The 57,671-nt window shown below is 73.8% G+C and carries 47 protein-coding genes and 1 pseudogene (2 of these 48 running past the window's edge); 34 read left to right on the top strand and 14 right to left on the bottom strand.

Going from position 1 to position 57,671, the window contains the following annotated elements; all coding sequences use genetic code 11:
- Together OIE12_RS25495 and OIE12_RS25490 are read left to right on the top strand one after the other, a co-directional pair.
- Nucleotides 1-596 carry the 3' portion of a 4Fe-4S cluster-binding domain-containing protein gene (locus OIE12_RS25495; RefSeq protein WP_329139115.1) on the top strand. It extends 217 nt beyond the left edge of the window, so only the last 596 of its 813 coding nucleotides appear in the window; its start codon lies off the left edge, out of view; it ends in the stop codon at nt 594-596.
- Entirely contained in the window at nt 593-3,448 is a 2,856-nt protein-coding gene (locus OIE12_RS25490; RefSeq protein ID WP_329139113.1) for a hypothetical protein, read from the top strand. The genes OIE12_RS25495 and OIE12_RS25490 overlap by 4 nt, the downstream gene beginning before the upstream one ends.
- 12 nt (nt 3,449-3,460) lie before the next feature.
- On the opposite strand, the gene OIE12_RS25485 is transcribed toward OIE12_RS25490, so the two are convergent.
- The 3 genes and pseudogenes from OIE12_RS25485 to OIE12_RS25475 form a co-directional block, all read right to left on the bottom strand.
- Nucleotides 3,461-4,081 carry a TetR/AcrR family transcriptional regulator gene (locus OIE12_RS25485; protein WP_329139111.1) on the bottom strand — a complete coding sequence of 207 codons (621 nt, stop codon included), beginning with the start codon at nt 4,079-4,081 and terminating at the stop codon, nt 3,461-3,463.
- Nucleotides 4,082-4,146: 65 nt separating this feature from the next.
- A pseudogene (locus OIE12_RS25480) lies at nt 4,147-4,626 on the bottom strand (CocE/NonD family hydrolase C-terminal non-catalytic domain-containing protein).
- Nucleotides 4,627-4,680: 54 nt separating this feature from the next.
- Nucleotides 4,681-5,430, bottom strand: coding sequence for an SDR family oxidoreductase (locus tag OIE12_RS25475; protein ID WP_329139110.1), 750 nt, complete (start codon nt 5,428-5,430; stop codon nt 4,681-4,683).
- Nucleotides 5,431-6,088: 658 nt separating this feature from the next.
- On the opposite strand from OIE12_RS25475, the gene OIE12_RS25470 reads away from it, so the two are divergent.
- From OIE12_RS25470 to OIE12_RS25370, 21 genes are all read left to right on the top strand, one after another.
- Nucleotides 6,089-7,585 (top strand): sugar transferase, encoded by a 1,497-nt coding sequence (locus tag OIE12_RS25470; RefSeq protein ID WP_329139108.1) that lies wholly within the window; start codon nt 6,089-6,091, stop codon nt 7,583-7,585.
- A 156-nt stretch (nt 7,586-7,741) separates the two neighbouring features.
- On the top strand, nt 7,742-9,058 hold the full coding sequence (locus tag OIE12_RS25465) for a nucleotide sugar dehydrogenase (protein WP_329139106.1): 1,317 nt from the start codon (nt 7,742-7,744) through the stop codon (nt 9,056-9,058).
- Nucleotides 9,048-10,313, top strand: a complete 1,266-nt coding sequence (locus tag OIE12_RS25460) for a glycosyltransferase family 4 protein (protein ID WP_329139104.1) — start codon at nt 9,048-9,050, stop codon at nt 10,311-10,313. The genes OIE12_RS25465 and OIE12_RS25460 overlap by 11 nt, the downstream gene beginning before the upstream one ends.
- Nucleotides 10,310-11,716 carry a Wzz/FepE/Etk N-terminal domain-containing protein gene (locus tag OIE12_RS25455; protein WP_329139102.1) on the top strand — a complete coding sequence of 469 codons (1,407 nt, stop codon included), beginning with the start codon at nt 10,310-10,312 and terminating at the stop codon, nt 11,714-11,716. Before OIE12_RS25460 ends, OIE12_RS25455 begins: the two co-directional genes overlap by 4 nt.
- The gene (locus tag OIE12_RS25450; protein WP_329139100.1) at nt 11,713-13,413 is read left to right on the top strand and encodes a Wzz/FepE/Etk N-terminal domain-containing protein; all 1,701 of its coding nucleotides are present in this window, start codon (nt 11,713-11,715) and stop codon (nt 13,411-13,413) included. Before OIE12_RS25455 ends, OIE12_RS25450 begins: the two co-directional genes overlap by 4 nt.
- Before the next feature lie 3 nt (nt 13,414-13,416).
- Nucleotides 13,417-15,345 carry an asparagine synthase (glutamine-hydrolyzing) gene (gene asnB / locus OIE12_RS25445; protein WP_329139098.1) on the top strand — a complete coding sequence of 643 codons (1,929 nt, stop codon included), beginning with the start codon at nt 13,417-13,419 and terminating at the stop codon, nt 15,343-15,345.
- Between the two features lie 27 nt (nt 15,346-15,372).
- The gene (locus tag OIE12_RS25440; protein ID WP_329139097.1) at nt 15,373-17,553 is read left to right on the top strand and encodes a bi-domain-containing oxidoreductase; all 2,181 of its coding nucleotides are present in this window, start codon (nt 15,373-15,375) and stop codon (nt 17,551-17,553) included.
- A complete protein-coding gene (locus OIE12_RS25435; protein ID WP_329139095.1) occupies nt 17,550-19,481 on the top strand; it encodes an alginate lyase family protein in 1,932 nt (643 codons plus the stop codon). Before OIE12_RS25440 ends, OIE12_RS25435 begins: the two co-directional genes overlap by 4 nt.
- Nucleotides 19,482-19,512: 31 nt before the next feature.
- Entirely contained in the window at nt 19,513-21,048 is a 1,536-nt protein-coding gene (locus tag OIE12_RS25430; protein ID WP_329139093.1) for a right-handed parallel beta-helix repeat-containing protein, read from the top strand.
- A 1-nt stretch (nt 21,049) separates the two neighbouring features.
- Nucleotides 21,050-22,405, top strand: coding sequence for an O-antigen ligase domain-containing protein (locus tag OIE12_RS25425; protein ID WP_329139091.1), 1,356 nt, complete (start codon nt 21,050-21,052; stop codon nt 22,403-22,405).
- 2 nt (nt 22,406-22,407) lie between these two features.
- Nucleotides 22,408-23,778 carry a glycosyltransferase gene (locus OIE12_RS25420; protein WP_329139089.1) on the top strand — a complete coding sequence of 457 codons (1,371 nt, stop codon included), beginning with the start codon at nt 22,408-22,410 and terminating at the stop codon, nt 23,776-23,778.
- Nucleotides 23,775-25,010, top strand: a complete 1,236-nt coding sequence (locus tag OIE12_RS25415; RefSeq protein ID WP_329139087.1) for a class I SAM-dependent methyltransferase — start codon at nt 23,775-23,777, stop codon at nt 25,008-25,010. Before OIE12_RS25420 ends, OIE12_RS25415 begins: the two co-directional genes overlap by 4 nt.
- The gene (locus OIE12_RS25410; RefSeq protein ID WP_329139085.1) at nt 25,007-25,801 is read left to right on the top strand and encodes a glucose-1-phosphate cytidylyltransferase; all 795 of its coding nucleotides are present in this window, start codon (nt 25,007-25,009) and stop codon (nt 25,799-25,801) included. The genes OIE12_RS25415 and OIE12_RS25410 overlap by 4 nt, the downstream gene beginning before the upstream one ends.
- Entirely contained in the window at nt 25,798-26,445 is a 648-nt protein-coding gene (locus OIE12_RS25405) for a PIG-L deacetylase family protein (RefSeq protein ID WP_329139083.1), read from the top strand. The genes OIE12_RS25410 and OIE12_RS25405 overlap by 4 nt, the downstream gene beginning before the upstream one ends.
- A 3-nt stretch (nt 26,446-26,448) precedes the next feature.
- Nucleotides 26,449-27,474 (top strand): NAD-dependent epimerase/dehydratase family protein, encoded by a 1,026-nt coding sequence (locus OIE12_RS25400; RefSeq protein WP_329139081.1) that lies wholly within the window; start codon nt 26,449-26,451, stop codon nt 27,472-27,474.
- Entirely contained in the window at nt 27,471-28,769 is a 1,299-nt protein-coding gene (locus OIE12_RS25395) for a DUF4910 domain-containing protein (RefSeq protein ID WP_329139079.1), read from the top strand. The genes OIE12_RS25400 and OIE12_RS25395 overlap by 4 nt, the downstream gene beginning before the upstream one ends.
- 5 nt (nt 28,770-28,774) lie before the next feature.
- Entirely contained in the window at nt 28,775-30,124 is a 1,350-nt protein-coding gene (locus tag OIE12_RS25390; RefSeq protein ID WP_329139077.1) for a hypothetical protein, read from the top strand.
- A 19-nt stretch (nt 30,125-30,143) separates the two neighbouring features.
- A complete protein-coding gene (locus tag OIE12_RS25385) occupies nt 30,144-31,109 on the top strand; it encodes a glycosyltransferase family 2 protein (RefSeq protein WP_329139075.1) in 966 nt (321 codons plus the stop codon).
- Complete coding sequence (locus OIE12_RS25380; protein WP_329139073.1) at nt 31,106-32,338, top strand: polysaccharide pyruvyl transferase family protein; 1,233 nt, start codon at nt 31,106-31,108, stop codon at nt 32,336-32,338. The genes OIE12_RS25385 and OIE12_RS25380 overlap by 4 nt, the downstream gene beginning before the upstream one ends.
- Complete coding sequence (locus tag OIE12_RS25375; protein WP_329139071.1) at nt 32,335-32,886, top strand: dTDP-4-dehydrorhamnose 3,5-epimerase family protein; 552 nt, start codon at nt 32,335-32,337, stop codon at nt 32,884-32,886. The genes OIE12_RS25380 and OIE12_RS25375 overlap by 4 nt, the downstream gene beginning before the upstream one ends.
- Before the next feature lie 7 nt (nt 32,887-32,893).
- Nucleotides 32,894-34,219, top strand: coding sequence for a glutamate-1-semialdehyde 2,1-aminomutase (locus OIE12_RS25370; RefSeq protein ID WP_329139069.1), 1,326 nt, complete (start codon nt 32,894-32,896; stop codon nt 34,217-34,219).
- A gap of 161 nt (nt 34,220-34,380) precedes the next feature.
- Here the strand turns inward: OIE12_RS25370 and OIE12_RS25365 are convergent, their stop codons facing one another.
- Together OIE12_RS25365 and OIE12_RS25360 are read right to left on the bottom strand one after the other, a co-directional pair.
- Entirely contained in the window at nt 34,381-35,100 is a 720-nt protein-coding gene (locus OIE12_RS25365; protein ID WP_329139067.1) for a phosphatase PAP2 family protein, read from the bottom strand.
- Between the two features lie 76 nt (nt 35,101-35,176).
- Nucleotides 35,177-36,580, bottom strand: coding sequence for a GntP family permease (locus tag OIE12_RS25360; RefSeq protein WP_329139065.1), 1,404 nt, complete (start codon nt 36,578-36,580; stop codon nt 35,177-35,179).
- Between the two features lie 235 nt (nt 36,581-36,815).
- Between OIE12_RS25360 and OIE12_RS25355 the strand changes: the two genes are divergently transcribed.
- Nucleotides 36,816-38,570: a sensor histidine kinase gene (locus OIE12_RS25355; protein ID WP_329142200.1), complete on the top strand. Its 1,755-nt coding sequence runs from the start codon at nt 36,816-36,818 to the stop codon at nt 38,568-38,570.
- The gene (locus tag OIE12_RS25350) at nt 38,567-39,220 is read left to right on the top strand and encodes a response regulator (protein WP_329139063.1); all 654 of its coding nucleotides are present in this window, start codon (nt 38,567-38,569) and stop codon (nt 39,218-39,220) included. Before OIE12_RS25355 ends, OIE12_RS25350 begins: the two co-directional genes overlap by 4 nt.
- On the opposite strand, the gene OIE12_RS25345 is transcribed toward OIE12_RS25350, so the two are convergent.
- The 4 genes from OIE12_RS25345 to OIE12_RS25330 all read right to left on the bottom strand — a co-directional run bounded on the left by OIE12_RS25345 (nt 39,175) and on the right by OIE12_RS25330 (nt 44,549).
- Nucleotides 39,175-40,344 (bottom strand): peptidase C39 family protein, encoded by a 1,170-nt coding sequence (locus OIE12_RS25345; RefSeq protein ID WP_329139061.1) that lies wholly within the window; start codon nt 40,342-40,344, stop codon nt 39,175-39,177. The genes OIE12_RS25350 and OIE12_RS25345 overlap by 46 nt on opposite strands.
- Complete coding sequence (locus tag OIE12_RS25340) at nt 40,341-42,479, bottom strand: iron ABC transporter permease (RefSeq protein ID WP_329139059.1); 2,139 nt, start codon at nt 42,477-42,479, stop codon at nt 40,341-40,343. The genes OIE12_RS25345 and OIE12_RS25340 overlap by 4 nt, the downstream gene beginning before the upstream one ends.
- Nucleotides 42,476-43,546, bottom strand: coding sequence for an iron-siderophore ABC transporter substrate-binding protein (locus tag OIE12_RS25335; RefSeq protein ID WP_329139057.1), 1,071 nt, complete (start codon nt 43,544-43,546; stop codon nt 42,476-42,478). Before OIE12_RS25335 ends, OIE12_RS25340 begins: the two co-directional genes overlap by 4 nt.
- A 136-nt stretch (nt 43,547-43,682) precedes the next feature.
- Nucleotides 43,683-44,549: a helix-turn-helix domain-containing protein gene (locus OIE12_RS25330; protein ID WP_329139055.1), complete on the bottom strand. Its 867-nt coding sequence runs from the start codon at nt 44,547-44,549 to the stop codon at nt 43,683-43,685.
- Between the two features lie 228 nt (nt 44,550-44,777).
- On the opposite strand from OIE12_RS25330, the gene OIE12_RS25325 reads away from it, so the two are divergent.
- From OIE12_RS25325 to OIE12_RS25315, 3 genes are all read left to right on the top strand, one after another.
- Complete coding sequence (locus tag OIE12_RS25325; protein WP_329139053.1) at nt 44,778-45,485, top strand: GNAT family N-acetyltransferase; 708 nt, start codon at nt 44,778-44,780, stop codon at nt 45,483-45,485.
- A 19-nt stretch (nt 45,486-45,504) separates the two neighbouring features.
- The gene (rraA, locus tag OIE12_RS25320) at nt 45,505-45,987 is read left to right on the top strand and encodes a ribonuclease E activity regulator RraA (protein ID WP_329139051.1); all 483 of its coding nucleotides are present in this window, start codon (nt 45,505-45,507) and stop codon (nt 45,985-45,987) included.
- 263 nt (nt 45,988-46,250) lie between these two features.
- Nucleotides 46,251-48,257 (top strand): ATP-binding cassette domain-containing protein, encoded by a 2,007-nt coding sequence (locus OIE12_RS25315; RefSeq protein WP_443053900.1) that lies wholly within the window; start codon nt 46,251-46,253, stop codon nt 48,255-48,257.
- A 108-nt stretch (nt 48,258-48,365) separates the two neighbouring features.
- On the opposite strand, the gene OIE12_RS25310 is transcribed toward OIE12_RS25315, so the two are convergent.
- Nucleotides 48,366-48,854, bottom strand: a complete 489-nt coding sequence (locus OIE12_RS25310; RefSeq protein ID WP_329139049.1) for an Lrp/AsnC family transcriptional regulator — start codon at nt 48,852-48,854, stop codon at nt 48,366-48,368.
- Nucleotides 48,855-48,935: 81 nt separating this feature from the next.
- On the opposite strand from OIE12_RS25310, the gene OIE12_RS25305 reads away from it, so the two are divergent.
- The 5 genes from OIE12_RS25305 (at nt 48,936) to OIE12_RS25285 (ending at nt 53,285) form a co-directional block, all read left to right on the top strand.
- Complete coding sequence (locus OIE12_RS25305; RefSeq protein ID WP_329139047.1) at nt 48,936-50,183, top strand: MalY/PatB family protein; 1,248 nt, start codon at nt 48,936-48,938, stop codon at nt 50,181-50,183.
- Between the two features lie 230 nt (nt 50,184-50,413).
- Nucleotides 50,414-50,947: a DinB family protein gene (locus OIE12_RS25300; RefSeq protein WP_329139045.1), complete on the top strand. Its 534-nt coding sequence runs from the start codon at nt 50,414-50,416 to the stop codon at nt 50,945-50,947.
- 322 nt (nt 50,948-51,269) lie between these two features.
- Nucleotides 51,270-51,446, top strand: a complete 177-nt coding sequence (locus tag OIE12_RS25295) for a hypothetical protein (RefSeq protein ID WP_329139043.1) — start codon at nt 51,270-51,272, stop codon at nt 51,444-51,446.
- Nucleotides 51,447-51,579: 133 nt separating this feature from the next.
- A complete protein-coding gene (locus tag OIE12_RS25290) occupies nt 51,580-51,966 on the top strand; it encodes a hypothetical protein (protein ID WP_329139041.1) in 387 nt (128 codons plus the stop codon).
- Nucleotides 51,963-53,285 carry an MFS transporter gene (locus tag OIE12_RS25285; RefSeq protein WP_329139039.1) on the top strand — a complete coding sequence of 441 codons (1,323 nt, stop codon included), beginning with the start codon at nt 51,963-51,965 and terminating at the stop codon, nt 53,283-53,285. The genes OIE12_RS25290 and OIE12_RS25285 overlap by 4 nt, the downstream gene beginning before the upstream one ends.
- 217 nt (nt 53,286-53,502) lie before the next feature.
- Here OIE12_RS25285 and OIE12_RS25280 read toward each other — a convergent pair whose 3' ends face one another.
- Together OIE12_RS25280 and OIE12_RS25275 are read right to left on the bottom strand one after the other, a co-directional pair.
- On the bottom strand, nt 53,503-54,585 hold the full coding sequence (locus tag OIE12_RS25280; RefSeq protein WP_329139037.1) for a flavin monoamine oxidase family protein: 1,083 nt from the start codon (nt 54,583-54,585) through the stop codon (nt 53,503-53,505).
- A gap of 76 nt (nt 54,586-54,661) precedes the next feature.
- Nucleotides 54,662-55,690 (bottom strand): alcohol dehydrogenase catalytic domain-containing protein, encoded by a 1,029-nt coding sequence (locus tag OIE12_RS25275; RefSeq protein ID WP_329139035.1) that lies wholly within the window; start codon nt 55,688-55,690, stop codon nt 54,662-54,664.
- 132 nt (nt 55,691-55,822) lie between these two features.
- Here OIE12_RS25275 and OIE12_RS25270 point away from each other — a divergent pair, with 132 nt between their 5' ends.
- The gene (locus OIE12_RS25270; RefSeq protein WP_329139034.1) at nt 55,823-56,746 is read left to right on the top strand and encodes a LysR family transcriptional regulator; all 924 of its coding nucleotides are present in this window, start codon (nt 55,823-55,825) and stop codon (nt 56,744-56,746) included.
- Nucleotides 56,747-57,062: 316 nt separating this feature from the next.
- Here OIE12_RS25270 and OIE12_RS25265 read toward each other — a convergent pair whose 3' ends face one another.
- A complete protein-coding gene (locus tag OIE12_RS25265; protein ID WP_329139032.1) occupies nt 57,063-57,356 on the bottom strand; it encodes a DUF1330 domain-containing protein in 294 nt (97 codons plus the stop codon).
- Nucleotides 57,353-57,671, bottom strand: the 3' portion of a protein-coding gene (locus OIE12_RS25260) for a type 1 glutamine amidotransferase domain-containing protein (protein WP_329139030.1). Its footprint extends 416 nt past the window's final position; only the last 319 of its 735 coding nucleotides appear in the window; its start codon lies off the right edge, out of view — the gene reads right to left on this strand; its stop codon occupies nt 57,353-57,355. Before OIE12_RS25260 ends, OIE12_RS25265 begins: the two co-directional genes overlap by 4 nt.

Below are 57,671 nucleotides of genomic sequence, written 5' to 3'. Positions count from 1 at the left end.
TGGCGCTGGGTGCGGAGGGGCTGACGGTGTCCGGGGGCGAACCGGGCGACCAGCCGGAGGCGTTGACCGCGCTGCTCCGCGTCGCCCGGGAGGAGGCGGTCGGCCGCCCGGCCGACCTGCTCGTCTACACGGGACACCCACTGGCGGAGCTGGCGCGGCGGGCCCCCGAGGTGACCGGCGGGCTGGCGGACGCGGTGATCGGCGAACCGTACCGGGCCGACGCGCCGACCACGCTGATCTGGCGCGGCTCGGCCAACCAGACCCTCACTCCGCTCACCGCGCTGGGCCGGGAGCGGTACGGGCCGTGGCGGGAGCACCGCCCCGCACGCGCCCCCATGCAACTGGTCGCGTCGGACCGCGACGCGTGGCTCATCGGCGTACCCAGGGCGGGTGAACTGGCCGCGCTGGAGCGGTCGTTGCGTACGGCGGGGTTCCGCCAGGGACAGGTGTCCTGGCGCCCGGCGCGCCCGGACGCACCGTCGGCGGGGCCGTACGCGCGCCCGCCCACCATTCCGTCCGGAACCGTGGAGACGCCCGGAACCGTGGACACGTCGGGAACCGGGGAGACGTCCGGGGACAAGGAGAGCGACCGGTGAGGTACTACTGCCGGGGCGGCGAGCAGGAGCACCCCTGCGCCACCGCGTACTGCGACGAGCACGACTGCGACACCGTACGGGACGACGGTCCCGAGGCCGTGGACTCCGGTGCGATGGACTCCGGTGCGGTGGACCCCGCCCGTTCCGCCGGGGACGGGGGTGCCGCCGGTAACGGCCCCGACGGGAGTGATCCGATCGCCGATCTGCTGAGGCGGCCCCTCACGCCGCCGGCGGCGGCACCCCGCCCCGGCGACGGGACCGTCGAGCTGCCGCCCGGGGTGAAACGCCGTTACCGGCTGCTGGACATGCTGCCGCCCGAGGCCGCCGTCGGCGGCCGGCTGTGGCTGGCCGCACCGGTCGGGAGTCCGCACGGCATGGTGCTGCTGAAGGTCCACGCACACGGCTTCCGGCCCGGCCTCGCCAAGGACAGGCTGCGCGAGAGATGCGCCGAGCACGGCGTCGTGGACCGGCTCGACGGCGGTGTGGAGACCCTTTCGGACGGCAGCCGCACCGTCACCTGGGAGACCTGGCGCCTCCCCGGCGGCGGCACCCTGCGCAAGATGCTGGACGACGCGCTGACCGCCCCCGAGGGGCCGCCCGGCCGACTCGGCGGACTGCCCGAGCCGGCCGTACGGGCCCTGCTGTCCGGCCTCGCGGACCTGCTGGAGGCCTGGGAGCGGGAGGCCGGCGCCGTCCCCGTCAACCTGTCGCCCGACACGCTGTACCTGCGCACGCTCGGCGGCGTCGAGCTGGTACTCCCCGACCTCGACGGCGCCGCCGTACTGGGTGAGGACTGCGCCCGGGGGCCGCGACCGCCGCTGACGCGCTATCTGGCACCGGCCCATCTGGTGGAGCAGGGCCGGTGGAGCGCCCGCAGCGCCTGGGCGAGCGCGGCGGCCGTCGTCGGTGAACTGCTCACCGGGCGGCCCGGGATCCCGCCCGGCACGGACCCCGACGACCTGCCCGACGCCCTGCTGCACCGCCCCGCCGCCGACACCGGCGACCCGCACTGGGACGAGCTGCTCGACCGGTTGACCGGCGGCCGCCTCGACGCGGCCGGGGTGCGGGCCTGGTGCGCGGAGCAGGCACCCGGGGCGGCCTCCGTGGAGCCGTTCCGGTACGGCGACCTCGCCTTCGACGACCCGGCCGAGCTGGTGTCGGCGCTCGTCGACTCGGGTACGGCGGGCTCCGCGTGGCTCGGCGACCCGGAGCACGCGGGCGCGCTGGCCGAGTGGCTCGAAGCCCGGGTGCCGTCGGCGGACCGGAGTCCGCTCGACCGGTTCCTCCGGTCGCCGAGCGGACCGTACGCCCCGGAACGGGCCCTGGCGGGTCTCGCCGCCACGTTCCTGCGCGGCATCCCGCCGCGCTTTTGGGGCGACGTCATCGACGAGGACGGCCTGCTGGCACTGGCCGCGCGGCAGGACGCCGCCACCCTGTCCGCGGTGCTGGACAGCGGGGTGCTGCGCGACGCGGCCCGGCAGACCTGCGCCCGGCACGGCGGCGAGGCGGGCTGCCCGGTCCTGCGCGGCCTGGAGGAGAAGGTGACCCGGGCGCTGGAGACGGCCCGCCAGGAGACCGACCGCACCGTACAGGCGCTGGAGCGGGAGCGTCAGGAGGAGGGCGACGCGCTGCGGGCCGAGGCCGCTGCGCACCTCGTGCCGAACGGCCCCGCCTGGTACGACCGGGACACGGTGCTGACCCGGGTGGTCCGGCTGCTCCTCGGCGACGACGCCTTCCTCGGCCAGTGCCGGGAACGGCTTTCGCGGGCGCGGCCCGGCGTCGGGACACCCCGCTGGTGGGGGCGGCTGCACGACGCGGCCACCGGCGCCCTGGGCCGGGAGCGGTCGGGTCCGCCGGACGCGACGGCGACGGGGCTCCTGGCCGCCGCGCTCGCCTTCGACCAGCAGATCGTGGTCTTCCGGCGCGGGATGCGGCGGGCTCGGCTCGTCGACACGCGGCAACGCGTCGGCACGGCCCTGAAGCAGGGGGCGCGGGGCGTGCGCACCCACCTCGCGCGCTCCCCCACGGAGCGCGCGGACGCACGCGACCGGCGGCGCGCGTCGCTGGAGCTCGCGCACCGCAGGCTGCTGACGTTGCGGTGGCTGTGGCTGGCCGCGTTCACGCTCGGACTGCTCGACGTCATCGGCTACTCCGCCTTCGGCTGGGTCCCCTACAGCCCGCCCCCGACCGCCGCCTCCGCCGGCCTCGCACCGTCTCACCCCGGCGTGCGGGTGGTCACCGCGGCGGCCAGGGCGCTGCACCCGGACAAGAAGCATCCGGCCACGTCCCACCCGGACAAGCACCCGACCAACCACCCGGCCAAGTCGACCGCCCCGTCCGACGATCCGCTCTGGCGCTCCCGCGACCAGCTCTGGCACGAGGCCCGCATCGGCGCGCCGGCGAACGCCGACCACATGATCATCTCGCTGCGGGACTTCTCCGACGGCATCGGCGACAAGCGGCCGGAGTGGGCCGACGACGGCGCGTTCCTCGGCGCCGGCACCCGCGTACCCGCGCACCTGCCCTGGCTGCTGCCCGTCTCGGTGCTGCTGGCCTGCGCCGCCGGGCTGCGCTGGGCCGTGCGCGGCCGGGGCGGTGTGCTGCGGCTGGGGTGTGCCGCGGCGGCCACCCTGGCCACCGTCGCCCTGCTGTGGCACCTGTGGGCCGACGGCCTCACGCACACCCTGCTGGCCGTGGCCTACTCCCTGGACTTCTGGCACGGCACCCTGTGGGTGCTCCTCCCGCTCGCCGGGTGCCTGTACGTCCTCGGCAAACGCGGCACCCGGCCGCTGGAGGTCACCGCGCGGAGCGGTACGGGCGGCGCGTCGTACGGATCGTCGTACGGGAGGTGACGGGCGCGCGGCTCAGCCCGCGGCTTCGGCGACCACTGCGGCCGCCCGCTCCCGCGGCACCCCGGCCGCGATGAGCATGGCGACGGCCGTCTGCGTGCCGTCGTCCGTGAGGGCGCCGGTGTTGACCGACTCCAGGAGGGCGACGGTCATCGCCTCCAGGCCGGCGCTGAGGACGGCGGCCGGGAGGTGGGTGTGGAAGACGCCGTCCCGCTGGCCGCGCTCCAGGATCGCGGTGACCGCGTCGCGGGCCGGGGCCAGGACCTCGGCGACGCGTTCGGCGCCGAGGTCGCGCCGGGCCAGGGAGAGCAGCAGCCGGTAGCGGTCGCCGACGGCCCACATCGACAGGGTGAAATGGGCCAGGGCCCGCTCGGCCGGTTCCTCGGGGCGGCGGGCGCCGTCCTTCATCGTGGCCCGCAGCGTCTCGGACGCCTCCTCGGCCAGGGCCTCCAGGAGCGCGGCGCGCCCGGGGAAGTGGCCGAAGAGGGTGCGCCGTACGACGCCGGCGGCGCGGGCCAGCTCCTCCAGCGTGACGTCCGGGTTGCGGCCCAGCTCCTGGCGGGCCGTGGCCAGGATGCGCTCCCGGTTGGACCGCGCGTTGCTCCGCAACGGCTCGCGGACGACGGGCTTGGGCACGGTCGGGACCTCGGGACGGGGAGCGGCGGGGCAGGGCGTCTCCCATTCTGGCACGGGGGCCGCTCTCACCCCCGTTTCGTGAACGGCAGCACCAGGCGGGACGGGTGCGTGGCGTCGCGGTAGATCTTGTGGGTGACGGGGCGGCCCACCGGCAGGTGGAACGCGTCCGGCGGCAGCAGCGCGTCGGCGAGCGGTTCGTCGTTGGAGAGTTCCGCGACCAGCCGGTGGCCGGGAAGCAGCGTCGCCGCGAACGGGTACACACGCAGCACGTACTCCTCGATCCGCCCCGGTTCCACCGGCACCGCGCGGGTGTGCGGGCGGTACGGGTCGCCCTCGGTGGTGCGCTCCTCGTCGAGCTCGCGGTGCGAGGCCTTGAGGTAGGAGGTGGTCAGGAGCTACCGTCCGCCGCCGGGGGCCTCGTCCCACAGGCGCAGGATGAGGTTGGTGTCGGGCTGGTCGATCTCCACGAAGAGGTGGGCCGCGCCCTGGCCGATCAGCTCGGCGGGCTCGGTGAACGGCTCGGTCGACCAGCTCAGGATCTCCACCTTGTCGGTGACGGTGAGCGGCGCCTGGTAGAAGCCGTCCGGCCCCCGGGACCCTCACGGCGTGAGGCCGCTGCCTCCGCCGACGACGATGTTCTGTCCGGTGACGTACCCGGCGGCGTCGGAGAGGAGGAAGGTGACCGTCTCGGCGACCTCGCGGGCGGTGCCGAACCGGCCGAAGGGGATCCGGGCGGCGGCGGCCTCGGTGATCTCCGCGAGCATCTCGGGGGGCATGCCGGACTTCGTCCAGATCGGGGTGTCGATGGCGCCGGGGCTCACCGCGTTGACGCGGATCCCCCGGGGCGCCAGCTCGACGGCCAGCGAGGGCACCATCGCCAGCAGCGCGCCCCTGCTGCCCGCCGTGACGCTGCCGCCCGCCAAGCCGCGGGTCACGCCGACGCCCACGGTGAAGACGACCGAGGCGCCGTCGGCGAGCAGCGGATACGTCTTCTGGAGGGTGAAGAACTGACCCTTCGCGTTGACCTGGAACACCTCGTCGAAGGTGGCCTCGTCGGCCTGCTCCAGGGGCATCGGGCGGGTGATGCCGGCGTTGAGGAAAAGGGCGGTGAGCGAGCCGAAGCGGGTGCGGGCCTCCTCGGCGACGCGGTCGGCGTCGGCCAGGGAGCGTGCGTCCGCCCGCAGGACGACGACGTCCTCGGGGAGCTCCTTCCTGGCGGCGTCGAGGGTGTCGGGGTTCTGGCCCGTGACCATCACCCGGTATCCGCGCTCGTGCAGGAGTTCGGCCGTCGCCCTGCCGATGCCGGTGGTGCCGCCGGTGATCAGGGCGGCGGGGGTGGACGTGGGCATGGGGGTGCTCCTTCGGTGCGACGGCAGGCGGGGGACGCGGCGCCCGGGACCGCCGGGCCGCCGCACCGTCCACCCTGCCCCCGCCGCTCACCCGGCGGCCAATAGATGTTCTTCATCGGCCGGTACGTGGGGCGTATCGGCGCAGGTCAGCGGGGTGGAGGAGGGTGCGGCGGGCCCGGAGGACATGCGGTGGGCCGGCACCGCGCTCAGGCGGCGCAGGGCGGGTCGTACGGACAGCGGACAGCGGACAGGCAATACATGTCTCAAAGACGCGCACGATTCGCACACATCCCCTCTACATACCGGCCCCGATGGTCTAGATTGACCGTGCTTCAGCCTTCGGGAGCGGGACGTCGTCAATGATCTTCAAAGGAAGATCATTGACGGTGATCAATTCCCGGGAAACAGCGTCACGCACGGTCCGAGAAAGTCACGGGAAATGCGCGTCCGCTGCCGCGAGGGTGGGTAGTCAAAGCAGCGCCGAAACAGTGGGGATGTCGTGCGCGGGAGGCGGGGGCCTTCCGTGGGGAGGAACGGCGCGGCGCGGGGGGGGCGGTGCCCCCCATGAAGGGGAGGGACTGCGAGGGGCGGGGGCCTTTCGCGGTGAGCACAGTGGTGGGCGGGCACGCCACACCACTGGTGACCTGGGGGGTTTTCTGTGCGGCAGGGGGGATTGGTCAGCCCTTTTCCGTCGGCGCGCGGGCGTCTGACGGACGGGATGGACGAGGCGGACGGCGCACTGAGACCGTCCGGACACGACTGGGAACAGCGCTACCGCCGGACGGTGATCACCGCCGACACGGTGGCGACCGCCCTGGTCGTGGCGGTGATCGGGGAATTCTTCGGAGCCCGGGACGCGGCCAACTGGCACGAGAAGTGGGGAATTCTCGCCTTCGGCACCGAGTTACTCGTGCTGGCCGCGCTCGGAGTGAGCCGGGCGTGGGCACCGGCGGTTCTCGGCCAGGGCGCCGAGGAATTCCGTCGGCTCGGCCGTTCCCTGTTCATGGCGACGGTCGTCCTGGCACTCGGCGGTATCGCGCTCACCTCGCGCAACATCAAACTCTGGATTTTCGTCGCGATCCCCGCGATCGCCCTCGTGACCATGATCGCCCGCTATCTGCTGCGCCTCTGGCTGCACGGACAGCGCAAGCAGGGCCGGTGTCTGAGACCGGTGCTCGCCGCCGGGAACCCGGCCACCGTACGCGATCTGATCACCCGCACCCGTAAGTTCCCGCACCTCGGCTGGCGCGTGGACGCGGTGTGCACGACGGACGGTTTCGGCCTCGACACCGACCACTTGGACGGGGTGCCGGTCGTCGGCCGGCTGGCGGAGGTCGCGAGCCACGTCCGCCGCGACGGCTACCGCGTCGTCGCCGTCACCCCCGACCCGCACTGGTCCCCGGACCGGTTGCAGCGGCTGGCCTGGAACCTGGAGGGCAGCGACGCCGAGATGGTCGTCGCCCCGGTGCTGATGGAGGTGGCCGGGCCTCGGCTGCACGTCGACGCGGTGCTCGGCATCCCGCTGCTGCGGGTCAGCATGCCGGCGTTCACCGGAGGCCGCCGGGTGGTCAAGGAGGTCGTCGACCGGCTGGGCGCGGCGCTCCTGCTGCTGCTGTTCGCGCCGCTGATGGTGCTCGTCGCCCTGCTGGTCCTGGTGGACAGCCGGGGCGGGGTGGTCTACCGGCAGCGCCGGGTCGGCAAGGACGGCCGCGAGTTCACCATCCTCAAGTTCCGCACGATGGTCGCCGGTGCCGACCGCGCCCGGGCCGCGCTGGCCGACCGCAACGAGGGCGCCGGGCTGCTGTTCAAGCTGCGCCGGGATCCGCGGGTGACCCGGGTGGGGTCGGTGCTGCGCCGCTACTCGCTCGACGAACTCCCGCAGCTGTTCAACGTGTTGACGGGGTCGATGTCGCTGGTCGGCCCCCGGCCCCCGCTGCCGGAGGAGTCCGCCGCGTACGGCCCGGACATCCGGCGGCGACTGCTGGTCAAGCCCGGGCTGACCGGCCTGTGGCAGATCAGCGGGCGCAGCGACCTGCCGTGGGAGGAGGCGGTCCGGCTCGACCTGCGCTACGTGGAGGACTGGTCGCTCGCCCTGGACACGGTGATCTTGTGGAAGACGCTGCGCGCGGTGCTCTACGGGCAGGGCGCGTACTGAGGCACGGGTCCGCCGCACCGGCGCGCGGCGCGCGGGCCGGTGCGGCGGACCGGGGGACGCGCGCGGGCCGGTACGGCGGCCGACGGAACGAACACGGGCCGGTACGGCGGCCGGGGGGAGAGAACGGGTCATGGGAGCTGGGGGGAGGAACGGGTCATGAGAGTCAGCGTGTTCGGGCTCGGTTACGTGGGCTGCGTGTCGGCCGCGTGCCTGGCCGGCATGGGGCACGAGGTCATCGGGGTGGACGTCAACCAGGTCAAGGTCGACCTGGTCAACGCGGGCAAGGCACCGGTGGTCGAGGAGCGGATCGGCGAGCTGATCGCCGAGGTGGTGGGCTCCGGGGCCTTACGCGCCACCGGGGACGTCCGTGCGGCGATCGCGGACAGCGAGGTGTCGCTGGTCTGCGTGGGCACGCCCTCCGAGCCCAACGGCAGCCTGTGCACGACGTACTTGGAGCGGGTCACCGAGGAGATCGGTGCCGCGCTGGCCGAGCGGGGCGGCCGGCACACCGTCGTCTTCCGCAGCACCATGCTCCCGGGCACCTGCCTGAACCTGCTGGTGCCGCTGCTGGAGAAGCACGTCGGCGGGCTCGCCGGGGTGGACATCGGGGTCGCGGTCAACCCGGAGTTCCTGCGCGAGGGCACGAGCGTGCGGGACTTCTTCGACCCGCCCAAGACCGTCGTCGGCGAACTCGACCCGGCCGGCGGCGACACGGTGCTGAAGCTGTACGAGGGGCTGCCCGGCGAGGTGTTCCGGGTGCCGGTCCCGACGGCCGAGGCCATCAAGTACGCGGACAACGCCTTCCACGGCCTCAAGATCGGCTTCGCCAACGAGCTGGGCGCGGTGTGCCGGGCGCTCGGCGTCGACTCCCACCAGGTGATGGACGTCTTCCTGGCCGACCGCAAGCTCAACATCAGCCCCGCCTATCTGCGGCCCGGCTTCGCCTTCGGCGGTTCCTGCCTGCCCAAGGACCTGCGCAGCCTGGTGCACGCCGCCCAGCGGGCCGACGTGTCGGTGCCGATCCTCTCCCATGTGCTGCCGTCCAACTCCGCGCATCTGGAGCGCGCGGTGGAGCTGGTGGAGCGCACGGGCAAGCGCCGGGTGGGCCTGTTCGGGCTGTCCTTCAAGCCCGGCACCGACGACCTGCGCGAGAGCCCGCTCGTCGAGCTGGCGGAACGGCTCTTCGGCAAGGGGTACGACCTGCGCATCCACGACGCCAACGTGAGCCTGTCGCGGCTGCTCGGCGCCAACCGCGAGTACGTCGAGACGCGGCTGCCGCACCTGGCGCAGCTCCTCGCGGACTCCGTGGAGGAGGTGCTGGACCACGCCGAGGTGTGCCTCGTGGGGACGAGGGACCCGGCCGTCCTCGCGGCGCTGCCCCATGGTGACGGCCGCGTGCTCGTCGATCTCGTCCATCTTCCCGACGCCGACGCGCGCCGGGCCGAACCGGGGTACGTGGGCCTTGCCTGGTGACAGTTCATTGACGGACAGCTCGTTGGAAAACCCCGCCGGGTCCGGCCGGCGTGCGCTGATCCTGGTGGAGAACCTCTCCGTGCCGTTCGACCGGCGCGTGTGGCAGGAGTGCACCACCCTGCGCGACGCCGGCTGGGAGGTGCACGTCATCTGCCCCCGGGGCACCAAGCGGGACACGGAGGCGGAGGCCGAGATCGACGGGGTGCGGATCCACCGCTACCCGCTGCGCGCGGCCACCGGCGGGCCCGCCGGATATCTGCGGGAGTACGGCTCGGCGCTGTGGCACACCGCCCGGCTGGCCCGCAAGGTCGGCCCCGTCCACGTCGTGCACGCCTGCAACCCGCCCGACCTGCTGTTCCTGCCCGCGCTGCGGCTGAAGCGGCGCGGCGCGCGGTTCGTCTTCGACCAGCACGACCTGGTGCCCGAGCTGTACCTGTCCCGGTTCGGCCGCGGCAAGGACATGCTGTACCGCGCGGTGTGCGCGCTGGAGCGGATGACGTACCGGGCGGCGGACGTCGTCCTCGCCACCAACGAGAGCTACAAGGAGGTCGCGGTCGACCGCGGCGGCCGGCGGCCCGAGGACGTGTTCGTGGTGCGCAGCGCGCCCCGGACCGACCGGTTCCAACCGGTAGCGCCGGAGCCGGAGTTGAAGCACGGCAAGCCTCATCTGCTGTGCTACCTCGGCGTGATGGGCCCGCAGGACGGTGTCGACTACGCCCTGCGGGCGCTGGCGAAGCTCCGCGACGAGCTGGGCCGGACCGACTGGCACGCGGTGTTCGTCGGCTCCGGCGACGCCTTCGACGCGATGGTGGAGCTCTCCCACGACCTCGGTCTTGAGGAGCAGGTCACGTTCACCGGGCGCATCCCGGACGCCGACCTGCTGCGCCACCTGTCCACCGCGGACGTGTGCCTCTCCCCCGACCCGCGCAATCCGCTCAACGACGTGTCGACGATGAACAAGGTCCTGGAGTACATGGCGATGGGCCGGCCGATCGTCTCCTTCGACCTCAAGGAGGCGCGGGTCTCCGCCGGCGACGCCGCCGTCTACGCGCCCGACGACGACGAGTCCGCGTTCGCCAAGCTGGTCGCGATGCTCCTCGACGACCCGGAGAAGCGGGCCCGGATGGGCGGGATCGGCCGGGAGCGGATCGAGGGGCGGCTCTCCTGGCGCAACTCCCAGGCGGCGCTGCTCGCCGCCTACGCCGCCGCGTGCGAGAGCCGCGCCCCGCGCGGGGGACGGAGGCGGCGGCGATGAGCGAGGACACGATCCGGCTGGTCACGCTCGGGCGGATACTGCGCCGGCGCCGGCGGCTGCTCGCCGTCCTCGTCGTGGTGGGCGGGCTCGTCGGCTACGGCGCCTCGCTGCTGTTCCCGCCCCGCTACACCGCGACGGCCTCGGTGCTGCTGCCGGGGCAGTGGGAGGAGCGCGAGCTGCTCACCCAGGCGGAGATCGCGACCAGTTCGACGGTGGTCGACCGGGCGGCGGCCGCGCTGCGCCGGCCCGACGTCGGTCGCACCGAGCTGCGGGACGACGTGCGCGCGAAGGCCACCGACGGCAACATCATCAAGATCTCCGGCACGGCCGACACCCCGGCGCGCGCCCAGCGCCTCTCCGACCAGGTCGCGCGGCAGTTCGTGGCGTTCGCCGGGCGGATCGCGGGCGACACCGGGGACACCGGTGCCACCGACACGGACGCGGCGGCGGGGCCCGAGGCGCTGCGGCAGCAGGTGACGAAGACCAACCGGCGCATCACCGACCTGGCCGACGCCGCCGATCCCGGGCAGACGGTGGAGAGCGTGCAGGCCCGCACCGAGCTGGAGCAGTTGCGGACGGCGCTCCAGGAGGCCATGAAGAAGCTGGACGAGGCGGACCCGGCGACCAACAAGGCGGGCATGGTCGTCATGGGCCCGGCGCCCAGACCCACCGGTGAGGCGCCGCCGACGCGGCTCCAACTCGTCGTGGGCGGAGCGGTGTCGTTCCTCCTGCTCGCGGTCGTCGGCCATCTCGTCGCCGCGCGGAGCAACCGCCGGCCGCACGGCGAGGCGGAGATCGCCGCGGCGCTGGGCTCGACGCCGCTGGGCACGGTCGACGTGCCCACCGGGCGCCGCGGCCCGAAGCGCCGTGGCGTACGGGCCCGGCTGCGCCGGCTGCTCGGCACCGACACGCGCTGGGACGTGCCGGTGCCGCGCGCGTCCGGTGACGAGGCCGGGCGGCGGCTGCGGCACCGGCGGGTGTGCGCGCGGCTGCGGGAGCGGCTGCCGGCGCCGCGCCGGCTGCTGGTCGTCGTGCCGGAGGGCGACGAGACCGCCCGGCGTGCGGCCGGAGAACTCGTCGCCGAGGCCGGGGGCGATCCCCTGCTGCGGGTGGTGGAGGTGCCGGTGTCCCGGCCCATCGTGCCGGACCGCGACACCGAGTCCGGTGCGCTGGTCGTGGCCGGCGCGGGCGAATGGACGGCGGAGGAGCTGGCCGGGCTCGCGGAGGCGTGCGCGGACGGCGGGCACGAGGTCGTCGGCGTCGTCGTCGCCGGTCCGGTGCGGGTCCGTAGGGCGCGGCCGACCGGCCGGCGGGAGCGGGCCGCCGCGGACGGTGCCGTCCCGGACGACGCCGCCGCGCCGGCGCTCGCGGGGCGCGGCCGTACGACGGGGGGTGCCCTATGACGGTGGACCGAGCCGCGGAGCCGTCGGGCGCCGCCCCGCTCCTGGACCTGCAGTCACTGGTGGCCGCGGTGCGCAGACGGCGCCGCCTGTGGGGCTCGCTGGCGCTGCTGGGGCTGCTGCTCGGGGCGGCGGTGGCGGTCCTGCTGCCGCCGGCGCCGGCCGCGATGACGACGGTGCTGGTCGCGCACGCGGAGGACCAGCCGAACGACACGGGCACGCTGATCCGCACGGACGTCGAACTCCTGGGCACCACACGCATCGCCGGCGCGGCCCTGCGGGCGCTCGACTCCCCGGAGAAACCCGAGGACTTCCTGCGGGACTACCGGGGCACCGGCCTCACCAACAACCTGCTGCGCATCGACGTGACCGGCGACAGCGACGCGCAGGCGGTGGCCCGCGCCAAGGCCCTGGCCGACGCGTTCGTCGCCGACCATGTGCGACGGATGCGGCAGACCGCCGACGCGGAGGCGCAGGCCCTGCTCGACCAGCGCGACCGGATGCGGGGCGAACTCGCCCAGGTCAACAAGTCCATCGGCGACGCGTCGGAGAACGACCCGCAGGCGTCGGCGAGCGTGGAGTCGCTGTTCGCCCGGCGGGCCGAACTCAACTCACGCATCGCCGACTTCGACGAGCGCGCGGCGGAGGCGCGGACCGGTACGCCCAAGGTCGTGGCCGGCACGCAGATCGTGGACGACGCGCGGGCGGTGCGGCACTCCCTGCCGAAGGCCGTCGTCACCGACGCCGCGATCGGGCTCGTCCTCGGCCTCGTCCTGGGGCTCGCGGTGGCGGCGGTCGGCGCGGTGGTGGCGGACCGGCCGGTACTGCGCCGCGAGATCGCGGCGCACCTGGACGCCTCGGTCCTCGCGGAGCTGCGCCACACCCCCCGCCGCCCGGGCGGCCGGTGGCAGCGCCACCGCACCCGCGCGGCCCGCACCCGCCTCACCACGACCCTCACCCGCACGGTACGGGGCACGCGGGCCCCCGTCTCCCTGCTGGAACTGGGCTGCGCCCGCACGACGGGCGTCCTGGCCCTGGACCTCGCGACGGCACTGGAGACGGAGGGCCCGGTGGTCGTCGTGGACGGCCTGCCGGGCCCGGAGCTGACCGGACTCCGCCGCAAGCGCGGCGGCCCGACGGTGGTCACGGCCGACGACCCCGCGGTCGGCGTGGACGACGCCGGTCGTGCCCCGGCAGCACACGGGGACGCGCGCGCCACGCCCGTGACCGGCGCCCCCTGGCCGACGGCCACGGTCAACGGCGATCACACGGTGACCCCGCGCACCACGCCCACGAGCGGCGGCGAGCGGACGACGGCCCCGCGCGGGAACACGGCCCCGGCGCGCCGGATCGGCGTCGGGTCCGTCCGGCCCGGGACCACGTGGTGTGATCTGCCGTGTCTCGGCGAGCGGGCCGTGCTCGTCGTGCGGGTCGGGTACGGGAGTACCGCCTGGCTGCACACCGTGGCGCGGCAGCTCGCGGAGCGGGGGGTCGGGGTGCTCGGGGTCGTGCTGGTGGACGCCGACCCCCGGGACCGTACCGACGGCACGTTGTGGACGGGGCGGCGGGACGGGTTCGCGGCGGGCCGGGCCCGCGCGGAGCGGCCGTCGATGCCGGTGCCTCGGGTGCCGGACGGCGGACGGGCGGACGGCGGCCGGACGGACAGCGGCCGGACGGACAGCGAGCGGGAGGTGCGTTAGCGCATGTGTGGCATCGCGGGTACCTACCGCTGGCCGGACGGCAAGGCGGTGACCGACCGGCTCACCGACGTCCTGGCCCACCGCGGCCCGGACGCGGCGGGCCGCTACAGCCACCCCGCCGGCGACGGCGAGGTGCAGCTCGGGCACCGCAGGCTGTCCATCATCGACCTCTCCGGGACCGGCGCCCAGCCGATGGTCAAGGACGGCCTCGCCCTCACCTACAACGGCGAGCTGTACAACGCGCCCGAGCTGCGCGCCGAACTGGAGTCCGCCGGGGCGCGCTTCCGCGGCACCTCCGACACCGAGGTGCTCCTCGAGGCCTGGCGGCGCTGGGGCACGGACTGCCTGCCCCGGCTGCGCGGCATGTTCGCGTTCGCCGTCTTCGACGAGCGCACCGGTGAACTGACGCTCGTCCGCGACCAGTTGGGCATCAAGCCGCTGTTCCTGCTCCGCCGCGGCGACGGCCTGGTGTTCGCCTCCGAACTCAAGGCGCTCGCCACGGTGACCGGCGGCAAGCTCGAGGTCGACCACGGGGCACTCGTCGCCTCGCTGCTCTACTACTGGGTGCCGGACTCGCGCTGCGCGTTCCGCGAGGCGGAGAAGCTGCCGCCCGGCAGCTGGCTGCGCTGCCGGCCCGACGGCCGGGTCGAGCGCGGCCGGTACTGGAGCGTGAAGGACGTCGCCGCGGAAGGCCGGGAGCGTACCCGGGCCGGCGAGCTGCCCGATCTCGCCGCCGTCGTCGAGGAGTCGACCCGGCGGCACCTCCTCTCCGACGTGCCCGTGGCGACCTTCCTCTCCGGTGGGCTGGACTCCAGTTACCTCACCGCGCTCGCCGCCCGCGACCGGCCCGGGATCTCCGCCTACACGATCGGGTTCCGCGCCGAGGACGCCCGCTTCGAGGCGATGCCGGACGACCTGCGCTACGCCCGCGAGGTCGCCGCGCGGTTCGGCGTCGACCTGCACGAGATCGAGATCGCCCCGGACGTGCTCGACCTGCTGCCCCGGATGACGTACCACCTGGACGAGCCGATCGGCGACCCCGCCGCGATCAACACGTATCTGATCTGCTCGGCCGCCCGGGAGGCCGGGATCAAGGTGATGCTGTCGGGGATGGGCGCCGACGAGCTGTTCGCCGGGTACCGCAAGCACCTGGCCAACGTGCTCGCGCTGCGCTACCAGCGCGTTCCGCGCCCCCTGCGGCGCGGGCTGTCCGCGGCCGTGGACCGGCTGCCGGTCGCCTCGGCCCGCCGGGGTTACCGGTCGGTGCGGTTCGCGAAGCGGTTCCTGTCCTTCGCCGACCTGCCGGAGGAGACCGCGTTCCGCCGCAGCTACACGATGTACGACCGCGAGGAGCTGCTCGCCCTGGTCCACCCGGACCTGGCGGGCACCGTCGAGGACGTACTGACCGAGCACGCGGACGTCTACGCGGACAACGGCCTCGACGACTTCGTCAACCGCATGTGCCTGGGCGACGCCCGCATGTTCCTGCCGGGCCTCAACCTCGCCTACACGGACCGCTCCAGCATGGCCGCGTCGACGGAGGTGCGGGTGCCGTACGTGGACGTCGAGGTGGTGCGGGCGGCGTTCGCGTTCCCCGGCGACCGCAAGATCGTCGGCCGGCAGGGCAAGGCCGTCCTGAAGGAGGCGGCCACCACCGTCCTCCCCAAGGAGATCGTGTACCGGCCCAAGGGCCTGTTCAGCGCCCCGCTGCGGGCCTGGATGAGCCGGGACCTGGCGCCGCTGGTGCGCGAGGTGGTGCACGACGGCGAACTCGTGCGCTCGGGGCTGCTGCGCCGCGAGGCGCTGCAACGGCTCGTGGCCGAGGACGCCGCCGGGCAGCGGGACTTCTCCAAGCATCTGTGGCACGTACTGACCCTCGAGTACTGGTATCGCGACGCGGTCTCCGGCTCGAGTCAGGGCAAGGCGGCTTGACGGCGTGGGAACTCAAGAGGAGCTCGGGTGAAACAGGTCGTACAGAACTACAAGAGCGGCGAGCTGGCGCTCCTCGACGTGCCGGTGCCGGGGTGCAAGCCGGGCGGTGTGCTGGTGCGCAGCGCCTACTCGCTGATCTCCACCGGGACCGAGCTGATGAAGGTCTCCGAGGCGGGCATGTCGATGCTCGGCAAGGCCCGCTCCCGCCCCGACCAGGTGGCCAAGGTCATGCAGAGCGTGGCCACCAACGGCGTGCCCGCCACGTACCGCAAGGTGATGGGCAAGCTGGACTCGTACACGCCGCTGGGCTACTCGCTGTGCGGGGTCGTCGAGGAGGTCGGCGCCGGCATCGACGACGTGAAGGTCGGCGACCTGGTGGCCTGCGCCGGCAACGAGCACGCGCTGCACGCCGAGCTGAACTGGGTGCCGAAGAACCTCTACGCGCCCGTGCCGGACGGCCTCGCGCCCCGGCACGCGGCCTTCGGCACCGTCGGCTCGATCGCGCTCCAGGGCGTGCGCCAGGGCGAGTCGCGGCTCGGCGAGGTGGCGCTGGTCGTCGGGCTCGGGCTGATCGGGCAGCTGGTGGTGCAGCTGCTCACCGCCTCGGGGGTCCGGGTCGTCGGCGCCGACCCCGACCCGGCCCGCTGCGAGCTGGCCGAACGCCTGGGCGCCGTCGCCTGCGGCGACCCCGGGGCCGCGGCCGTGGAGGCCGCCGTCGCCGAACTCACCGACGGGCACGGCGTGGACCAGGTGTATCTGGCGGCCGGCGGCGGCAGCAACCAGCCCGTGGAGCTGGCCGCCCGGCTGAGCCGGGACCGGGGCCGGGTCGTCGACATCGGCAAGTGCCGCCTCGACCTGCCGTGGAACGCGTACTACGAGAAGGAACTCGACGTCCGCTTCTCGCGCTCCTACGGCCCCGGGCGCTACGACCCGGAGTACGAGCTCCAGGGCCGGGACTACCCGATCGGGTACGTCCGCTGGACGGAGCGCCGCAACCTGGCCTGCTTCCTGGACCTCGTCGCCCGGGGCCGCGTCGACGTGGAGCCGCTGGTCTCGCACGTCGCCGACTTCGACGACGCCGTCGAGGCCTACCGGCGCCTGAAGGACGGCGAACTCAAGGCGGTGGCGGTGCTGTTCCGCTATCCGGAGCAGTCCGCCGAGCCCGAGGCTCCGGAGGTGACCGTGCCCGCCGTGCGCCGCGGCACGGCCGGACCGGCCCCCGCCCGCGCCCCCAAAACCCCCGTACGCCTGGCCTTCGTCGGCGCCGGGAACTACGCCACGTCGATGCTGCTGCCGCACCTGGCGGGGCGGGACGGCGTCGAGCTGTCCACGGTGGTCACCACGACGGCGCTGTCCGCCGCCAACGCCCAGCGGAAGTTCGGCTTCACGGAGGCGACCACCGACCTCGACGCCGTGCTCGGGGACAGTGCCGTCGACGCGGTGTTCGTCGTCACCCGGCACAGCTCGCACGCCGAGCTGACCCGGAAGGCGCTGCTGGCCGGAAAGGCGGTGTTCGTGGAGAAGCCTCTTGCCCTCACGGAGGACGAACTGGCCGGTGTGGTCGCGGCGGTGGAGGAGTCCGGCAACGACCGGCTCCAGATCGGCTTCAACCGCCGCTTCGCCCCGCTGCTGCACGAGGCCAGGAAGCACTTCGGCCCCCGCACCGGCCCGGCCGGCCTGCGCTATCTGATCAACGCGGGCCGCCTGGACCACGGCAGCTGGTACCTCCGGCAGGACAGCGAGGGCTCGCGGTTCACCGGTGAGGGCGGGCACTTCGTCGACACCGCGAGCTGGCTGCTGGGGGCCGACCCGGTCTCGGTGTACGCGACGGCCACCCCGGGCAACGAGGACCTCCAGATCATCCTCGGCTACCCGGACGGCTCCACCGCCACCCTCAGCTATGTCACCACCGGTCCGTCCGGCTTCCCCAAGGAGACGCTGGACCTCGTCGCGGACGGCAGGGCGCTGCGGCTCGACGACTTCGTCCGGGCCTCGGTGTACGGCGGGAAGCGGTGGGTCAGTTCGCGGCTGCCGAAGGCCCGGGACAAGGGCCAGGAGGCCGAACTCGCCGCGTTCGTGCGCGCGGTGCGGACCGGCGGCCCGATGCCGGTGCCGCTGGAGTCGCTGGTCGCCACCACGGCGGCCACGCTCGCCGTGCGGACGAGCCTGGCGTCCGGCGCCCCGGTGACGCTGGCGGGGGCGCGATGAGCATGGGTCCGGGCTGGTACCTCCGGCGGCTGTCCCGGATGGGGCCGCGGGAGGTCGGCGGCCGGGCGGCCGACGCGGTGCGCCGCCGGCGGTGGCGGTCGGCGCCCCCGCCCGACGGTCCGCGCGTGACCGGCGCCCGGTTCACCGCCGTCCTGCCCGCCGGGACGCTCGCCGCGGTACCGCCGGACGCCGCGAAGCGCCTGGTCGCCGAGGCGGACCGGCTGCTGGACGGACACGCCGAGTTCTTCGGCGTGCGCCGCGCGGACATGGCCGACCCGGACTGGTCGTACGACCCGAGGACCGGGCGCCGGGCCCCGGCGGGTTACGCCTTCGACGTGCCGTACCGGGACGAGGAGGCCGTCGGCGACATCAAGCAGATCTGGGAGCCGTCCCGGCACCAGTACCTGACCGTGCTCGCCGCCGCCTACGCGCTCACCGGCGACGCGCGGTACGCCGAGCGGGTCGCCGCGCACCTGCGCTCGTGGTGGACGGCCAACCCGCCGCTGCGCGGGGTGCACTGGATCAGCGGCATCGAGCTGGGGATACGGCTGCTGTCGTGGGTGTGGATCCGCCGACTGCTCGACGGCTGGCCGGGCGCGGCCGGGCTGTTCGAGGAGAACCCGGAGGCGGTGCGGCAGGTGTGGCACCACCAGCGCTGGCTGGCGGCCTTCCCCAGCCGGGGTTCGTCGGCGAACAACCATGTGATCGCGGAGGCCGCCGGGCAGTTCGCGGCCGCCTGCGCGTTCGACTGGTTCCCCAACTCGGCGCGGTGGCGGGCCGAGGCGCTGCGGTCCCTCGAGCGGCAGTTGCGCGCCAACACCTTCCCCTCCGGTCTCAACCGCGAGCTGGCCACCGAGTACCACGGGCTCGTCCTGGAACTGGGCCTGGCCGCGCTGGCGGAGGCGGACGCCGCCCGGGTACCGGTCCCGGCGTCGGTGCGGCTGGTGCTGCTGCGGATGACCGACGCGCTCGCCGCCGTCGTGGACGACCGGTTGCGCCCGCCCCGCCAGGGCGACGCGGACGACGGGTACGGCCTGGTCCTGGACGGCGCGGGCACCGACCGCTGGGGTTCGCTGCTGGCCACCGGGGACGCGGTGTTCGGCGCCCTGCCCTGGTGGCCGACGGCGACCGGCACGGACGTGCGCACGACGCTGCTGGCGGCGCTCGTCCGGCCCACGGAACCGTCCGTGCGGCGCCCGGCGGAGCGGCCGGCCCACTTCGCGGACGCGGGGCTCACCGTGCTGCGCGGCCCGGCGGGGATCTGGTGCCGCTGCGACGGCGGTCCGCACGGCTTCCTGTCCATCGCCGCGCACGCCCACGCGGACGCGCTCTCGCTGGAGGTGCGGCAGGACGGGGTCGACGTGCTGGCCGACCCGGGGACGTACTGCTACCACGGCCGGCCCGAGTGGCGGCGCTACTTCCGCTCCACGCTGGGCCACAACACCCTGGAGCTGGACGGCGAGGACCAGTCCGGCTCCGGCGGCCCGTTCCTGTGGGTCCGGCACGCCCGCAGCCGGGTCCTGGAGGCCGGGGTGTCCCGCTGGTGCGCCGAACACGACGGCTACCGGGGGTCGGTCCATCGCCGTCGGGTCGAACTCGGCCCGCACGGGGCGCAGTTGCGGGTGGTCGACGAGGTGCGCGGTCCGCGTCGGGCCGTACGCCTGGCGTTCCACCTCGGTCCGGCCGTCACCGCCGAACTGACTGGCCACCGGGCCGCGTTGGCGTGGCGCCGGGACGGCGAGGAGCGCTCCGCCGTGCTCGATCTGCCCGACGGGCTGTCCTGGCGGGCGCACCGCGGCGAGAGCGATCCGCCGCTCGGCTGGTACTCCCCCGGCTTCGGCCGCAAGGAGCCCGCCACGACGCTGCTCGGCACCGGCTTCACCGACGAGGCGCACGGGTTCACCACCGTGCTGACGTTCCACGACTGACCGCATGCAGAGAGAAGGGGGAGGAGGACGCGTGGGAATCAACTGGCGGCGCTGGGCACTGCCGGTCGCACCGCTGGCGCCGGTGCTGCTGGTGTCCGGCTGTGTCACCGCCTCGCCGGACGCCCCGAAGGCGGAGCCGACCGCCGCGCCCTCCGCGTCCGTGACCCGGCACGTGGCCCGGGTGTGCGAGGAGTCGGCGGCGGGACCGGCGAAGGCACCCAAGGGCGCGGTGACGGTCGACCCCTCGGTCGTCGGCGACCTCGCCGCCAAGACGAAGAGCAGCCCGCCGCACACCACGTTCTGGCTCCGGCCGGGCAGGCACCGCCTCGACCACGACCGCTTCTCCCAGGTCGTGCCCAAGAAGGGCGACCGCTACCTCGGCGCCCCGGGCGCGGTGCTCGACGGGCGGAAGACCAACCAGTACGCGTTCGGCGGCTCCGCCCCCGACGTCACCATCCGCCATCTGACCGTGCAGGGGTTCGTCGCGCCGCCGGACGAGGGCGTGGTCAACCACGACTCGGCCGACGGCTGGGTGATCGAGCACGCGACGATCCAGCGCAACTCGGGTGCCGGGCTGATGGCCGGGGCCCGCCAGGAGGTGCGGGACAGCTGTCTGCGCGACAACGGGCAGTACGGCATGAACGCGTACAAGGGCAACGGTCCGCTCCGCGACCTGGTGGTCGAGGGCAACGAGATCACGGGCAACAACACCGACGACTGGGAGAAGCGGAAGCCGGGCTGCGGCTGCACCGGGGGCGTCAAGTTCTGGGCCGTCGACGGCGCCGACATCAGCGGCAACTGGGTGCACGACAACCGCGGGGCCGGGCTGTGGGCGGACACCAACAACAACGACTTCCGCATCGAGGACAACGTCCTGGAGGCCAACGACGGTGCCGCGCTGATCTACGAGACCAGCTACAACGCGGTCGTCCGGAACAACACGATCCGGCGCAACAACTGGGTGGAGGGCCGCAAGTACGCCGACCGCGGCGACAACTTCCCCTTCGCCACCGTCTACCTCTCCGAGTCCGGCGGCGAGCCGCGCGTCCCCGCCCGTACGGACGAGATCGAGATCTACCGGAACGTACTGGAGAACAACTGGTCCGGGATCACCCTGTGGGAGAACGCCGACCGGTTCTGCAACAGCCCGGCCAACACCTCCTCCGGCGACTGCACGCTGCTGGTGAAGCGGAAGAAGCGCTGCGCGCAGCCGGCCATCGCCGGCGCGCCGCTCTACGCGGACTGCCGCTGGAAGACCCAGCGGGTGGACATCCACGCCAACCGGTTCGTGCTGGACAAGTCCGTCGTCGACTGCACGGTGAAGTGCGACCGGATGGCGGTGCTGGCCAACTACGGCACGTATCCGGACTGGTCGCCGTACAAGGGCGAGCGGGTGGCGGAGGCGATCACCGGCAAGCAGCACAACCGATGGCACGACAACGTCTACGTCGGGCCGTGGAAGTTCGTCGCCCACGATCCGAGCCGGGTGCTCGACTTCGAGGAGTGGCGGGCCACGCCGTACCGGCAGGACACGGGCAGCACGCTCGACGCACGGGCGGGGGGCTGAGATGAGTACACCTCTGCGGGGCGAGGGCGTGCCGGGTCCGGTTCAGCCTCCGGCCGACGCCGGGCCGGTTCAGTCACCGCCCGACGCCGGACCGGTTCAGCCCGGCGCCGGGCCGCGCCCCGACCGCACGCCCCGGACGGTCGCCGTCGTCTGGGGACTGCTGGTCCTCAACACCCTCGGCTCCGCCGGGGCGAAGACCATCGTGCCGCTGCCCCGTTCGCTCATCCAGATGGTCACGATGGGGGCGCTGGTCGCCGCGTTCGCGCTGGCCCTCGCCGTGAACCCCCGGCTGCGGGTCCGGGGCGGCGCGTTCCTGCTCCTGCTCACGCTGCTGCTGGTGCCGAGCGTGATCTCCAGCGCCGATCTGGGGTCCGGGTTCGGGGCGCTGTTCCGGTGCGCCCGCCTCGCGCTGTTCCTCGGCACGCTGTGGCTGCTCAGCCGCTGGTGGGACGGCGGCCACACGTTCGTACGGCACCACATCCGGATGTACTTCGCGGTGCTCGGGTCGGTCGCCGCCGGTGCCGTCATCTCCCCGGGTGCGGCGCTGCCCGACCTGTACGGCGGACGGCTGGTCGGCGCGCTGTGGCCGCTCACGCCGCCGCAGATCGGCCAGTACGCGGCGGTGATCATCGGGCTGACGGTGCTGCTCCTGCTGGGCCGGCGGACGGACCGGACGAGCGCGGCGGTGATCATCGTGCCGTCGCTGGTGCTGCTGGCGCTGACGCACACCCGGACGGCCACGCTCGGTCTGCTCGTCGGGCTCCTTGTGGCGATCGGCTCGCTCTTCCTGACCAGCGCTGCCGCCCGCCGGTTCTTCACCTGGACGGTGGTGTGCGCGGCCGTGGCGGCGGTGGGGTTCGGCTCGGCGTTGCAGGCGTGGTTCCTGCGCGGGCAGAGCGAGGAGAACTTCTCCAGTCTCACCGGCCGGGCCAAGGTCTGGCATGCGCTGCTGGCGGCGCCCCGGACCGTCACCGAGCAGGTGTTCGGGGTCGGCCTGGGCGACAAGTCGTTCGACGGGCTGCCGATCGACAACAGCTGGCTGGCCGTCTACCACGAACAGGGGCTGCTGGGCGTCTCGTTGGTGGCGGCGGCCCTCGTCGTACTGGGCGCGGTCGCGCTGCTGCGGCCGCCGTCGCTGTCGCGGGCCTGCGCGCTCTTCCTGATCAGCTACTGCGCGCTCGCGTCGTACACGGAGGCGGGGCTCGGCGACGCCTCGCCGTATCTGCTGCATCTGACGGTGGCCGCCTCGCTGCTGGCGGCGCCGGCCCCGGAACCGGCGCCGCTCGTGCTCCCCGCGCCGCCCGAACCCCCGCGCCGACGCGTCCCGCGCTGGGCCCGGAAACCGGAGGTTCCCTGACCATGCGTGTCCTCGTGGTGCACAACCGCTACCGCTCGGCGCAGCCCAGCGGCGAGAACAAGGCCGTCGACCAGGAGGTGGAGCTGCTGCGCGCGGGCGGCCACCGGGTCGAACTGTTCGAGCGGCGCAGCGACGACATCGCCGCCCGCTCCCCGCTCGGCAAGGCCGCCGTGCCGCTGCTCGTGCCGTGGAACCCGGCGGTGCGCAGGGAGCTGGCCGCGCGGCTGCGGGCCGAGCGGCCCGACGTGGTGCACGTGCACAACGTCTTCCCGCTGCTGTCCCCCGCCGTGCTGGCGGCGTGCGCCGACGCACGTGTGCCGGCCGTCGCCACGCTGCACAACTACACGCAGGTCTGCCCGCCGGGCACGCTGCAGCGGGACGGCCGGCCGTGCACGGAGTGCGTCGGCTCCTCCCCGCTGCCCGCCGTCAAGCACGGCTGCTACCGCGACTCGCGGGCGGCGACGGTGCCGCTCGCGGTGGGCCTCGCGGTCAACCGGCGGCGCTGGTGGACCGGCGTGGAGCGGTTCTTCTGCATCTCGGCGGCGCAGCGCGAGGTGCTGGTGAAGGCCGGGATGCCGGCCGAACGGCTCGCGGTGAAGCACAACTTCGTCCCGGACCCGGGCCCGGACGCCCGCCGCACGGGCCCCGGCGAGCATCTGCTCTACCTGGGCCGGCTCGCGGAGCCCAAGGGCGTACGGCTCCTCATGGCCGCGTGGGACGAGCTGGCCGCGTCCGGCGGTGCGGGCGTGCCGCTGGTGATCGCCGGATCGGGGCCGCTGGAGCGGGAGGTGGCCGCGTGGGCGGCGGGCCGCGACGACGTGCGGTACGCCGGTCTGTACGGCCCGGACGCGTGCCGGGACGCGCTCGCGCGGGCGGTGGCCGTGGTGGCGCCCTCGACCTGGCTGGAGGCGTTCGGCCTGGTCGCCGTGGAGGCGATGGCGGCCGGGGTCCCGGCCGTCGCCGCCGGTCACGGTGCCTTCACCGAGCTGGTCGAGGACGGGGTGACCGGGCTGCTGCACCGGCCGGGCGACGCCGCCTCCCTGGCGGAGTGCCTGCGCCGGATCGCGGCCGACGGTGACCGCAACCGGGAGCTGGGCCGGGCGGCCCGGGCCCGCTACGAGCGGGACTTCAGTCCGGCCGTCGGCCTGGAACGCCTGGTGGAGGGGTACCGCGCCGCACTCGCGGAGTGGTCCGGCGGCGGGGAGAGCACGTCACCGGAGGGGAACGGCGGGCAGAGCCCGCACCCCGTACGGGACGGCGGGCAGAGCCCGCACCCCGTGCGGAACGGCGGCGAGATCCCGCCGCCCGAGGGGAACGCAATCACTGGCTCGCGGCGGGGGCGCCCGCGTGGGCGAAATGGGGGCAGTAGATGACACGATGCCGACTCTGCGGCTCGGCGGCGCTTCAGAGCGTCGTCGACCTGGGAGCGACCCCGCCGTGCGAGAGCTTCCTCGCCGCGGACCAACTCGACCTGCCGGAACCGGCGTTCCCGCTGCACCTGCGGGTGTGCACCGACTGCTGGCTGGCGCAGATCCCGCCGCTGATCACCCCGGAGGAGACGTTCACGCAGTACGCGTACTTCTCCTCGTACTCGACGTCCTGGGTGGAGCACGCGCGCACCTTCGTCACCGGTGCCGTCGAACGGCTGGGGCTCGGCACGGACGCGTTCGTGGTCGAGGTCGCGAGCAACGACGGGTATCTGCTCAAGCACATGGTGGACCGCGGGATCCGCTGCCTTGGCATCGAGCCCTCGGTGAACGTCGGCGCGGCGGCCCGGGACGCGGGGGTGCCCACGCTCACGGCGTTCCTGAGCCCGGACACCGGCGCGGGCGTCCGCGCGGAGCACGGCCCGGCCGACCTGGTCGTGGCCAACAACGTGTACGCACACATCCCCGACGTGGTCGGCTTCACCCAGGGGCTGCGCGCGCTGGTCGCGGACGACGGCTGGGTCTCCATCGAGGTGCAGCACCTGCTGACCCTGATCGAGGAGAACCAGTACGACACGATCTACCACGAGCACTTCCAGTACTACACGGTCGCCTCGGCGGCCCGGGCGCTGGCGAGCGGCGGACTCACCCTGGTGGACGTCGAGCTGCTGCCCACGCACGGCGGTTCGATCCGGCTGTGGGCCCGCCCGGACGGGGTGGCCGGTGAGCCCACGCGACGGGTGACCGACGTCCTGGACCGGGAGAAGGCCGCCGGGCTCCAGGAGCTGTCCGGGTACACCGAGTTCTCCGCCCGGGTGGCCAAGGTGCGCCGGGACCTGCTGCGGTTCCTCATCGACGCGGCCGAGCGCGGCGAGAGCGTCGTCGGCTACGGCGCCCCGGGCAAGGGCAACACCCTGCTCAACCACTGCGGCATCCGGCCCGACCTGCTGCCGTACACCGTGGACCGCAACCCGTACAAGCACGGCAGGTTCACCCCCGGCGCCCGCATCCCGATCCTGGAGCCGGAGCGGATCGCCGCCGACAAGCCGGACTACGTCCTCGTCCTGCCGTGGAACCTGCGCGCCGAACTGACCGAGCAGCTGTCCTTCGTGGGCGAGTGGGGCGGCCGGCTGGTCTTTCCCATACCGGAACTGAGCATTGTCGAGGTGGCACCGTGAAGGTCGTCCTGTTCTGCGGCGGTTACGGGATGCGGATGCGCAGCGGCGCCGCGGACGACGTGCCCAAGCCGATGGCGATGGTCGGCCCGCGCCCGCTGATCTGGCACGTCATGCGCTACTACGCGCACTACGGGCACACCGAGTTCATCCTGTGCCTCGGGTACGGGGCCCACCACATCAAGGACTTCTTCCTCAACTACGAGGAGACGACGTCCAACGACTTCGTGCTGCGCGGTGGGCGGACCGAGCTGCTGTCCACCGACATCTCCGACTGGACGATCACGTTCGCGGGGACCGGCATCGAGTCGCCGATCGGGGAGCGGCTGCGCCGGGTGCGGCACCATCTGGACGGCGACGAGATGTTCCTCGCCAACTACGCCGACGTGCTCACCGACGCCCCGCTGCCCGAGATGATCGACCGGTTCGCGCGGCGGGACGCGGGGGCGTCGATGATGGTGGTGCCGCCGCAGTCCTCGTTCCACTGCGTGGAGCTGGGCGAGGAGGGCCTGGTGGGGGGCATCACCCCGGTGAGCGAGCTGCCGCTGTGGGAGAACGGCGGCTACTTCGTGCTCCGCCGGGAGATCTTCGAGCACATCCCGGAGAACGGGGACCTCGTCGCCGACGGCTGCGCCCAACTCGCCAAGCGGGGGCGGCTGGTGGCGCACCAGCACCGGGGCTTCTGGCGGCCGACCGACACCGTGAAGGAGCGGGCCGCGCTCGACGCCGCCTACGCGCGCGGCGACCGTCCGTGGGCCGTGTGGGAGCGGGACGGCGCGGGGGTGCGCGCGTGATCCGGCTCGGGGGCGGGCCCCTGGAGCGGATCGTCGCGGTGGGCGCGCACTGCGACGACCTCGCCATCGGCGCCGGCGGCACCCTGCTGACGGCCTGCCGCGCCCGCCCCGGCCTCCGCGTCGACGCGCTGGTGCTCTCCGGCGGCGGCGGTGAGCGGGAGCAGGAGGAGCGGGCCGCGCTCGCCGCCTTCTGCCCGGACGCCGAGCTGCGGCTGACCGTGCTCAAGCTGCCGGACGGGCGGGTGCCCGCGTACTGGGAGGAGGCCAAGACGGCCGTCGAGGAGCTGCGCGGCCGGACCGAGCCGGACCTCGTGCTCGCCCCGCGCACCGAGGACGCGCACCAGGACCACCGCTGCCTGGCCCGGCTGATGCCCAGCGCGTTCCGCGACCACCTCCTGCTCGGCTACGAGATCGTCAAGTGGGACGGCGACCTCGGCCGCCCGACGGCGTACCAGCCGCTGTCGCCGGGCATCGCCGAGGAGAAGGTGCGGCTGCTCCAGGAGCACTACCCCTCGCAGCGCCACCGCCCCTGGTACGACCGCGAGGCCTTCCTCGGCCTCGCCCGGATCCGCGGCATCGAATGCCACGCCCGCTATGCCGAGGCGTTCCACGTCACCAAACTCACTCTGAACCTGGGGGATTGAACCTTGCGCGTACTGCTGACCGGACACCAGGGCTACCTGGGCACCGTGATGGCCCCGGTGCTGACCGCCGCCGGACACGAGGTCGTCGGCCTGGACTCCGGCCTGTTCGCCGACTGCGTCCTCGGGCCGATGCCGGCCGACCCGCCGGGGACCCGAGTGGACCTGCGGGACGTGACGGCCGAGCACGTGGCCGGGGTGGACGCCGTCATCCACCTCGCCGCGCTCTCCAACGACCCGCTGGGCTCGCTGGCGCCCGAACTCACCTACGACATCAACCACCACGCCTCCGTCCGCCTCGCCCGGCTGGCCCGCGAGGCGGGGGTGCGGCGCTTCCTGTACGCGTCGACGTGCTCGGTCTACGGCGCCGCCGGCGGCGGCGAACTCGTGGGCGAAGAGGCCCCGTTGCGCCCGGTGACGCCGTACGCGGAGTCCAAGGTGCGGGTGGAGGACGACCTGCACGCACTCGCCGACGACGACTTCACCCCGGTGTACATGCGCAACGCCACCGCCTTCGGGTTCTCGCCCCGGCTGCGCGCGGACATCGTGCTGAACAACCTGGTGGGCCACGCGCTGCTGTCCGGCGAGGTGCTGGTCATGTCCGACGGCACGCCGTGGCGTCCGCTGGTGCACGCGGCCGACATCGCACGGGCCTTCACGGCCGCGCTGACCGCGCCGCGCGAGGCGGTGCACGACCGGGCGTTCAACATCGGCAGCGAGGTCAACAACGTCACCGTCGCCGAGATCGCCGACCAGGTCGCCGCGGCGGTGCCCGGCTCGAAGGTGGTCATCACCGGCGAGACCGGCGCCGATCCGCGCTCGTACCGGGTGGACTTCTCCCGGTTCCGGGCCGCGGTCCCGGGCTTCGACTGCGAGTGGACGGTGAAGCAGGGCGCCCTCGAACTCACCGACGCGTATCGGAAGTTCGGGCTGACCCGGGAGGACTTCGAGCGCCGCTGCACGCGCCTCGCGGTGCTGCGCGGGGCCTTTGAGGCGGGCACGGTCGACGACACCCTGCGGTGGCGCCGATGAACGCGCCGGGCGAGGAATCGGTGACGGCCGTCGGTGACGACATGTACGCCCTGGTGGAGCGGCTGTACCCGCTCTGCCGGAGCATCACCGGCGACGGGGTGCGCGAGACCCTGCGCATCGTCGGCGAGTACGTTCCGCTCCAGGTGCACGAGGTGCCGACCGGTACGCAGGTGCTGGACTGGACGGTCCCGCAGGAGTGGAACATCCGGGACGCGTACATCGCCGACGCCGACGGCCGGCGGGTCGTCGACTTCCGGGAGTCGAGCCTGCACGTGCTCGGCTACAGCGTGCCGGTGGCGGCGCGGATGCCGCTGTCGGAGCTGCGCGCCCATCTGCACACGCTGCCGGACCACCCCTCCTGGGTGCCGTACCGCACGAGTTACTACACGCCGACGTGGGGTTTCTGCCTGGCCCAGGACACCCTGGACGCGCTGCCGGAGGGCGAGTACGAGGTACGCGTCGACTCCACCCTCGCCGACGGCCACCTCACCTACGCCGAGCACGTGGTCCCCGGGCAGGTGCCGGACGAGGTGCTCGTCTCCTGCCACGTCTGCCACCCGTCGCTGGCCAACGACAACCTGGCCGGCATCGCCGTGGCGACCTACCTGGCCCGGGAGCTGGCGGAGCGGAAGCCCTACTACACCTACCGGTTCATCTTCGCGCCCGGCACCATCGGGGCGATCACCTGGCTGGCCCGCAACCGGGAACGGGTCGACCGCGTCAAGCACGGACTGGTGCTGGCCTGCGCGGGCGACCCGGGACAGCTCACGTACAAGCGGAGCCGGCGCGGTGACGCGGAGATCGACCGGGTGCTGACGCATGTGCTCCGCGCCTCCGAACGCCCGCACCGCATCACCGAGTTCACCCCGTACGGCTACGACGAGCGGCAGTACTGCTCCCCCGGCTTCGACCTCGGCGTGGGCTCGCTCACCCGGACCCCGTACGCGGGCTATCCGGAGTACCACACCTCGGCGGACGACCTGGACTTCGTCTCCCCGGCGGCGATGGCCGACACCCTCGCCGTGTGCCGGGAGGCGTTCGCCGTCCTGGACCGCAACCGGCGGTACGTCAACCTCAGTCCGTACGGCGAACCGCAGCTCGGGCGGCGGGGGTTGTACGGCTCGCTGGGCGGGCGGAGCGACGCCGAGCAGGCGCAGATGGCCATGCTCTGGGTGCTCAGCCTCGCCGACGGCGCGCACGCTCTGCTCGACGTCGCCGAGCGGGCCGGGCTGCCGTTCGACACCGTCGCCGACGCGGCCGATGCCCTGCACGGCGCCGGACTGCTCAAGGCGTGACACCGATGACCACGGAGGGGGAGCGCACGACGACACCGGCGGCGGGGCGGGCCGGGCCCGAGGGGGCACCCGCTCCCCCGTCCGCCCGGCGGTCCACCGGGCGGGCCGTCCTCGGCCGGCTCTCCTGGGGCCTGGCCGACCAGGCCGCCTCCAGCCTGAGCAACTTCGCGGTGGGCGTCTACGTGGCCCGCTCGCTGGGGCCGACGGCGTTCGGCGTGTTCAGCCTGGCCTGGGTGACGTACGGCGTGGTGCTCAGCGTCTCCCGCGGGGTGGCCACCGACCCGCTCGTGGTGCGGTTCAGCGGGGTGCCGGAGGAATCCTGGCGCGGGGCGGTGGCCCGGTCGACGGGGACCGCGCTCGGCGTCGGCACCGTCATCGGCGTGGCGTGTCTGGCGGCCGGACTCGGGCTCGGGGGCCGGGTGGGGCCCGCGTTCGCGTGCCTGGGCGTCGTCCTGCCAGGGCTGCTGCTCCAGGACGCCTGGCGGTACGCGTTCTTCGCGGCGGGCACCGGCCGCAAGGCGTTCGTCAACGACGTCGTGTGGGGCGTCGCGCTGATCCCCGCCCTGGTGGTGGCGGCCCGGGTGGGCAGTGTGGGCGGCTTCGTGCTCGCCTGGGGCGGCTCCGCCGCGGTGGCCGCCGGGTACGGCTGCCTCCAATCCGGCATCCGGCCCCGGCTCACCGGAATCCGCGCCTGGCTGCGCGCGCACCGGGACCTCGGCTACCGGTACCTGGTCGAGAACGTCGGCGTCAGCGGCGCGAGCCAACTGCGGGCGTACGGGCTCGGCGTGCTCGTCGGGGTCGGCGCGGTGGGCGTGGTCCGGGGCGCGGAGCTGCTGATGGGGCCGTTCATGGCCATTCTGATGGGGCTCTCGCTGGTCACCGTCGCGGAGGCGGCACGGGTACTGCGGCGGGCCCCGCACCGGCTCGGCAGGTTCTGCCTGCTGCTCGGCGGCGGGCAGGCCGTCGCCGCGCTGCTGTGGGGCGGGGCGCTGCTGCTGATGCCGGACCGGGCCGGCGAGCTCGTCCTCGGTGACGTCTGGAGCTCCGCCTCGGCGCTGATCGTGCCGGTCACGCTGGGTGTCGCGGGCTCCGGTCTGGGCACCGGCGCGGCGGCCGGGCTGCGGGCGCTCGCCGCGGCCCGGCGCAGTCTGCGCTGCCAGCTGTTCGCCTCCGTCTGCTACGTGGGCGGCGGGCTCGGCGGGGCGGCCTGGGGCGGCACGGTCGGCTCCGCGTGGGGCGTCGCCGCCGCGACGCTCCTCGCCTCGGCCGTGTGGTGGCTGCAACTGCGGTCCGCCCTGCGCGAGCGGCACCACCCGTCCCCTTCCCGAAGCGATCCAGAAGTGAGCCAGCCGTGAGCCCTGAAGTGAGGACCCCATGACCGCGCAACCCAGGCTGAGCATCGGCCTGCCCGTGTACAACGGCGAGGAGTACCTGGCCGAGTCGCTCGACGCCCTGCTCGGCCAGACCTACGAGGACTTCGAGCTGGTGATCTCCGACAACGCCTCGACCGACGGCACGGAGGAGATCTGCCGCCGGTACGCCGCGAAGGATTCCCGCATCCGGTACCTCCGGCTGCCCCGCAACATCGGCGCCGCCCCGAACCACAACCACGTCTTCACCGAGTGCCGGGGCGAACTGTTCAAATGGGCCTCGCACGACGATCTGTACGCCCGTGACCTGCTGCGGGCCTGCGTCGAGGCGCTGGACGAGCACCCCGAGGTGATCCTCGCCCACTCCGGGCAGGCGGTCATCGACGGCGACGGCCACGTGAAGGTGCCGTACGCGTACACGCTCGCCACCGACTCCCCGCACGCACCGGAACGCTTCCGCAGTCTGCTGTTCGAGCCCGGCGGCGACGACTTCTACGGCGTCATGCGGGCCGACGTGCTGCGCCGGGTGAAGCCGCACGACAGCTACCACCACGCGGACCGCACGTTCGTCGCCGAGATCACCCTGCACGGGCCGTTCCACCAGGTGCCCGAGCTGCTGTACTTCCGCCGCGACCACCCCACGCGCGCGGAGCGGGCCAACCCCTCCAAGCGGTCCCGGTGCGTCAACCTGGACCCGCGCCGGGCGGGCTGGCTGCACCCGACGCCCCGGCTGCTCGCCGAGTACGTGTGGGGGTTCGTCTCGGCGGTGCGGCGGGCACCGCTGTCCCCGGCCGACCGTCGCGCCTGCTACCGCCACCTGGCGGCATGGATGGCGAGCCGGGCGCGGCCGGGGGCGGGCGAACGGGTCGAGGACCGCGCCCCCGACGTGCCGGACCGGCTCGCGGTCTCCGTCGACTCGCTGGTCGCGGGGCGCGAGGGCCGTGTGCCGCGCGCGGAGGGGCACGCGTGAGGGCCGTCCGCCCCGTCCGCGTCGGGGTGTTCGGGCTGCTCGGCTCCGGCAACCTCGGCAACGACGGGTCGCTGGAGGCCGTCCTCGGGTATCTGCGCACCGCGCACCCGGAGGCGGTGGTGGACGCGCTGTGCGGCGGGCCCGAGACCGTCACCGCCCGGTACGGCATCCCGGCGACGCGGCTGCACTGGTACCGCGGGGAGTACCGGACCGCGTCCCGGGCGGGCGCGATCGCCGGGAAGGGGCTCGGCAAGGTCGTCGACGCCTTCCGCACGGCCGCCTGGGTGCGCCGGCACGACGTGGTGATCGTGCCGGGCATGGGCGTGCTGGAGGCCACGCTGCCGCTGCGGCCGTGGGGGTTCCCGTACGCGCTGTTCCTGCTGTGCGCGAGCGGCCGGCTGCTCGGTACGCGGGTCGCGCTGGCCGGGGTGGGCGCCGCCCCGATCGGCAGCCGGGCGACCCGGGCCCTGGTGCGCCGGTCGGCGCGGCTGGCCGCGTACCGCTCGTACCGCGACGAGCAGTCCCGCGAGGCGATGCGGGCGATGGGCGTGGACACGGCGGGCGACGAGGTCTGCCCGGACCTCGCCTTCGCCCTGCCGGCGCCGAAGACGCGTTCGGCACCCCCCGGCCACGTGTGCGTCGGCGTCATGGACTTCCACGGGAGCGACGACGACCGCGACCGGGCCGAGGAGATCCACCGGCGCTACCTCGACGGCACGACCCGCTTCGTCCGGGCGCTGGCCGAGGAGGGCAGGCCGGTGCGGCTGCTCACCGGCGACGCGTGCGACGCGTCCGTGGTCGCCGCGATCCTCGACGCGGTGGACTCGCCGCTGGTCACCGCCTCCCCGGCGGCCTCGCTCGCCGAGCTGATGGCGGAGACGGCGGCGGCCGACGCCGTGGTGGCGACCCGCTACCACAACCTGGTCTGCGCGCTGCGGACCGGTACGCCGACGCTCGCCCTGGGCTATGCGGCGAAGAGCGACGCGCTCATGGACCGGATGGGCCTCGGCGCGTACTGCCACCCGGCCCGCGAGGTCGACGCCGACCGGCTGCTCGCGCAGTTCCGCGAGCTGGAGAAGCGGGCGCCGGAGCTGCGGCGGACCCTGGCCGAGCGGAACGACACGGTGGCTCGCCAACTCGCGCGCCAGTGGGCCACGTTGACGGCCGCCCTGTTCCCGGAAGCCCCTGGAACACCTGAGAATCCGCGAACCCCGCAGGAGGCCTTGTGAAGGCGACCGAAGTCCCGGCGATCGCCGGGGCGTTCCTGTTCGAACCGACCCCGTACGCCGACGAACGCGGCTTCTTCTGCCGCACCTTCGACGCCGACGTGGTCCGCTCGGTCGGGCTCGACCCGGACGCCTTCGTCCAGGACAGCCTGTCCCGCTCGGCCGGGGGCGTGGTGCGCGGGATGCATCTGCGCGCGGGCGCCGGCGAGGCCAAGCTGGTGCGCTGCTCCTACGGGAGGGTCTTCGACGTCGTCGTCGATCTGCGCCCCAACTCGCCGACGTACCTGGGCCGGGCGTTCCTCGACCTGTCCGGCGACACGCAGCGCACCGTGTACATCCCGGCGGGCTGCGCGCACGGCTTCCAGGCGCTGACCGACACCGCCGACACGTCGTACCGCATCGACCGCCCGCACGACCCGTCCGAGGACGTGACGATCCGCTTCGACGACCCCGAACTCGCCATCCCCTGGCCGCTGCCGGTCACGTCGGTGTCCGCGCGGGACCGGGAGGCGCCGAGCCTGGCCGAGGTACGCAAGCAGCTGGAGAAGTGAGGCCGCGGTGACCACCGAAGACTTCGAACTGCCCCGCTCCCGGCAGGCCAACGCGCGACTGCACGCGATGGTCCCCGGCGGCGCGCACACCTACGCCAAGGGCGACGACCAGTATCCCGAGGGCCTGGCCCCGGTCATCAGCCACGGCCGCGGCGCCCATGTCTGGGACGTCGACGGCAACCGGTACGTCGAGTACGGCTCCGGGCTGCGCTCGGTCAGCCTCGGCCACGCCCATCCGCGCGTGACGGAGGCGGTGCGGCGCGAACTGGACCGGGGCAGCAACTTCGCCCGCCCCTCGGTGGTCGAACTGGCGGCCGCGGAACGCTTCCTGGCGACGGTGCCGACGGCCGAGATGGTGAAGTTCGCGAAGAACGGCTCCGACGCCACCACGGCCGCGGTGCGGCTCGCCCGCGCCGTCACGGGCCGCGCGCGGGTGGCGGTCTGCGCCGACCACCCCTTCTTCTCCGTCGACGACTGGTTCATCGGTACGACGCCGATGTCCGCGGGGATTCCGGCGGCGACCACCGAGCTGACCGTGTCCTTCCCGTACGGCGACCTGACCGCCACGGAGGAGCTGCTCACCCGGTACGAGGGCGAGATCGCCTGCCTGATCCTGGAACCGGCGGCGGCGAGCGAGCCGCCGCCCGGCTATCTGGCGGGGCTGCGCGCGCTGGCCGACCGGCACGGCTGCGTGCTCGTCTTCGACGAGATGATCACCGGGTTCCGCTGGTCGGAGGCGGGCGCCCAGGGGCTGTACGGCGTCACGCCCGACCTTTCCACGTTCGGCAAGGCGCTGGGCAACGGCTTCGCCGTCTCGGCGCTGGCCGGGCGCCGGGAGCTGATGGAGCGGGGCGGGCTGCGGCACTCCGGTGAGCGGGTGTTCCTGCTCTCCACGACGCACGGGGCGGAGACGCATTCCCTGGCGGCGGCGATGGCCGTGCAGGTGACGTATGCCGAGGAGGGGGTCACCGCGCGGTTGCACGCGCTGGGCGAGCGGCTGGCCGCGGGGGTGCGGGAGGCTGCGGCCGGCATGGGGGTCGGCGACCACGTCCTCGTGCGGGGGCGGGCCAGCAACCTCGTCTTCGCGACGCTCGACGAGAGTGGGCGGCCGTCGCAGCCGTACCGGACGCTGTTCCTGCGGCGGCTGCTGGCGGGCGGCGTCCTGGCGCCGTCCTTCGTGGTGAGCGCGGCGCTCACGGAGGCGGACATCGACCACACGGTGGAGGTCGTCTCCCAGGCCTGCGCGGTCTACCGCAAGGCGCTGGACGCGGGCGACCCCACGCCGTGGCTCGGCGGCCGCCCGGTGAGGCCGGTGTTCCGCCACCGGGCGTAAGGCGGCTTCTTTCGCCCCCGCCGCCCCTACCCGTCCCATCCCCGGGGGCTCCGCCCCCGGACCCCCGCACGGGGCTCCGCCCCGTTTCGCGCAGTTCCCCGCGCCCCTGTCAGGGGCGCGGGGAACTGCGCGACCAGCCCCCACCCACCCGCACTCCCCACTCAACCCCACCCACCCGAGCTCTCCCGGGGTCCAAGGGGCGGAGCCCCTTGTGAGGACGGGAAGGGTAGGGGCGGCGGGGGCGAAGAACCCAGTCGGTCGGCCGACGCATCGATCAGCCACGCCGTGACCGGCGTCAGCGCCAGCGCCGTACACCAACCAGCCACCGTGTCCGTCGCGTAATGGGCCCCCAGGGCCACCTCCGCCCAGCCCATCACCGCACCGGCCACCACGGACGCGGCCAGTACGAGGAGCGTGCCGGCCGCCCTGCCGAGGCCGAGCCGGCCGACGGCGAGCAGCCCCACCGCGACGGCGACCGTCGCGGCGAACCCGGTGTGTCCACTCGGACAGGACAGGTTGCCGTCACCGTGGATCGTCCGCCCCACCACATGCTTGAGCACCGTCGTCACGCCTACGGTCACCACGGGCGCGACCACCACGAACACCGCCGCCCGCACCCACCGCCACCGCCACAGACACCCCGCCACGAGCAGCCCGACGACCCCCACCGCCCCCACCGGCTCTCCCAGGAAGTCCACGGCCAGCGCGATCCCCCGCCACACCCCCCGCACGCTGTCCGCGGTCGGCGGCACGGCCCACCTGTCCACCCGCCCCGGCCCACCGTCCCCCGCGTACCGCACCCCGAGCACGAGCACCACGAGCGCGGCGAGCCCGGCGACCGCTCCGAGCCACGGGCGCAGGGACGCAGGCAGCAGGCGCATGGGGCAAGCATGCCCCAACTTCCCATTTCCGCGCAGCCGTTGACGTCGTCAGGAGGAGGTATCTCAAGCAGAGGCGTCAGGCGAACACCGACAGCAGCAGCGCCATCAGCAGCCCGCACACGCTCACGATGGTCTGAATGGTGGTGTGCGACTTCGTCGCCTGCCCGAGCGTCATCCCGAAGGACTCCTTGACCAGCCAGAACCCGGCGTGGTTCACGTAGTTGAGGCCGATCGAGCCGGCGCCGATGGCCACGACGAGCAGCGAGGTGTGCAGGCTGCCGCCGTCCTGCGCGAGCGGGGCGAGGATGCCCGTCGCCGCGACGATGCCCACCGTGGCGGAGCCGGTGGAGAAGGACAGCAGCAGCGCCAGCAGCCAGCCCAGCACGATCAGGTTGATGTGCAGGCCGGAAGCGGCGGACTCGATGGCCTCGCCGATCCCGGAGTCCTTCAGGACCTGGTTGAACGCACCGCCGCCCGCGATGATCAGCAGGATGCCCGCGACGGCCTTCAGGCTGTCGGTGAGCGCGGAGCGGATCTCCTCGGTGGGCAGACCGCTGCGGTAGCCGAGCGCGAACAGGGCGAAGAGGAAGCCGGCCAGCATGGCGATCACCGGCTCGCCGGTGAAGACCAGGGCGTGGCGCACCTGGCTCGACTCGTCGAACGCGAGCTCCGCGACCGTGCGCAGCAGCATCAGGACGACGGGCACGAGCACCGCGGCGAGGGCCCAGCCGGTACGCACTCCGTTCTTCGGCGCCACGGCGTCCGCGGCGGTGTCCTGGTCACCGTCCTCGCTCCCGGCGAACTTGGCGATCAGCTCCGGATCGGGCCGTACGTCAAGGCGCGGGGCGATCCACCGGCCGTACACCGGCCCCGCGACGATGATCGTGGGTATCGCGCAGACCAGTCCGACGCCGATGCTCAGGCCGAGGTTGGCGTGCAGTCCCTCCACCGCGACCAGCGGGCCGGGGTGCGGGGCCACCATGCCGTGCAGGGTGGCCAGCGCGCCGATCGCGGGCGCGGCCAGATACACGTACGGGGACCCGTCGTACCCGTGCGTGCGCTCCAGGCGCCGGGCCACGCTGAAGATCAGCGGGAGCAGCACGATGAGGCCGATCTCGAAGAACATCGGGATGCCGATGACGAAGGCGGCGCCGGTCACGTACCAGGGCAGCGCGCGGGGGCTCGCGCGGTCGACGATCGCCCGGGCGATCCGGTCCGTGGCACCGGACGCGGACAGCAGCCGGCCGAGCATGGCGCCGAAGGCGAGGGTGACGCCGACGTCGCCGAGGATGCCGCCGGCGCCCTCCTCCAGGGACTCGGCGATCTTCTCCACCGGCTGTCCCGCCGCCAGGGCGACGCCGACGGAGACGGTCATCAGGGCGATGAAGGGGTGGAACCGGAGCCGCGAGTTGATCAGCACGATCAGTGCGGCGATGGCCGCGGCCAGGATGAGCAGCAGGGTCCACGTGTGCCCCGTCACAGCGCGCCGCCCGGCCGGCCGTGGGTGCCCGTGGGCAGGGGTGCGGGGGTGAGTGTTCTCGTCATTGAAGAACTCCTGGTAGGCGGCTCGCTTCGTACCGGCGGGAAGCTATCGGCCGGGCGCGGCGCGGCTCCAGATTGTGCGCGTAACCCGTGAAACCGCTGTTCCGCGCGTTTCGCGCGTTCTGTGCACGGCCTGGCCTGCCGTCCGTCGGGTTACTGTCGGGCGGGTGAGGATGGTCGAATCGCCGGGTGGTGGACGGGCCGGCCGGGGCCGGTTCGGCAGGGTGCGGCTGCGCACCCAGGTGCTGCTCCTGCAGTGCGCGGTGGTCGCGGTCACGCTCGCCGCCGCGTTCGCCGCCATCGCCTACTCCAACGAGCACCGGCTCGACCGCGAGTACCAGCACCGCGCGCTGGCGGTGGCGCGGACGGTGGCCTCCGAGCCGTCGGTGCGCAGCGGTGCCGCCGCGTACTCCGCGGCCAACGACCGGCCGGGCGGCGGCGCGGCGCACACCGCGCGGGCCACGCTGGCCGCCGGTCCGGTGCAGACGGTGGCCGAGGCGGTGCGGGTCAGGACCGGGTTCCTGTTCGTCGTCGTCACGGACGACCGGGGCATCCGGCTGGCCCACCCCGAGCGGGCGCAGCTCGGACGGGAGGTGAGCACCGATCCGTCCTCCGCGCTCTCCGGGCACGAGGTGCTGGCCCGGCACCGGGCCCACCTCGGTGACGAGGTGGTCGCGAAGGTGCCCGTGTACGCGCCGGGTTCGACGACGAAGGTGGTCGGCGAGGCGAACGCGGGGCTCGCGGTGTCCGCCGTGCGGGCGCAGTTCCTGCGTGTCCTGCTGGGCGGACTGGGCTGGCTGACGGTGGCGCTGCTGCTCGGTGTCGCCGCGTCCGCGCTGCTGGCCCGCCGGTGGAAGCGGCTCACCCTCGGCCTCGAACCGGAGGAGCTGGCCGGGCTGGTCCAGGAGCAGGAGGCGGTGCTGCACGGCATCGGCGAGGGGGTCCTCGCGCTGGACACCGACGGCCGGGTCGCGGTCGTCAACGACGAGGCGCGCCGGCTGCTCGCGCCGGACATCGCCCCCGGCACGCACCTGGACGACCTGGGGCTGACCCCCCGGGTCGCCGAGGCGGTGCGCAGCCCCGCGCCGGGGCCGGTGATGGCGGCCGTCGGCGAGCGGGTGCTGGTGCTGTCCTGCCGCCGGGTGCGCCGGGACGGGCGCGAGCTGGGCACCCTGCTGACGGTCAAGGACCGCACCGACGTGGAGTCCCTGACCCGTCAGCTCGACGCGGTGCAGGCGATGGGCTCGGCGCTGCGGGCGCAGCGGCACGAGTTCGCCAACCGGCTGCACGTGGTCTCCGCGCTGGCCCGCGGCGGGCATCTCGCGGAGACCACCGAGTACATCGACACGATCCTCGGCACCGGCGGGCTGGGCGAGGCCCTGCCGGGTCTGGACGCGGTCCGCGACCCGTATCTGCGCGCCTTCCTGTCGGCGAAGGCCGCGCAGGCGCGGGAGAGCGGGGTGACCCTGGTGATCGGGGGCGCCACCTGGGTCGAGGGCACCCTGGCCGCCCCCGTGGACGTCACCACGGTGTGCGGCAACCTCGTCGACAACGCGATCGACGCCGCCCGCCACGGGCAGCGCACGGCGGCCCTGGTCGAGGTGGAACTGATGACCGAGGACACCACCCTGCTGATCACCGTCGCCGACACGGGCGACGGCGTCTCCCTCTCCCCACCGGAGGACGCCTTCCGCGAGGGCGTCTCCACCAAGGACCACAGCCCGGTCCTCGGCGGCCGGGGCATAGGCCTCGCCCTGTCCCGCCAGATCGCCCGCTCCCGGGGCGGAGAGATCCACCTCGCGGAACCCGGCGGCCCACCGGACGGCCCTGCGGCCGGACAGCCGCACAGGGCCACCGCGGAGGCCGTCGTCCGTGGCGGGGCCGTGTTCGTCGCCCGGTTGCCCGGGGTCATGGAGGTGCGGGTGTGAGCGATCGTCCGACGTACAGGGTGCTCGTCGTCGACGACGACTTCCGCGTCGCCGGTGTGCACGCGAGCCTCGTCGCGGGTGTGCCCGGCTTCGTCGTGGCCGGTACGGCGCACACCGCCGCCGCGGCGAGGGAGGCCGCGGCGCCCGTCGACCTCGCGCTGGTCGACGTCTACCTGCCCGACGGCTCCGGGTTGGACCTGCTGCGCGACCTGGACTGCGACGCGTTCGTGCTCAGCGCGGCCGCCGAGGGCCCGGCGGTGCGCCGCGCGCTGTCGGCGGGGGCGCTGGCGTATCTCGTCAAACCGTTCCCGCCGGAACTGCTCGCGGAGAAGCTGCGCGGTTACGCCCGCTTCCGGCGGCTGACGGAGGCCGAGTCCATGGACCAGGACGCCGTCGAGAGCGCGTACGCCGCCCTGCGGGAGACCGCGCCCCGCCGCCCCACCGTGCGCACGGTGACGGGCGACGCGGTCCTCGCGGCCGTCCGCGACTCCCCCACCCCGCTCTCCGCCGGCCAGGTCGGCGAGCTGATCGGCGTCTCCCGCGCCACCGCCCAGCGCTACCTCGCCTCCCTCGTCTCCGCGCATCTGCTCCGCATGAGCCTGCGCTACGGGACGACGGGGCGGCCGGAGCAGGAGTACCGGGTGCCGTGACCGCCGGGCAGGTCCGGCGCCCGGCCCACGGTCACCGCGCCGCGGAACGGATCCGCGGAGACCGTCGCCATCGTGTCGAGCGCCCCGTCGGGGACCGGCAGCAGATGCGCGTCGACCCAGGTGTCCCCCGCCGGCGTGTGCGCCCACGGGTCCTCGATGACGACGGCGCCGGGCACGGTGCCGTGGCACAGCACCCAGTGCGGCACGTCGAAGCCCTGCATCCCGGCGAGGGAGATCAGGAGGAGGACGTGTTCGCCCCGGTCGAGCGCGGCCCGGATCGCGGTCAGGGGGAAGGGGGCCGTGTCGACCGGGACGCCGAGTTCTGCCGCCCGCGTGCGTGACGTGCGCTGGAGCAGGGCACGCCACTCCCGCTCCTGTGGCGGGAGGTGGTCGAGGAGGACGGGGCGGTCCGTGTCGAGGTGGACGGTGACGGGGACCGACGGCCACGCCCGGCGTACGGCGACGCCCAGTCCGACGGGTTCGCAGGAGGGGAAGTTGGTCGCCTCGCGCCACAGCGTCAGCTCCGCCTCGCGGTCCAGCGCCGCCCCCGGCAGCGTCCCGGCGTGCGCCGCCGCGACCAGGGCGGTGACGGCGCCGCACGTGAAGTGCGTGGTCTGCCGGTAGTACGGAGGCTCCGGCGGCTCCGCCACCGTGCCGCCGTCGTCCAGCCGGCGCACGTACCCCGCGTCGGGTCCGGCCGCGTGGCCGGCCGGGGTGAGCGGCGGGCGCAGCGGGGTGAAGCCGGCGGCGGCGGCGTCCTCGGGACGCGCCGTCCACCCCTCCCACTTGACCTGCGCGAGCCCTCGGCCGCGTGCGTGGGCGACGACGGCGTCCACGACCGCCGGCACGTCACCGACGGCGTCGACGATCTTCACGTACGCCGTGTGCGGGCGCGCGGTCACGAGCGCGGCGCCCGCCCACTCCGCGCCGTCGTCCCCGGAGACGGCCACGAGGCGGGGGACGTGGTGGGAGCGGTCGGCCGTGTGCCAGCGCTCGGGCACCGCGTGGCGTCCGAGCCGTTTCAGCAGCTCCGGTGACGTGTCGTGCGTGAACGGGACGACAGTGCTTCGCACGGGTGTTCCTTTCCGGGTGGCCTGGCTCCTGAGCGGGGCGCGCGGCCTCATGCCCGGGACCTCCGCAGCATCCACACGAAGTACGGCGCCCCGACCAGCGCGATCATCAGCCCCGCCGGGATCTGCGCGGGTGCGACGAGCGTGCGGCCGAGCGCGTCGGCCACGCAGACCAGCACCGCGCCGAGCAGCATCGCGACCGGGATCGCACGGCCGTGCCGGGCGCCCACCAGGGACCGGGCGAGATGCGGGGCGACGAGCCCCACGAACCCGACGACGCCGACGGCGACGACACTGAGCGCCGCGAGCACCGCGGCGACGCCCAGCGCGGTCAGCCGGGTGCGCTCGACCCGGACGCCGACGAGGCGCGGGGTGTCCTCGTCGACCGCGAGCAGGTCGAGCCGCTCGCGCATGCCGAGCAGCACGGGCAGCGCGAGCGCCAGGGCCACCGCGACGGGGACGACGTCGGACAGCGTGCGGCCGTACGTCGTACCGGAGAGCCAGGTGAAGATGCGGGGCGTGTTGTACGGGTCGGCGCGCAGCAGCAGGAAGGTGGTGACGGAGCTGAGCCCGTACCCGCAGCCGATGCCGATCAGGACGAACCGGTCGGGCAGGAAGCCACCGCGCCAGGACAGCACGGTGATCACGGCGAACGTCGCGAGCGCCGCCGCGACCGCGACCGTGATGAGCACCGGCCGGCCGCCGGGCAGCCCGGACGTGACGACGCTCGCCGCCCCAAGACCGGCGCCCGCCGTGATGCTGAGCACCCCGGGCTCCGCCAGCGGGTTGCGCACCGCGCCCTGCACGGCGCACCCGGCCAGCCCGAGCGCGGCCCCGGCGAGGACGGCGGCGGCCACGCGCGGTACCCGGTCGTCGAGCGCCTGCCCGATCAGTTCCGGGGCCCCGCCCCGGGCCCACAGCAGGAGGTCCCCGGTCCGCAGCCACAGGCTCCCCGCGAGGACCGCGACGAGGGCCGCCGCGATCAGCAGGGCCGCTCCGCCGCCCACGACGAGGAGGTACGCGCGGCGTGAGGCCGCGAGGATCCGCGTGTGCGACGCCGTCGGGGCCCGGCCCGTGTCGCGCAGGCGCAGCGCGAGGACGACGATGACGACGGAGCCGAGCAGCGCGGTCGGCACACCGGTGGGGATGGCGGCGGCCCCGTCCGCGCCCTGCACGGCGCGCAGTACCGCGTCCGCGAGCAGGATGAGCAGCGCGCCGAGCAGCCCGGCCGCGGGCACCGCGTACAGGTGCCGGCGCAGCGCCCGTACGCGCCCCGCGAGCAGCCGGGCCAGGACGGGCGCGCCGAGGCCGACGAAGGAGATCGGGCCCGCGAGGGTGACCGCCGTGCTGGTCAGGAGTACCGCGCAGAGCACGGCCGTCACGCGGGTGCTGCGGATCGGCACGCCGAGGCCAAAGGCGGCGTCGTCGCCCAGGCCCATCACGTCCAGCCGCCGGGACAGCGCCAGGGCCAGGCACAGCACCACGGCGACGAGCGGCCAGGCGCGGACGGAGGCGTCGATGTTCAGCTGCGCCAGCGAACCGCTCCCCCAGGCGAACAGGCCGGTCGTGTTCTGGTCGAACAGGATGAGGAGCGCCCCGGTCGCCGCGTCCAGGGCCATCGCCGTCGCCGATCCGGCGAGGACGAGCCGGGTGCCCGTGGTGCCCGCGGCACGGCCCGTGAGGAGCAGTACGAGCGCCGCCGCGACCAGCCCGCCGGCGAAGGCGACGGCGCCCGACGCCCACAGCGGGACGGTGAGGCCGAAGGCCGCGACGAGGGTGAGGGTGAAGTAGGCGCCGGCCGTGACCGCGAGGGTGTCGGGCGAGGCGAGGGCGTTGCGGGTGACGGACTGGAGCAGCGTTCCGGCGGCGCCGAGCGCGAACCCGACGGCCACCCCGGCGAGCAGCCGCGGCAGCCGCGAGCCGATGAGGATCTCGGCGACCGGCGCCCCGCCGCCCTGCTCCCGTTCCCCGGTGAGGTACCGCACCAGGTCGCGGACGCCGACCTCCGACGTGCCCTGCGTCAGGTGCCACATGCCGACGACGGCGACGACGAGGACGAGGCCGGTGAGGACGGCCGCCCCGCCGGGCCCGCCCCCGCGCTCGGCGCGCGGCGGCGGGGTCCCGCCGGAGGGCGGGGCCGGCGGGGTGCGGACGTCCGACGGGGTGCTCGTCTGCGGGGAGGCGCTCACTTCTTGTCGAGCACGTCGACGTACGCGTCGATCGCCTGCTCGCAGGAGCGCGGACCGCCGGCGCCCCAGACACGCGCCGGGAAGGAGTGGGCGCGGCCGTCCTTCACGGCCGGGAGGGTCTTCCAGATCGGGTTCTTCTTCAGCGCGGCGACATAGCCGCCGGCTCCTTCGTCGTTGGCGTAGAAGAGGTTGGCGTCGCCCACCGCGGTGAGTCCCTCGACGTCGGTCTGGGCGAGTCCGTAGGAGGGGTCGACGCCGCCGTCGCCGTGGTCCTTGTTGACGGCGTCGGTCCATGCCGGCTTCATGCCGAGTTCCTTGCCGATCTCGGTGAACAGGGCACCGTCGCTGTAGGGGCGGACGGTGAGGTTGCCGCCCTCGAGCCAGCCGTCGAAGAACAGGAAGTCCCTGGTGGGCAGGTCGGCGTCGGTGACTTGCTGCTTGGCGGTGGCGAGGTGCTGGTCGAATTCCTCGAGCACCTGGTTCGCGCGCGCGGTGCGGCCGGTCGCCTTGCCGATCATGCTGAAGACGTCCCGCATGTTGCCGATCGGGTCGTCCGGGTCCGCGCCCTTGGTGGCCAGCACGGGGATGCCCCGCTTCTCCAGCTTCTTGAGCGTCTCGTCGTCGTCCTTGAACGCCTCCACGACGACGAGGTCGGGCTTGGCCGCGTAGAGGGTGTCGAGGTCGGGCTCCTCACGGGTGCCGATGTCGGTCACGCCCTCGGGCAGCGTCTCGGCGCTGACCCAGGTGCGGTACCCCTTGGCGTCGGACACGGCGGTGGGGGTGACGCACAGGGTCAGCGCGTCCTCGACCTGCTGCCACTCCAGGACCGCGATCCGCCGGGCGGGCTTGTCCAGGTGCACCGTGCGGCCCACGCCGTCCGTGAGCGTGACCGGCCCCGTGGAGGTGGCCGTGGTGTCCGAGGCGCAGTCCTTCGACGCGGGCGAGGCGCTCGCCCCGCTGTCCGCCGCGGCCTCGGCCTTGTCGACGTCGGTCGTGCCGCAGGCCGTCGCGGCGAGGAGTGCGAGCCCGGTGGTGGCGGAGGCCGCCAGGCGGCGGGCGCGGTTCATGAGGGTCCTCTTTCTGCGCTGTGCTGTGGTGTTGCCGTGGTGTGCGGGGCGGCAGAGGGCAGCACCGTGCACGTCGAGCACCAAGTAAGGGTTACCTAACTCGACGAAGGCTATATTCCGCTCGGCGGGTCGACAATCAGGAGTTCTCGACACGCGATACGGGATTCCGGACACCGTCTCGGGTCGCATCGGAGAATGCGCCCGGCGTGGTCCCCATGACCCGTCGGAAGGCGGCGATGAAGGTGCTGGGCTGCGCGTAGCCGAGCGCCTCGGAGACCGTCGTCACGTCGAACCCCTCGGAGAGGAGCGTCAACGCCCGGTGGACGCGCAGCATCTGCCGCCACTGCGCGAAGGAGAGCCCCGTCGCGGTCCGGAACGCGCGGGTGACCGTACGGTCGCTGATCCCCAGGAACAGCGCCCACTCCTCCAGCGAGCGGCCGTCGGCGGGATCGTCCAGCAGGGCTTCGGCGATCGCGTCGATCCGGGGGTCGTTGGGCAGGTGCAGGGCGAACTGCCGCTCGGCGGGCCGGAGTACGTCGAACACGACCGCCTCGGCCCGCGCCCGGGCGGCCTCGTCGAGGTCGGTGCGGGAGAGGTGGGTGAGCAGCGACTCGAGCAACGGCGTCATCGCGATCGCCCTGGGCTCGCCGAAGGCGAACGGCGTGCGGTCGGGCGCGAAGAAGGCGTCGTGGAACCGCGCCCCCGCGGTCGCCCGGCCCCCGTGCACGACTCCGGCGGGCATCCACAGCCCGTGCCCCTCGGACACGGTGAAGACGCGGTCCCGCACACGGGAGGTCAGCGTCCCTCCGCGCACCCAGACGAGTTCGTGCAGGACGTGCGAGTGCGGCGCCCACTCGGTGGGCACGCGGGGGATCCGGAACCCGGCGGTGATGACGGCCGGGGCCGCCGTCCGTTCCGGCACCTCCGCGGCCCGCCGCACCACGGTCCCCGCCTCCCGCCGCCACATCCCGGGGCTCGCTTCACCGGGGGACGACGGAACCATGCGAAGGAGTCTATCGGGGACAGAACCGGCGCCGGGGCGACGGTCACGCACGCCGGCACCGTGCGATCGCCGCGCCGGTCCGGGTGGGCCGGTGCGGGGGGGGCTGCCCGCACCGCGCCGGCACGGCCGTCGTACGCTGCGTCGGTGATCCGGCGGGCAGGGCGACCGGCCGCACCCGGGGGTCCGACGGAACCGGCCCCCGTGCCCACCGGGAAGGGAACAGCGACGATGACGAGCGACGACGACCCGGTGCTCGACGATCCGGTGGGCCGCTCGCTCGACGGCCGGCACGCGCGCTTCGCCCGCCGACTGGGCCGGGCCGCCACCTACACCCCGGACGTGGCGACCTTCTCCTCCGTCTGCACGGACCCGAGCGCGAAGGACTGGGCCGACCTCGCCGAACTGCTCGGCCCCGGCGCCTTCGCCGACATGTTCAACTGCCCGGCCCTCCCGCCGTCGGACTGGGAGCCGGTCTTCCGCCTCGACGGCCGCCGCATGCTCTGGCACGGCGGCGACCACCTCGACCTCCCGGCCCCCGGCCCCGACGTGGTCGAACTGGGCCCGGAGAACACCCCCGAGATGCTCGCCCTGGTGTCGCGCACCGAACCCGGCCCCTTCTGGCCCCGCACCCGCGAACTCGGCACCTACCTGGGCGTCCGCGTGGACGGCACCCTGGTGGCGATGGCCGGAGAACGCCTGCGCCCGCCGGGCTGGACGGAGATCAGCGCCGTCTGCACCGCCCCCGAGGCCCGCGGCCGCGGCCACGCCGCCCGCCTCGTCACCACGCTCGCCGCCCGCGTCCTGGCCCGCGGCGACCGCCCCTTCCTGCACGTGGCCGAACGCAACACGGGCGCGCGCGCACTGTACGAACGCCTCGGGTTCAAGACCCACGGCCAGGTCACCTTCCGGGGGTTCCGCACCCCCGGCGCACACTGACGGACGAAGGAGCACCCACATGACGCAGACGCTCACCCCCATCCCCACCGCCGACCTGGTCGACCAGTACGGCGGCGCACTGCGCGTCTGCGACCTGCAGTTCCGCCAGTTCGGCGCGCACCGCGGCTTCGCGGGCCGGGTCCGCACCGTGTCCTGCCACGAGGACAACGGCCTGCTCCGCGACCTGGTCCACTCCCCCGGCGAGGGCGCCGTCCTCGTCGTCGACGGGGGCGGCTCCCTGCGCACGGCCCTGGTCGGCGACCTCCTCGCCGGCGCCGCCCAGGACAACGGCTGGGCCGGCCTCATCCTGCACGGCGCCGTCCGCGACACCGTCGCCCTCTCCGAACTGCGCCTCGGCATCAAGGCGTTGGGCACCATCCCGCGCAAGAGCGCCAAGGCCTCGTTCGGCACCGTCGACACCCCCGTCACCTTCGGCGGCCTCACCTTCCACCCCGGCGACACCCTCCACGCCGACGACGACGGCATCGTCCTCCTTCCCTAGGGCGAAGTCCCGCCCCGGGACCGGGCCTTGGCGGGCTCGGCGATTCGGCCACCGTCGGCCCGGCTGCCGGTCCCGCAGCCGCACGGGGCGACACCCCGCAGCCCCCGGCGCGCGGGCGGCGGCGGGGTTGCCGATACGGCCGAAATACGTGTGTTCGAAAGCCCCGTCCGCTCGTTGAGCCGTGGGAACGGGAGCTGCCGTACCGCCGTCAGGGGGGCCACGTTGACTTCGGCCAGGACACCAGCACCCGCGGGAGGCCCGCGGTGAAGAAGATCTTCGGACGCGTGCGGATGGCCGAACCGGAGGTCTCGGACGCCGAGCGGGAACTGTTCGGCGGTCCGCTGCGCTACGACATGGGCTGGTCCGAACACGAGAGCGCCTGGCTCGACCTGACGATGATGTCGGCGCTGCGCTCCATGCCGAGGCTGGTGGGGGCGACCCTGCGGATGGCGTGGCAGGCGGATCGCCGCGCGCTGCTGACGGTCGCCCTCTGCGAGATCGGACAGGGGCTCGCCGCGGCGGTCGGACTGCTCGCGGTCAACGCCGTCATGCACGCGCTGCTCGGCTCCGGCACCCCCGGGCAGCGGCTGCACGCGGTCCTGCCCGGGCTGTTCGCCGCCGCCGGGGCCGCCGTCGTCAACTCGGGCCTGGCCGGCTGGTCCACCTCGCGGGCGGGCCGGCTGGAGCCGCTGGTGGAGCGGATCGCGACCACCCAGTACCTGGCCGCCGCCGCGTCGGTCGAGCTGGAGGCCATCGAGGACCCGGAGTTCCGGCGGCTCATCGACATCGCCCAGTACGGCGCGAGTTCCGCCCGCCGCATGATCGGCGCCTGCGTGGCCGCGCTGAACGGAACCATCTCCCTGATCTCCACGGCCGGCGTGCTCACCCTGCTGCACCCCGTGCTCCTGCCGATGCTCGTCCTGATCGCGGCGCCGCGCGGCTGGGGCGCGATGCGCGTGGCGCAGGAACGGTACGTGTCGATGATGAACTGGGTCGAGCACGTGCGGGCCGGCCGCCTCCTCGGCAACCTGCTCACCGAGCGCACCGCAGCCCAGGAGGTGCGCCTGCACGCCGTCGGGCCGTTCCTGCTCAGCCGGTACGAGCGGATGGCCGAGAGCGCCGAGGCGGAGCAGGAACGACTGGCCGCCGGCAAGGCCGTCACCGAGTGGGTGGCCGCCGCGCTCTCCGGCCTCGCCATGGCGGCGACGTACGCGGCCATGTTCGCGCTGATCATGAGCGGGCACATGAGCCTGGCCGTGGCCGGGACGGCCGTCGTCGCCGTCCGGTCCGGCTCGGCGGGCCTGGGGTCGCTGGTGATGAACGTGAACCAGCTGCACGAGGAGTCCCTCTACGTCCGCGACCACTCCCGGTTCCTGGACGAGGCGGCACGCCGCACGATCCCCGGCGGGGGCGATCCCGTCCCGGTACGGGTGGAGAGGGTCGTCCTCGACGGGGTCGGCTACCGCTATCCGGACCGGGAGACCCCCGCCCTGGAGGACGTGTCCCTGACGCTGCCCATGGGCTCGGTCACCGCCGTGGTCGGCGAGAACGGCTCCGGCAAAAGCACGCTGATGAAGGTGGTGTCGGGGCTGCTGCTGCCGCAGAGCGGGACCGTGCGGTGGGGGTCGTGCGACCTCGCCGCCCTGGACCGCTTCGAGGTCTTCGAGCGCGTCTCCCTGCTCACCCAGGACTTCGAACGCTGGCCCGTGACGGCGGCGTTGAACATCCGGATCGGCCGTCCCGCCCGGCCGGCCGGACCGGAGGACCTCCAGCCGTCGGTGGACTACGCGAGCGCCGGACCGGTCATCGCGAAACTCCCCGACGGCCTGGGCAGCCTGCTGGCGCGGATGTTCCGCGGCGCGAGCGAGCTGTCCGGCGGCGAGTGGCAGAAGATCGGGCTGGCCCGGACCCACTGGCGCAGCTCCACCTCCGACGCCGACGGGGTGCTGCTGGTGGACGAGCCGACCTCCGCCCTCGACCCGGAGGCCGAGATCGCCGCGTTCGACCGCATCCGCCGGCTGGCCGCCCCGAACCGGGCCGTCGTCCTGGTCACCCACCGCATGTCCGGCGTCCGTCACGCCGACCGCATCTACGTCCTGCACCGCGGACGGCTCGTCGAACAGGGCAGCCACGACGAACTCATGGCCGCCCGGGGCCGCTACGCCGCGATGTTCGCCGCCCAGGCCGCCCAGTACGCCCCCACACCCACGGTCCCCGGCCCCGCCTCATCCGCCTCGCCCGTCTCCCCTGCCGTCGCCGACCCCGCGTGACCTGTCGTCACCGGGCCGGCCCGGCGGGTGGTGCGGAGCCCGTGGGGAGGACGTGGTCGACGGCTTCGCGTGGCGCGGGGTGTACCGACCTGGCCGAACGGATCGCGCTCACGCGCGGTGCGCCGGTGGCGCCCCACCCTCCCGCGAGGGTCGCTCGGGCAGGGGCCGGGGACGGACCGCGTGTTTCATCACGATGGTCGAGTTCAGGCTGCGTACCCCCGGCAGATGGATGAGCACGGACTCGTAGAGCTGCTGGTACGACGACAGATCGGCCGTGACCACGCGGATCAAGTAGTCCGGTTCGCCGAAGAGACGCTGGGCCTCGATCACCTCGGGGACCTCGGCCAGGGCCGTATCGAATGCGGTCACCGCGTCGGGGCGGCTGAGCGTGGCGAAGACCAGGACCTCGAACCCGAATCCCACCGCTGCGGCGTCGACCACCGCGCGGTAGCCCCGGATGACCCCGGCCGCCTCCAGTTCCCGGACACGTCGCTGACAGCGGGAGACGCTGAGCCGGACCTTGTCGGCCAGATCGGTGAGCGTGATGCGTCCCTCGGCTTGCAGCAGGGCAAGAATCCTGCGATCCATCGCATCCATGCGCGGAATCTTAGCCACTCAACGCGGATGGCGGGCAAAACTCACAAACACTTTGCCCAGTGTTGTGGCTAGCATCCAGCCATGGCAACCGATCCCCTCCGCGCTGACCGGAAACGACGGGCCGTTCCCGCCACAACCACCGGATCGGCTTTCGACACCGTCATCGACCGCAAGAACAGCAACTCCATGAAGTGGGCCTCCGCCCGGCAGTTCCTGACCGCCGACGAGGTCGCGGCCGACCCGCTGCCGATGTGGGTCGCCGACACCGATTTCAAGGCTCCCCAGGTCGTCATCGACGCGCTCCACCAGGCCGTGGACCACGGCGTCTTCGGATACCCCGGTGGCGCGACGGACAGTTACCTCGATGCCGTGACCGGCTGGCAGGCCAGGCGGTTCGGCTGGGAGGTGCCCCGGGAGTGGGTGATGCAGACCGCCGGCATCATCACCACGCTCAAGACGGCCGTGCAGGCGTTCTCCGCGCCGGGTGACTCGGTCCTGATCCAGCCGCCGGTCTACGCCCACTTCCACGACGACGTGCTGCTCAACGGCCGCCACCTCGCGCTCGCACCGCTGGTACGGACCGACGACGGCTACCGCTTCGACGCCCGGACGTTCGAGGCGGCCATCCGTCCCGACACCAAACTGTTCATCCTCAGCCACCCCCACAACCCCACCGGCAACGTGTGGAGCGAGGAGGAACTGCGGACCATGGGCGAGATCTGCACCCGTCGCGGCGTCCTGGTCGTCTCCGACGAGATCCACCAGGACCTCCTCATGAACCCGGAGAAGAAGCACATCCCGTTCGCCTCCCTCGGCGAGGAGTTCGCGCGCAACAGCATCACCTGCACCGCACCCAGCAAGACGTTCAACCTCCCGGGCCTGCAGAGCGCCAACGTCTTCGTTCCCGACCCCCGGCTGCGCGCGGAACTGGCCCGCCAGTACGACCGCAACATGTTCCCGCTGGTCAACGTGCTCGGCATGGTGGCGGCCGAGGCCGCCTACGCGCACGGCGAACCCTGGCTGGAGGAGATGCTCACCTACCTGCGCGGCAACCACGCCCACTTCGCCCAGTCGGTCAACTCCGCCACTGCCAAGGTGCGGGTCCTGCGCGCCGACTCCCTCTACCTGGCATGGATGGACTGCCGGGGGCTGGGGATGGACGCCGCGTCACTCGACAAGTTCATGCTCACCAAGGCGCGGCTGTGGCTGGACAAGGGCCAGAAGTTCGGCGCCGAGGGCCACGGCTACATGCGGGTGAACCTGGGCTGCCCCCGCTCCACGGTCGACGAGGCCGTCGACCGGCTGCTCACGGCCGTCGACAACCTCTGAACACCGCACGGGCAGCAAGGCGACGGCGGAGCCGCTCCACCGCGCCGTGCCCGGCGTCGGCCATACAGAGCGGTGATGGGGGCATTCGGCTTCGTCTCCTACCGGCTCGCGGTGCGGCTCCCTACAGTGGCGGCGGTGCGCCGCCACCGGCCGCGCCGTCCGAGGCACGCGGAGCTCCCTCCGCCGTGACCCGGACCCCACAGACCGGACCGGACGTCCGAAGGAGAGCCGTGCACGAACTGCAGGCGCTGTTGCGTGAGTATGACCGTGCCCGCGGTTACACCGACGAGCTGTGGCGGGACCTCACGCCGGACGAGGTGGTCTGGCGCCCGCGCGAGGACTTCAGCGCCATCGGCTGGCACCTCGGGCACCAGGCGCACGTCGCCCACTTCATGATCCGCAACCTCACGGCCGCCGAGCCCAGCCCGGACCCGGAACTGGACGGACTCATGGACTCGGCCAACCCGGAGAAGTTCCGCGGCGCCCTCCCGACGGTGGAGCGGCTCGCGGCCTTCCGGGACACCGTCGCCGACCGGGTGCACGCCCGCATCGGTGACATCGCGGCCGGGAAGGTCGGCGCTCCCACCCAGATGACCGTCGTCGCGACACATCTGCTGACCGCTCTGATCAACCACGAGTACCAGCACGACCAGTGGATCGGCGAGGTCCGCGCCGAACACCTCGGACACGCCCTGCCCACCGACCCGGACTCCGACCATGTGCGCCGTATCGACGGCTACCTGTGCCTGCACCCCTATGCGTGACATGCGCGGCTGCGGGCGGCCCGGCACCTACCGGACGTGACGTGACGTGTCGTCGGTTCTTCTCCGGCTCCGTGCGATGGCCTCGGTGACGAGCTCCGCGCGAGCGCGGCGCGGTCTTCTCGCCCTGCTGTCGCTGCTCGTCGTGCTGAGCGCGTGGGCATGCGGAACACGCGCTTTCGACGCGGGCGCGGGGCTGCCGGGTCCCCGGACGGTGACCGCCTCGGCGGATGCGGTGGCCCAGGGACCGGTCCATGCGACCGCCACGGTGCGACCGGGCTCCTCCCGGTGCGATACGCCCAGCACACCGGCCCCGTGCAGGAAGGTGCTCCTCGCTCAGCCGGACGCACGCCTCCCGGAGACGACGGAGCCGGTGGCCCGGACGGCCGCCGTGACCGCCACCGGGCTCGAGACGGTCTCGGCCGACCTGTGCCGGGACGTGGCGACGTCGGGACTCTCCCCGCCGGCGGGTCGGGCCGTAGCCGACCGGATGCGGATCTAGGCCGGAGGCTCGCGCGTTCTCACGCGTCGCGCGCCGACCGGCCGTCATTCGGTCACGGCCCGGCGCACGGCCACAGCGCTGTGCGCCCACCGCTGTCCGTCACCCGCACACCGAGCACGAGGTCGTCTCCGTCATGCCGTCTTCCTCCCTCGTCGGCGGCGTCCTCTTCATCCTGCTCGGCGTGGTCTTCCTGCTGTTCGACGGCACGGCGGCGCTCCCCTCCCCGGTCAGCGTCGAGACCCGGGCGAGGCTGGAGGAGCGCGTCGCACGTCTCGGCAGCGCCGTACCGGACCGCGTCCTCCTGCTCGTCCTGGCCGCGGCCGCCGCGCTCACCGCCGTCGTCCTCCTGGCACGCCGGGACGGCCCCCGGCCGGAATCCCGTGCAGGGACGGCTCCCGGCCGCAATCCCGTGCCGAACGATCCCGGCACGGTCTCTGACCCCGGGCCGTCCCTCCCGCACGCCCTTCTCCCCACTCGACACCCCCACTCAACCGACCCGCCGAGGAGCGCCGACACGTGAGCACGCCACAGGACACAGCCCCGACGCCGTGGCAGGAGCAGGCCCGAGTGCGCGCGGTGCAGAAGCGCACGGTCCGGGTCCTGTCCGCGGCGCAGATCGTCGGCGGGGTCGGGGTGGGCGTCTCGGTGTCGGTCGGCCCCCTGCTCGCGGAGTCCGTGGCCCAGAGCGAGACCTACGCCGGTCTGGCGCGCACGGCGACCACGGCGGGCGCCGCCCTGGTCGGCATACCGCTCGCTCTCCTCGCCCAACGGCGCGGCCGCCGGACCTCTCTCGGAGCGGGATGGCTCGTCGCCGCAGCCGGCGGGGGTCTGCTCATCGCCTCGGCGGTGAACGGGTCGATCCCTCTGCTGATCGTGGGCATGCTGCTGTTCGGCGTCGGCAGCGCCACCAACCAGCAGAGCCGCTACGCCGCCGCGGACCTGGCCGCGCCGCACCGGCGGGCCCAGGCGCTGTCCATCGTGCTGTGGTCCACGACGATCGGCTCGGTGATCGGGCCCAACCTCGCCGATCCCGGTGCCGCCGTGGCGTCGGCTCTGCACCTTCCGCGCCTGGCGGGGGCGTTCGTCCTGGCCACCGTGTGCACGGCAGCGGCATCGGCTCTGCTGTGGGGCCTGCTGCGTCCCGACCCGCTCACGCTGTCCCGCCGCCACCAGGACGCCGACACACCCGGGGAAGAGGACGCGGTCATCCCGGCGGCCCGAGCCGAGGCCGCCGTGCGGAAGAAGGATTCGCCCCACGGGATGGTGCGTGCGGGCCTGCGGCACCTTCGCCGCACACCGCACGCGGCCTTCGCGTTCGTGACCATCGTCGTGGCCCAGACGGTCATGGCGGCGGTCATGACGATGACCCCGGTCAGCATGTCCGAGCACGGCCATGGGCTCACCGTCGTCGGCGTCACCATAAGCGGTCATCTGCTGGGCATGTACGCGTTCTCACCGCTCGTCGGCCGGCTCTCCGACCGGATCGGCCACCTGGCGACCATCGTGGCCGGGCAGGCGGTGTTCCTCGTGTCCGCCGCGCTGTCGGGCCTGGGCCGCGACTCGGTCGGCACGATGATGGCAGGGCTGTTCCTCCTGGGACTGGGCTGGTCCTTCAGCCTGGTGGCCGGCTCGGCCCTGCTCAGCGAGAGCACGCCCGCCGCACTGCGGCCCGGCGTACAGGGCACCACGGACACCGCGATGAACGTCGTCGCGGCCGTGGGCGCCGGCCTCGCCGGGCCCCTGACGGGCTGGGCCGGCTTCGGCGTGCTGAACGCCGTCGCCGCCGTCCTGGTCCTGCCTGTGCTCGCCTGCTGGGCGGTCCTCGTGCGCGCACGCTGAACCGGCCACGGGCGTCGGCGTCCGGAGGGCACCGCGTCCGCGGGCGGCCGGCGTGCCTTCGCCCGGAGGCGTGCGGCCCGGACACGGCCGATGGCCCGGTAGCAGGAGGCGGCCGGCCCGCGAAGGCCCCGGGCGCCCCCGCGTGGGAGAGCCGCCGCACTGTACCTGCCCGCGCCGAAGAGCACGGAGCCGGGGCGCCGGCCGCGTGCCGTCCGGGTCAGCCCAGGGGGAGGCCGCGGCCGTGGGCCGCCGAGGACAGGACGGCGCGGGCCGCCCGCTCGCCGGAGTGCAGAGCGCCCTCGATGTGCCCTGCGTGGTCGGTGGCCGTCTCGGTCGAGGCCCAGTGCAGCCGGCCGTCGAGGAACGGCCGCCGGTAGAGGTCGTGGCCGAAGACGGAGTAGTCGCCGAGTGCGTGCACGGAACGCGGGGCCGTCCAGGTCTCGCGGCTCCAGTCCTGCACATACACGGCCTCGGGTGCGGCCGCGGCGGGCCCGAAGCACGCACCGAGTTGTGCGGCCACCGCGTCCTCGAAGCCCGGCCGGACGGTCCGGGCGTGCGCGAAGCCGAAGAGCGCCGCGGGACGCCCGTCGGCGCCGGACATGTCGTGGATCTCCTGGAGCGGACCGACCCTGCTGAAGGCCGCGCCGGCCAGTCCGTCCTCGCGCCAGAAGGCGGTGGCGTAGCGGGCGACGACCTTGGCGACGGCCCCCATCCACACCGGAGTGGAGCGGGCCAGGCGGACGAGGTCGTCGGGCAGGGCGCCGGCGAAGCCGATGCGCTCCAGCGCCAGCGCGGGTGGTACGGCCAGGACGACCTGTGCGGCGCGGAAGGCCCGCTCCGGCGTGTGGACGTCGACTCCGTGCGCACCGGCGGGGCGGATCTCGGTGACGGGCGTGTCCAGCAGTACGGCGTCCGGGGGCAGGCTCGTCGCGAGTGCCGAGGTGAGCTGCTGCGCCCCGGTCGCGAAGCGGTAGGACGGGACGTCGATCATGTTGCCGGGATACCGGTGGGACCCCGACCGGTCGTGCAGGACGGCGTCCCCTGCCAGGTGCTGGTCGAAGACCTCGGCTCCGGCCCGGGCGGCCAGCGCGGCGACCCGCCGCTCCCCCGGCCAGAACCAGGTGGCCCCCAGATCCAGGGCGCCGCCGTCGACGGCCTCGCTGAGCAGCCGGCCGCCGACCCGTGTCCGTGCCTCCAGGCACAGGACCTCGTGCCCGGCCTCGTGCAGTACGGTCGCGGCGGTCAGCCCGGCCGCGCCGGCGCCGACCACGATGACGTCATGAGTGCCGCTGCTGAGCATGGCGGGTTCCCTTCGGGACGGTGGAGGACCGCCCGGCACGCTGCCTGCGCGACGGGGGCGAAAAGGTCCTGCGAGGTCAGGACACCTGGGACGGGTCCAGCACGATACGGAACCGGGGTGCCGCGGAGCGCAGGCGCGCGACGGCCGCGCCGGCCTCTCGCAGCGGCATCCGCTCGATCATGGGCCGGACTCCGTTGGTGACGGCGAAGGCCATGGCCTCCTCCGTGTCCCGCGCGCTGCCGGTCAGGTGCCCGGTCACGCTCACTCCCTGACCGACCAGCAGGCCTACCGGGAGGCACAGGGCGCCGTCGTCCACGCCCACCAGCGTCAGCCGGCCGTGCGGCCGCAGGCCGGTGACCAGTTCGCCCAGCGCGTCGGTGGTGGAGGCGGTGCAGACGATGTGGTCGACGCCGCCGAGGGCCGCGAGGGCCGCACCGGGGGCCTCGCGCGTGCTGTCGACGTAGTGCCGGGCGCCGAGACCGCGCGCCAGTTCCTCGCGGTCGGCGCCGCGGGCGACCGCGACCGTCTCGTGTCCGAGCTTCGCCGCGAACTGCACGGCGAGGTGCCCCAGCCCACCCAGTCCGAACACGGCGACCCTGCCCCCGGTGCGCGTACCGGCCCTGCGGAGGGCGTTGAAGGTGGTCACGCCCGCGCAGCCGAAGACCGCCGCGTCGAAGAGGTCCAGGCCGTCGGGGACGCGCGCCGGCGCGTCCGCCGGCACGGTGATGCTCTGTGCCCAGCCACCCGGGTAGGACACCCCGGGCACCTGTCGCTCGGGGCAGTGCACGACGTCACCGTCCCGGCAGAAGGCGCAGTGCCCGCAGCTGCCGCCGAACCAGCCGACGGCCACCCGCTCGCCGACCGTCCAGCCCCGCACCCGGTCGCCGACCTCGGCGATGACGCCGGCGACCTCGTGTCCGGGCGTCACGGGGGCGTCCGGGCCTGCCTTCGGGGCCCTGGCCGTGCCGATGTCGGCGTGGCACACGCCACTGGCCCGGACGGAGATACGGACCTGATGGCCCTGCACCGGGGCAGTGTCGACGGCGGACGCGGCCAACGGCCCGTCCGGCTCGGTCACGACCATGGCGACGACGGGATCGGGCACAGTGCACTTCCTGGGGGCACGCGGGTGAATGTTATAAGGGTGAATGATGACCAGGTCATCGGCGGCCCACGGTAAACGGGGGTGAGTCGCAGCGGTAGGCGACTTCGGCGAATGAGGCGATAAGCGATGGCTATGACGGAACGACTGAACGCCGAAGGTCTCCGCTACGCGCAGGCGGTCGCCGAGACACGTTCCTTCAGCGCGGCGGCGCGGGCGTACGGCGTCACCCAGCCGGCCCTGTCCAACGGCATCGCGAAACTGGAGGAACGGCTCGGGGGCAAACTCTTCGACCGCTCCCCTCGCGGCGTGACACAGACCACCTTCGGCAGCCAGGTCCTGCCGCTCATCGAGCGCGCGGTCACCGCCCTGGACGCCGTCACCGCGGAAGCCCGGCGGCTCACCCAACCGGACGACCGGAAGATCCGTATGGGTGTCTCACCGCTCATCGGGCCGCACCTGGTGGGCCGCGCGTTCGACGCCGTCCGCGACCTGCCCACGCCCCGCGACCTCGTTCTGCGCGAGGCCAACATGCAGGATCTGCGCGACGGGCTGCAGGCCGGACGACTCGACCTGATCCTGATCCCGGCCGTGACCGCGATGCCGCGCTTCGAGCATCGGGTCATCGATGTCGAGCCCGTCGTCATCGTCGGCACGGACGCCGACGACGGCACCTCACTGGAACTCACCGAGGCCGGGAACCAACAGTTCATCCTCGTGCCGGAAGCCTGCGGGCTGACCACGTTCACCACCCAGCTCTTCCATGCGAACGAGGTACCGCTGCACACCTATCCCGGGGAAGCGGCCAGCTACCGGGTCCTGGAGGAATGGGCCGCTCTCGGCCTGGGCTCGGCCGTGCTTCCCCAGTCCCGGCTCACTTCGCCGGCTGTCCCGCACCGCCCACTGCTGAACGCGGGCCGGGAGGTGCAGATCTCCTTCGAGGCCGTATGGAACCCGGAATCGGCCCTGCACACGGACCTCACCTCGCTCGTCCAGCGGCTCGGCGCCTCCAGCGGTTCCTGGACGGCACCGCCGGCGCCACCGGCGAGGAACTCCTGATCCGGGACGAGGGCGTCCAGGTGCTCCACGGCTTCCGGCCGGTGGCGGACGCCCGCGCGTACCTGGACAGCGATGTTCCTCTCCCCAGTGGTGACGCCGTACGGCGACCGCCGAGCGCAGTGGAGCGGCCCCCGCGCAGGTCCGGGCGGCGACGCCCCGAGCCTGGCTTCGGGCGCTTCCCTTCCCTCCGGACACTCCGCGCATCCTGCTCCTCCTTGGCCACCACGCACCGGGCCTTCCTCCGTACGCGGCCTCGCGAACCGCCGAGGACGGCCGCCGGGTCGGGGCCGTCCTCGCTCCCTCGCAGGCGCGGCGGTCAGGCGTCGACGCCTTCGACGATGAGGACGCGGTAGTCGGCGGCCTGGTGGCGGTGCGGAAGCGCGGCCTGGTACTGCTCGCTGTGGTACCAGGCGAGCGCTGCCTCCCTGGTGGGGAAGCGGTTGATCAGCACGCCCTCGGCCGGGGGGCCTTCGAGCACGTCGATCCGGCCGTAGGCGGCCAGCGGGGTGATGTCGTGCCCGGCGCGGGCGGCGCGGGCTCCCGCCGTGTAGACCTCCAGTTCCGCGGCGTCGCGCAGGTGCTCGCGGATCATCACCACGTAGGCGCTCACTTGGCGCTCCCGTTCGTGACCGTCTTGACCAGGACGTCCGCGGCGGGGCCGGAGGAGGCCGGGTTCTGGCCGGTGATGAGCAGTCCGTCGGTGACGACGTTCTCGCCGTAGTCGGCGACCTTGGTGTACCGGGCACCGCGGGCGAGCATGTCGTCCTCCAGCAGGAAGGGCATCACCTCGGCCGCCTTCCCCTTCGCGCCGGCCTCCTGGAGGCCCTTGATGGCGAGGATGATCTCCTCCTCGGTGTCGGTGAAGCCGGTCACCAGGCGACCCGCGACGGCGAGGCTGCCGTCGGGGGTACGTACGTGCCGCAGC

Origin of the sequence: Streptomyces sp. NBC_00670 (assembly GCF_036226765.1) — a bacterium.
Lineage (GTDB): Bacteria > Actinomycetota > Actinomycetes > Streptomycetales > Streptomycetaceae > Streptomyces.
This window is presented reverse-complemented; position numbering and strand designations above follow the sequence as displayed.

Excerpts from the sequence above, each read along its gene's own strand:
- OIE12_RS25310 (WP_329139049.1), bottom strand. The coding sequence starts at position 48,854 with ATGGATGCGATGGATCGCAGGATTCTTGCCCTGCTGCAAGCCGAGGGA.
- OIE12_RS25395 (WP_329139079.1), top strand. The coding sequence starts at position 27,471 with ATGAACGCGCCGGGCGAGGAATCGGTGACGGCCGTCGGTGACGACATG.
- rraA (WP_329139051.1), top strand. The coding sequence starts at position 45,505 with ATGACGCAGACGCTCACCCCCATCCCCACCGCCGACCTGGTCGACCAG.
- OIE12_RS25330 (WP_329139055.1), bottom strand. The coding sequence starts at position 44,549 with ATGGTTCCGTCGTCCCCCGGTGAAGCGAGCCCCGGGATGTGGCGGCGG.
- OIE12_RS25335 (WP_329139057.1), bottom strand. The coding sequence starts at position 43,546 with ATGAACCGCGCCCGCCGCCTGGCGGCCTCCGCCACCACCGGGCTCGCA.
- OIE12_RS25280 (WP_329139037.1), bottom strand. The coding sequence starts at position 54,585 with ATGCTCAGCAGCGGCACTCATGACGTCATCGTGGTCGGCGCCGGCGCG.
- OIE12_RS25270 (WP_329139034.1), top strand. The coding sequence starts at position 55,823 with ATGACGGAACGACTGAACGCCGAAGGTCTCCGCTACGCGCAGGCGGTC.
- OIE12_RS25425 (WP_329139091.1), top strand. The coding sequence starts at position 21,050 with ATGAGTACACCTCTGCGGGGCGAGGGCGTGCCGGGTCCGGTTCAGCCT.
- OIE12_RS25365 (WP_329139067.1), bottom strand. The coding sequence starts at position 35,100 with ATGCGCCTGCTGCCTGCGTCCCTGCGCCCGTGGCTCGGAGCGGTCGCC.
- OIE12_RS25420 (WP_329139089.1), top strand. The coding sequence starts at position 22,408 with ATGCGTGTCCTCGTGGTGCACAACCGCTACCGCTCGGCGCAGCCCAGC.
- OIE12_RS25355 (WP_329142200.1), top strand. The coding sequence starts at position 36,816 with ATGGTCGAATCGCCGGGTGGTGGACGGGCCGGCCGGGGCCGGTTCGGC.
- OIE12_RS25345 (WP_329139061.1), bottom strand. The coding sequence starts at position 40,344 with ATGAGGCCGCGCGCCCCGCTCAGGAGCCAGGCCACCCGGAAAGGAACA.
- OIE12_RS25390 (WP_329139077.1), top strand. The coding sequence starts at position 28,775 with ATGACCACGGAGGGGGAGCGCACGACGACACCGGCGGCGGGGCGGGCC.
- OIE12_RS25325 (WP_329139053.1), top strand. The coding sequence starts at position 44,778 with ATGACGAGCGACGACGACCCGGTGCTCGACGATCCGGTGGGCCGCTCG.
- asnB (WP_329139098.1), top strand. The coding sequence starts at position 13,417 with ATGTGTGGCATCGCGGGTACCTACCGCTGGCCGGACGGCAAGGCGGTG.
- OIE12_RS25455 (WP_329139102.1), top strand. The coding sequence starts at position 10,310 with ATGAGCGAGGACACGATCCGGCTGGTCACGCTCGGGCGGATACTGCGC.
- OIE12_RS25475 (WP_329139110.1), bottom strand. The coding sequence starts at position 5,430 with ATGCCCACGTCCACCCCCGCCGCCCTGATCACCGGCGGCACCACCGGC.
- OIE12_RS25305 (WP_329139047.1), top strand. The coding sequence starts at position 48,936 with ATGGCAACCGATCCCCTCCGCGCTGACCGGAAACGACGGGCCGTTCCC.
- OIE12_RS25465 (WP_329139106.1), top strand. The coding sequence starts at position 7,742 with ATGAGAGTCAGCGTGTTCGGGCTCGGTTACGTGGGCTGCGTGTCGGCC.
- OIE12_RS25450 (WP_329139100.1), top strand. The coding sequence starts at position 11,713 with ATGACGGTGGACCGAGCCGCGGAGCCGTCGGGCGCCGCCCCGCTCCTG.
- OIE12_RS25290 (WP_329139041.1), top strand. The coding sequence starts at position 51,580 with ATGCCGTCTTCCTCCCTCGTCGGCGGCGTCCTCTTCATCCTGCTCGGC.
- OIE12_RS25435 (WP_329139095.1), top strand. The coding sequence starts at position 17,550 with ATGAGCATGGGTCCGGGCTGGTACCTCCGGCGGCTGTCCCGGATGGGG.
- OIE12_RS25415 (WP_329139087.1), top strand. The coding sequence starts at position 23,775 with ATGACACGATGCCGACTCTGCGGCTCGGCGGCGCTTCAGAGCGTCGTC.
- OIE12_RS25385 (WP_329139075.1), top strand. The coding sequence starts at position 30,144 with ATGACCGCGCAACCCAGGCTGAGCATCGGCCTGCCCGTGTACAACGGC.